Below are 56,086 nucleotides of genomic sequence, written 5' to 3'. Positions count from 1 at the left end.
GAGGCCGGTTGCCACCCTTTGCCCAGCAGGCGCTTGTTCAGCAGGCTGCCGAGCAGGGTCGCCAACGCCAGTACGGCACCGGAATAACCAAACTCGCTGGCACTCCACCCCTGCTCTGCGAACAGAAAAGGCGCCAGGCTGTAGTAACCGAACAGCATGGTATTGAACAGGGCAACCAGCAGGGCGCTGCGCCAGAGTCCGCCATCCCGTACCATCCGGCACGCCAGTGGCCACAGGGCAATACTGGTCGTGGTTTCTGGACGGGTTTCCGGCAACCGCCAACTGGCGATCAACCCCAGAACCAGGGCCAGAACCATCAGTCCGCTGAAGACCCCCAGATAACCAAACTGCTCGGCCAGCAGACCACCACTCACCAGCCCCAGCACGGGGCTGATGGACAGGGCCGCCCCCATCACAGAGAAGACCTTGGCCAAATCACTGCCCTGGTAGCTGTCACGCAGCATGGTCTGGGTCACAACCGATCCCACGGCGGCACCAAAGGCCGAGATGATCCTGGCCAGCAGCAAGGTTTCAAATTCGGTCGCCAGCAACGCCAGCAAGGTACCGAGTCCATAGGTCAACAGACCGGCCAGCATGGCCGGGCGCCGCCCGATCAAATCACAGAGCCTGCCCCAGCAGACCACACCCACGGCAAACGCCAGAAAATAGACCGACAGGGTCTGGGATGCCTGCCCGTCGCTCACCCTGAACTGGGTAGCGATCTGGGTCAGCGCCGGGCTGTAGATGGTCTCCACTATCTGGGGGAACATCATCAATCCCACCACCAGCCAGAGCGGTGGCAACTTGTTGTTCATGACAAACCTCCTTCACAAGAGGTCGTCATTCTAGAGAGATGCCGATTGTCTGATTACAATAAGCAGGACTATATACATCAAGAATCGGACACATGGCCTTTATTCTTCCCGATCACCCTTTCGACCCCGACCGCCTGAATGGCGGCGTGATCGGCATTGCCTCCGCACTGGGTTGGCATGATTCCGGCCAACATGTGCATCAATGCCACCAGCTGCTGTTTGCCCAGGCCGGGTGCATGACGATAGAGCTGGGCAACCAGGTCTATCTGTTGCCACCCAGCCGGGCGGCCTGGCTGCCGGCTGGTGTGCCCCATCAGGTTTTGATGCGCGGTGTGGTGGCCTATCGCTCCCTTTACTTCGCGCCACAGCCAGAGCTGCCAGCCAGTGTGCAGGTGGTGGCAGTCAATCCACTGCTGCGGGAAATCATTGAACGAATGGCGCTCTGGCCATGGAATAAGCCTGAAGCGGAACAGCGCCTGACATTGGCGCTGTTCATGGAGGAGCTGGCGCAAGCACCGCGGGAAACCTGGCAACTGCCACTACCAACGGATGCGCGACTGGGGGCTTGGCTACAGGAGATAAAGCGGGGCAACATCCTGCCCGAGCGGCTCAACCGGCTGGCCGAGCGGGTGGGTGCCAGTGACAAGACCATAGGCCGCATCTTCATGAAGGAGACCGGCATGAACTATCAGGCCTGGCGCCAGCAGTGGCGATTGTTGCGCGCCATGGAGCTGCTGGCCGAGGCCGTGCCCATCAGCCGGATTGCCACTGCGCTGGAGTTTTCCAGCGACAGCGCCTTCATCAGCTTCTTCAAGCAACACACGGGGCAAACTCCCCTGCGTTACCTCAACTCTCGGGGTGAGTCGCATCAGCCGAGCTAGCTTCTACCACCAGGGTATCGAGCGCCAGTGGCTTCAAGTTGCTGAGGGCATCCAGCACCACAGCCCGGGATGCCTGCTGCTGCTGGGCCAGCATCTCCTGCCCCAGTTTGGCGGTATCCAGCTCAGGTCTGAGGTTTTCAATTGCCATGACATTCAGGCTCAGGGTGCTCATTATCAGGGTGGCGATCAGGGTCTTCATCTGGCTTGCTCCGGTATGATTGAGATGACCAGAGAGTTATTCCAATAGTCGTGCCAATTATGTAAGCAATTGATTATGTTTAAGTAAAATAATTTTTGATGCCATTTCAGGCATTACTGACCATCCTATTGGTTATTTTGAAACCCATAAGTGGTTATTTTTACCACATCCATTTTCCGAAGCCCGTTCCACGTGGAACGTCCCATGATTTTGATCGACACCCGCTTTTAAACTGAGCTATGGTGCTAGCTCCCCCGTAACTGACTCTGGATCTGTCACCGAATGGAATTCTCCTTGTTCGGCGAGAAGTTCACTCGCCACGCCGGCATTACCCAACTCATGGATGACCTCAATCAGGGGCTGCTCAATCCGGACGCCATCATGCTGGGAGGCGGCAATCCGGCTCCCATCCCCGCCATGCTGGAACGCTTTCAGACCGAGGCCAAGCAGCTGCTTGACAATGGCGAGCTGATCAAGGCCATGGCCAACTACGATGGCCCGCAAGGCAAGGACAGGTTCACCAAGGCGCTGGCCGCCCTGCTCAAGAGAGAGCTGGGCTGGGACATCTCGGCCCGCAACATAGCCCTGACCAACGGCAGCCAGAATGCCTTCTTCTATCTGTTCAACCTGCTGGCCGGCGAGTTCGCCGATGGCCGCAAGAAGAAGGTGCTCTTCCCCCTGGCCCCCGAATACATCGGCTATGCGGACTCGGCCCTGGCGGAGGATCACTTCGTCGCCTACAAGCCCACCATAGAGAAGCTGGCCGACGGCCAGTTCAAATACCATGTGGATTTCGAGAGCCTGGAGGTGGGCGATGACATCGGAGTGATCTGTGTCTCCCGTCCGACCAACCCCACAGGCAACGTGCTGACCGATGAAGAGATTGAGCATCTGGATCAGATCGCCCGCGACAAGGGGATCCCGCTGCTGCTCGACAACGCCTATGGCGTGCCCTTCCCCGGCATCATCTTCAGCGAGGCCAAGCCGTTCTGGAATGCCAACACCATACTCTGCATGAGCCTCTCCAAGCTGGGCCTGCCGGGCACCCGCTGCGGCATCGTCATCGCCGACGAGAAGATCATCCAGGCCATCACCAACCTGAGTGGCATCATCAACCTGGCACCGGGCAGCCTGGGGCCCGCCATCACCATCCCCATGATAGAGAGCGGCGAGATCATCGCCCTGAGCGAGCAGGTGGTGAAACCCTTCTACAAGCAGAAGGCCGACTTCGCCGTGCAACTGCTGCGAGAAGCCATTCCCGATCCGCGCTTCCACATCCACAAACCGGAAGGCGCCCTCTTCCTCTGGCTCTGGTTCGAAGGCCTGCCGATCCACTGCCAGGCGCTCTACGAGCGGCTGAAGGCGAAGAACCTGCTGATAGTGCCAGGTCACTACTTCTTCCCCGGCATCGACGACCCCGAGTGGCGCCACAGTCAGGAGTGCATCCGCCTCAACTACTCCCAGAGCGAGGAGCTGGTGCGGCGCGGCATCGCCATACTGGCGGACGAAATCAACGCCATTTACCGCGGCAGCTGACTCGCCTGCAGATAAAAGAAAGGCCTGCGATCGCAGGCCTTTCTCGTCTCTGGTGTCAGGCTCCCCGGCCTGACATTCCCGGCTTAGCTCGGCAGCGCCAGCTGATCGGGTTTGCCGATGGGGATGGCGCGGGGCTTGAGTGCCTCCGGCAATTCGCGGGCGAGATCTATGGTCAGCAGACCATGCTCCAGCCTTGCCCCCTGAACCTCCACGTGCTGGCTCAGCTTGAAGGCGAGCTCGAAGTCACGCTCGGCGATCCCTTGATGGAGGAACTGACGCTCGCCAGCCACAGCGGCCTTGCGCCCCTTCACCTTGAGGGTGCCGTTTTCGGTCTCCAGCTCCAGCTCGTCGCGCTCGAAGCCAGCCACGGCAACCGTGATGCGGTAGCCGTCATGCTCCCGCTTCTCGATGTTGTAAGGGGGATAGGCTGCCGCCTTCTGGTCGAACAGGCCTTCCAGCTCGCGGGCCATCCGCTCGAAGCCGACGGCATTGGAAGAGAGGTGAGAAAAATCGAGGTTACGCATAATCCTATCCTTCTAATAAGCAACAGGTTTGACTCTCCACAGGCCCGTCATCGGCACCCGGGAAATGTGAAAATCGCAGTGAGTTCAGGCTGTCAGCCGTTAATCTCTATCTTGCGGGGCTTCATCGCCTCGGGCACTTCACGGGCCAGATCGATGTGCAGCAGACCATTCTTGAGATCGGCCCCTTTCACCCGCACATAGTCGGCCAGCTGGAAGCGACGCTCGAAGCCGCGCTCGGCGATGCCCTGATAGAGATAGTGGCGCTCGGTGTCAGCCTGCTTGTTGCCTTTCACCGTCAGCAGATTTTCCTGGAAGCTCAGCTCCAGCTCTTCCTGGGTAAAGCCCGCCACCGCCATGCTGATGCGGTAGTCGTTGTCACCCAGCTGCTCGATGTTGTAGGGGGGATAACCAGCATTGCCATTGCTGGCTGCAGATTCGATGAGATTGGCCAGACGATCGAAACCAATGGCAGAACGATAGAGCGGAGAAAAGTCGATAGAACGCATAGTATTACCCTCTTGTGAGCGATAACGGATCGTTTGCCCTCCTGATGGACGGGCGCCTGGTCGAAACCTCTGTCGAGCGTTCCGGCCTTGTTACCTATATAGGGGCTCACTTTTTCCTTTCAAGGGATTTTTTTAAGATTTTTTACTTATGAGGCGCTCCATCCTGTTGACCCGATAGTGATGATAATCGACCCATGGGCCACTGATGGCAACGCGCTCCGCCCCCCATAATGGGTTGCATATACACCAGCCAATATGGAACCATCCCATGAAGATTACCCAGGTTCGCAACGCCACCCTGCTGCTCGACTATGCCGGCACCCGCTTTCTGATCGACCCCATGCTCTCAGCCAAGGGTGCCTTCCCCGGCTTTGAGGGCACCGCCAACAGCCAGCTGCGCAATCCACTGGTCGAGCTGCCGCTGCCGATCGATGAGCTTGTCGATGTGGATGCCGTTATTGTCACCCACGATCATCCTGACCACTGGGATGATGCCGCCAGAACGTTGGTCCCCAAGCATCTGCCGCTCTTTGTACAACATCAGAAAGATGCCGATGCCATTCGTGCCAGTGGCTTTGAGGATGTCCGCCTGCTGAGCGAGCAGGCCGAATTTGCCGGTATACACCTGCAGCAGACCGGTGGCCAGCACGGCAGCGATCAACTGATGGCGGTACTGGGCGAGCGCATGGGTGAAGTGTGCGGCGTGGTCTTCTCCCACCCAGATGAGCCGAGTCTCTATCTGGCCGGTGATACAGTCTGGAATGCTCAGGTGAAACAGGCCCTGCAACTGCACCAGCCCGAGGTGATCATCCTCAACTGCGGCGATGCCCAGGTGCCGGGGCTCGGTTCCATCATCATGGGCAAGGAGGATGTCGCCGCCGTATATCAGGCTGCACCACAGGCCACCCTGATCGCCAGCCACATGGAAGCGGTCAACCACGCCGTGCTGTCACGCCAGGAGCTGCGCACCTATCTGACAGATCGAGGCATGACGGATCGGGTACGAGTGCCGGAGGATGGCGAGGCTCTCTCACTGTAACTAACAGGGCCATGCCGAACATCGAGCATGGCCCTTAGGCTTTCGGCTGCAAACGCTTATGATGATTGCTCTGCGCAGAGAGGATGCCAACGCCATGCCTTCCCCCATCGTTGCCGTGGTGACCTTCGATCACTTCAGCCCTTTTCACTGCGCAGTCCCCTGCCTCATTTTCGGCGATATCCTGCCGGGTCAGCCGCTGTTCGAGCTCAGGCTCTGCTGTGGTGACGCCAGCATCCATTCCCATTCGACACAAGGTTTCACCATTCAGGCACCCTATGGGCTGGAGGGGCTGACCGAGGCGGACATCATCGTCATCCCCTTCTGGCACGATCCGGCAGTTCGGCCGCCCGTGGCGCTACTCGATGCCCTGATCGCCGCCAGAGCCAGAGGCGCCCGGCTGGTCGGACTCTGTCTCGGCACCTATGTACTGGCCTATGCCGGCCTGCTGGAGGGACGCAGGGCCTCGACCCATTGGGAGTACGAGCAAGACTTCATGAGCCGCTTTCCCGCCGTGCAACTCGATACCAATGCTCTCTATGTGGATGACGAGGGGTTGGTCACCTCGGCAGGCACCGCGGCCGGATTGGACTGCTGCCTCTATCTGGTGCGGCAGTACTACGGCTCGGCCATCGCCAACAAGGTGGCGCGGCGGCTGGTGATCCCGCCCTACCGGGAAGGAGGTCAGGCCCAGTTTATCGAGCAGCCGGTTCCCGCCTCCACCCGCGATACCAGGATGAACCAGTTGCTCGATCATCTGCGCGCTCATCTGGCCGAACCCCATACCCTGGATACTCTGGCGGCCCATACCCTGATGAGCCGGCGCACCTTTACCCGCCGCTTTCATCAGGCCACTGGTCTTTCGGTAGGTGAATGGCTGCTGGCGGAGCGGCTCAGGCGCAGTCAGGAGTTGCTGGAGGTGAGCGGTCATTCCATTGAGCGTATCGCTGAACTGATTGGCTTCAAGAGCGCCACCTCCCTGCGCAATCACTTCCGGGCACGTTTCGCCGTCTCTCCCAGCGAGTGGCGCCGAGCATTTGGCGGCAACAAGCCATGATGATGCACTTTGTACCCTTTCAACCCGCTATGGCAGGATAACCAAAAATCCCGAGGAGACATCCCATGTCCCGTTCCGAACGCCTGCTGGCCCTGCTCCAGCTACTACGCGGCCACCGCTACGCCATCACAGGCACAGAGCTGGCCAGCCGGCTTGGCATCAGTCTGCGCACCCTCTATCGGGACATCGCTACCCTGCAGGCGCAAGGCGCCCATATCGAGGGAGAACCGGGTATCGGCTATGTACTGCGCCCCGGCTTCATGCTGCCGCCGCTGATGTTCAGCGAGGAGGAATTGGATGCGCTGGTATTGGGGTCGCGCTGGGTGGTCGCCCACGGCGACAGCGCCTTGAGTGCATCGGCCAGCAGTGCGCTGGCCAAGATAGAAGCCGTGTTGCCCGCCGACTATCGCCAGCAGCTCCAAAGCAATGCCCTGCTGATCGGCACCTCTCGCGGCGACAGCCCCGTCGACGAGGCTCCACTGCGCAGCGCCATCCGCCAGCAGCGCAAGGTAACCCTGAGCTATCGGGATCTCAAGGAGGAGAGTTCGGAGCGCACCGTATGGCCCTTTGCCCTCGGCTACTTCGAACAGGTGCGGGTACTGGTCGCCTGGTGCCAGCTGCGCCAGGGCTTTCGTCACTTTCGGGTAGATCGCATCACCTGGATGAAACAGGAAGAGAGCCGCTATCCCAAAAACAGAGAGAGCTTGCTGAAAGCATGGCGCGCCACCCAGCAGATCCCGCAACCCAAATTCATTGCTGACAGAAACTGACAGCAGGTGACGCCATGCTGACGGGGTCGGCGCAGATGCGCCCTCCCCGAAACAAGGAGCGTCACCATGTTGTTAGTCCCACCACTCACCATTCTCTATGTCGCCAATCCGGCGCGCAGCGCCCGCTTCTATCACAAGCTATTCGGCCGCCCGCCGGTAGAGGAGTCCCCCACCTTTGCCATGTTCGCGTTCGAATCGGGAGCAAAACTGGCGCTCTGGTCCAACGCCACCGTCGAACCCGCAGCTACCCAGAGTGCAGGGGCCATGGAGCTGGCCTTCCCGCTGCCCGACGAAACCAGTGTCGATAAGGGCTTGGCCGAATGGCAGGCTCACGGCCTGACCATCATCCAGCAGCCGACCCGGATGGAGTTTGGCTATACCGGCATGGCGCTTGATCCCGATGGCCATCGCCTGCGCCTCTACTGCCTGGCACCGGGACTGGGCTGAGTCGGAATTATCAACACCAAGGTGGTTTCATGTTTCACGTGGAACGTGCTATTTCCCTCTCCCTGAAAACAAAAAAGCCGCTCACAAGGAGCGGCTTTTTACTGTCTGACCGAGTCGATTAGACGTCGAGGTTGGCGACCCGCAGGGCGTTGGTCTCGATAAAGTCACGACGGGGTTCGACCGCATCACCCATCAGGGTGGAGAAGAGCTGGTCAGCACCGACGGCGTCGTCTATGGTGACGCGCAGCATGCGACGGGCTTCCGGATCCATGGTGGTTTCCCACAGCTGATCCGGGTTCATCTCGCCCAGTCCTTTATAACGCTGGATGTAGATGCCACGCTTGCCTTCGCCCATCAGCCAGTCGACGGCTTCCACGAAGTTGGCCACCGGCTTCACCTTCTCGCCACGCTTGATGAAACCGCCATCCTCGATCAGGTTGGCGATCTCCTTGCCCAGGGAGACCAGCTGACGGTATTCACCGGACTGCAGGAAGTCGTAGCTGAGCGGGTATTCGCGGTCGACACCGTGCTGACGTACCACGGCGTGGGGCACGAACAGACTGCGCTCTTCGTCACGACGAACCTGGATCTGGTACTGGATGCCGTGGTTGCTTTCGTTGAGCACGGCTTCCATTCCCTGGCACCAGGCCAGCAGATCGATCTCGCTGGCCAGCAGGGTCTCGTTCAACTCAGGCTGATAGATCAGCTGGGTCAGCACGGCATCCGGGGCGCGGCGGGACATGCGGGTGATCAGGTGAGAGACGGCACGGTGCTGGTTGACCAGACGCTCCAGCGCCTCGCCACCGATAGCCGGGGCAGACTCGTTGACGTGCAGGGTAGCACCGTCCAGCGCCATGGAGGTCTGGTACTGCAGCAGCGCATCTTCGTCTTTCAGATACTGCTCCTGCTTACCCTTCTTGACCTTGTAGAGCGGCGGCTGGGCGATGAAGACGTAGCCACGCTCGATGATCTCCGGCATCTGACGGTAGAAGAAGGTGAGCAGCAGGGTACGAATGTGCGCACCATCGACGTCCGCATCCGTCATGATGATGATGTTGTGGTAGCGCAGCTTGTCCGGGTTGTACTCGTCGCGACCGATACCGCAGCCCAGCGCCGTGATCAGGGTGCCTACCTCTTGCGAGGAGATCATCTTGTCGAAGCGCGCCTTCTCCACGTTCAGGATCTTGCCCTTGAGCGGCAGGATAGCCTGGTTCTTGCGGTTGCGACCCTGCTTGGCGGAGCCGCCAGCAGAGTCCCCTTCCACTATGTAGAGTTCGGAGAGGGCCGGATCTTTCTCCTGGCAGTCAGCCAGCTTGCCGGGCAGACCGGCGATGTCCAGAGCACCCTTGCGGCGAGTCAGTTCGCGGGCCTTGCGGGCCGCTTCACGGGCACGGGCCGCATCGATGATCTTGTTGACCACGATCTTGGCGTCGCCCGGGTTTTCCAGCAGGAAGTCCGCCAACTTCTCGCCCATTGCCTGTTCAACGGCAGTCTTCACTTCGGAAGAAACCAGTTTGTCCTTGGTCTGGGAGGAGAACTTAGGGTCAGGCACCTTGACGGAGATGACCGCAATCAGGCCTTCACGGACGTCGTCGCCACTGGCGGCAGACTTGGCCTTCTTGCTGTAGTCCTCTTTATCCATGTAGGAGTTGAGGGTACGGGTCAGCGCGGTACGGAAGCCCACCAGGTGAGTGCCCCCATCCCGCTGCGGGATGTTGTTGGTGAAGCAGTAGACCCCTTCCTGATAGGCGTCGTTCCACTGCATCGCCACTTCAACGCCGATGCCATCCTGCTCGGTGGTGAAGTGAAACACCTTGGGATGGATCGGGGTCTTGTTCTGGTTCAGGTATTCAACGAACGCCTTGATGCCACCCTCGTAGCAGAAATGCGCCTCGCGGCCATCACGCTCGTCCAGCAGGCGGATGGAGACACCGGAGTTCAGGAAAGAGAGCTCACGCAGGCGCTTGGCCAGGATCTCGTAGTGATACAGGGTATCGGTAAAGATGGTCGGGCTCGGCCAGAAGCGCACTTCGGTGCCGGTGCCGGTGCTGTCGCCAATCTGCTTGAGCGGCGCCTGCGGCTCACCCAGGTGATAGGTCTGCTCGTAGACGTGGCCGTTGCGACGTATGGTCAGCAGCAGCTTGTCAGAGAGGGCGTTCACCACTGAGACACCCACGCCGTGCAGGCCGCCGGATACCTTGTAGGAGTTGTCATCGAATTTGCCGCCGGCGTGAAGCACCGTCATGATGACTTCGGCGGCGGAGCGGCCCTCCTCCTCGTGCATGTCGACCGGGATGCCCCGGCCATTGTCACGCACGGAGACGGAACCGTCGGAATGGATCTTGACCTGAATATCGGAGCAGTAGCCAGCCAGAGCCTCGTCAATGGAGTTATCGACGACCTCGAACACCATGTGGTGCAGGCCCGAGCCATCATCCGTATCGCCGATATACATCCCCGGGCGCTTGCGGACCGCATCCAGGCCCTTCAGCACCTTGATATTCGAGGAGTCGTAAGTATTTTCACTCATAGCTTACTCTCTGCCTTCTCTAACGTTTCGGAGATCTTGCCTTGTTCCACGTGGAACAGCTTGCAGTCACTCGCATCCATCATGTCTGCGAGCTGACCGGTATCGATGGCGGTGATAAACACCTGGGACGCGCACTGCTTCAGCCTTGCGGCCAGCAGGCGACGTTTGTCGACATCCAGTTCAGAGGCAAAATCGTCAATTAAAAAAATACAGCCACGGCTGCTATGTTGATTCAAATAGAGCCCTTGAGCCAGTCGCATGGCACAGACCAGCAACTTCAACTGACCCCTGGACAAAATATCCTGAGCGGGCACCCCGTTCGCCTTGAGCCGCACATCCGCCTTCTGCGGACCGACCCCAGTGTACCCCAGCGAACGATCCCGCTCGAACCCCACCTCCAGCAAGTCGCCGAGGGGAGTCTCTCTCTCCCAGCCCCGATAGAAACCGAGGCTGATGTCGAATTCCGGCAAAAAATCCGCCGTCATCTCCTTGATCAGGGGGGTAATGGCCTGACAATAACTGGCGCGAAACTCCGCCAGTTCACCCCCGAGCCGCACCAGCTCCTGATCCCAGAACGCCAGCTGGCGATACTGGCTGCTCTGGCGCAGCAGCGCATTGCGCTGTTTCAGCAGACGCCGCACCCGTCCCCACAGGGAGAAGAAGGTCGGCTCCTGATGGAAGACGCCCCAGTCCAGCCAGGCCCGGCGAGCCTGGGGCCCGCCGGTCAGCAGGTTGAAGCCATCGGGGTGGATCAACTGCACCGGCAACAGCTCTGCCAGATCGGCCAATCGCTGGGCCTGGGCCCCGGCGATCTTGAGCTGGGTCTCGCCCCCCTTGTCCTTGGCAAGCCCGATGGGCACCTGACGCCCTTCCAGCTCGCACTGGGCAAACAGGGTAAACGCCCTCTCCCCCTGGCGGATAACCCGCCCGGTCAGGTGAGTACGAAAAGAACGACCGAGACCGAGGTAATGGATGGCTTCCAGCACGCTGGTCTTGCCGCTGCCATTGCACCCGACCAGGATATTGAGGCCGGGGGACAGCGCGAGACTGGCGTGCTGGATGTTGCGAAAGTCGCTGAGCTGGAGTTTGACCAGGGACACGACTAGATCCGCATCGGCATCACCACATACTGGGCATCTTGGCTGTCAAAATCCTCAATAATGGCACTGCTGATGGAATCACTCAGGCTGATCCGGATTTGGTCACATTTTAACGTATTCAGCACGTCCAGCACATAGGAGACGTTGAAGCCGATCTCCATCTCGCCAGCGGCATATTGTACGTCAAGCAACTCCTCGGCTTCTTCCTGTTCCGGGTTGTTGGCGGTGATGCGCAGCAGGTTTTCCTGCAGATTGAGACGCACCCCACGGAATTTCTCGTTGGAGAGGATGGCGGCACGGGCGAAGGCCTGGCGCAGATCCTCACGACCGGCGATCAGGGCCTTGTCGCTCCCCCGGGGAATGACACGACGCCAGTCAGGGAAGCGGCCATCCACCAGCTTGGAGGTGAAGATGAAGCCATCTAGGGCGGCACGCAGGTTGCTGCGACCGACCTGCAAGCGCACCGGCTTGTCTTCCGCCTCCAGGAGGCGCACCAGCTCCAGCACACCCTTGCGGGGCAGGATGACCTGATGATCGGGCAGCGATTCCCCGACCACTTCACGGCGGCAGGTGGCCAGGCGGTGACCGTCGGTGGCGACGGTGCGCAGGCCATGGCCTTCGCTCTCGAACAGCATGCCGTTCAGGTAGTAACGCACATCCTGGCTGGCCATGGAGAACTGGGTCGCATCGATCAGTTTCTTCAGCTCCAGCTGACTGATGTCGAACTCGAGCACGGATTCCCAGTCCTCGATGTTCGGGTACTCGGTCGCCGGCAGGGTCGAGAGATTGAAGCGGGAGCGGCCGGAACGGATTATCAACCGCTCGCCTTCGGTGTTGAGACGGATATCCGCCCCTTCCGGCAGGCCGCGGCAGATATCCAGCAACTTGCGGGCCGGCACTGTGGTACGCCCATCCTGGCTGTCGCTGCTGAGATAGACCTGGCCTATCATCTCCACCTCGAGATCTGTCCCGGTCAGCGACAGCAGGCCATTGCTGACATCGAGCAGGACGTTGCCGAGGATGGGCAGGGTCGGCCGGCCACCCAGGGCACCGGACACCAGTTGCAGAGGACGTAACAGGGCCTCACGGCTAATTTCGAGCTGCATCTGTGCTCTCCGTTGTGATTAGGAGGAAAATTTTTGGATCAGGTTGGAATATTCGAGCCCCATCTGTCCACTCCGTTCCGTTATCAGGACGAAAGGGTACGGATCAGGTTGGAATAGTCTTCCTTGATGTCGTGACTCTCCTCCTTCAGCTGCTCGATCTTGCGGCAGGCATGAAGAACGGTCGTGTGGTCACGGCCACCAAAGGCATCCCCTATCTCCGGCAAACTGTGGTTGGTCAGCTCCTTGGCCAGGGCCATCGCCAGCTGACGCGGGCGGGCAACGGAACGGGAACGACGCTTGGACAGCAGATCCGCCAGCTTGATCTTGTAGTACTCCGCCACCGTCTTCTGGATGTTGTCGATGGTGACCAGCTTCTCCTGCAAGGCCAGCAGGTCGCGCAGCGCCTCGCGCACGAAGTCGATGTTGATGGCACGGCCGGTGAAGTTGGCGTTGGCGATTACCCGGTTGAGGGCGCCTTCCAGTTCACGGACGTTGGAGCGCAGCCGCTTGGCGATGAAGAAGGCCACTTCGTCCGGCAGATGGATCTGGTTCTCGTCCGCCTTGCGCATCAGGATGGCGACGCGGGTCTCCAGCTCGGGCGGTTCGATCGCCACCGTCAGGCCCCAGCCGAAGCGGGACTTGAGGCGATCCTCGACACCGTTGATCTCCTTCGGATAACGATCCGAGGTCAGGATGATCTGCTGGTTACCTTCGAGCAGGGCGTTGAAGGTATGGAAGAACTCCTCCTGGGAGCGCTCCTTGTTGGCGAAGAACTGGATGTCATCGATGAGCAGGGCATCGACGCTACGGTAATAACGCTTGAACTCTTCAATGGCGTTATTCTGCAGCGCCTTCACCATGTCCTGCACGAACCGTTCGGAGTGCATGTAGATGACTTTGGCGTCTTTCTTGCGTTCCTTGATGGCGTTGCCAACGGCGTGCAGCAAGTGGGTCTTGCCCAGACCGGTGCCCCCATAGAGGAACAGCGGGTTGTAAGCGCCACCCGGATTGTCGGCCACCTGACGGGCCGCCGCTCGGGCCAACTGGTTGGACTTACCTTCGACGAAATTCTCGAAGGTGTAGTTCACGTTGGTGTTGCTCTTGTGGTTCGGCTCGGGCTTGGTTTCAGCCTTGCTTTCCCAGCTCTTGTGAGAGTTATTCACAGGATCGACACCGCGCGCCGGCGCTCTTGCGACCGCGACGGGATGGGGACGATTACCGATGTCAAAACGCAGGGTGGGAGCATCGGCTCCGCACAGCTCGTTGATGATGCCATTGACCCGGAGCAGGTACTTGTCGCGTACCCAGTCCAGAACGAAGCGATTCGGTGCATACAGGGTCAGAGTATTGTCACTCAACTCCGCTTGAAGCGGCCGGATCCACATGCTGAATTCTGCCGAGGGCAACTCATCTTGCAGCCGGTTAAGGCACTGCTGCCATAGCGAAGCAGTCACTCTAGACTCCCGTCAATTGATTAAGTAAAGACCGGCTATTCTACGTTTTTAGTGGCTGGATCTCCAGTTGCCGCCGCACGGATCCAGCAAATAAGATCCTTGACTTTCAAGGATCCAACGCCCCAGGATCTGATTTCATCCCCAAAGTTACCCACAGCCACCGACCGGTGATGTGGACAGAATGAGAGCCTGCTGCTGCGGTTATTTTATATAACCAAATATCATTTATTCTTTATATTTTATTCCAATAACATCAGCGCCAACCCGTGATTACAACTAAAAATACAGAACTACAGAGAGAGGAATCCCCATGAAAACCACCATCAAGCTGATTTCCGGCGCCGCCATTCTGCTGGCCAGCCTGTCCGGCCAGGCCATCGCCCAGGAAACCATCAAGGTCGGCATGTCCGGCAAGTATTTCCCGTTCACCTTCGTCAAGCAGGACAAGCTGCAGGGCTTCGAGGTGGACATGTGGAACCAGATCGGTGAGCGCACCGGTTACAAGGTCGAGTTCGTCACCGCCAGCTTCTCCGGCCTGTTCGGCATGCTGGAAACCGGTCGCGTCGATACCATCTCCAACCAGATCACCATCACCGATGAGCGCAAGGCCAAGTACGCCTTCTCCCAGCCCTACGTCTATGACGGCGCCCAGATAGTAGTGCGCAAGGGCAACAGCACCATCCACGGTCTCAAGGATCTGGAAGGCAAGACAGTCGCGGTGAACCTGGGCTCCAACTTCGAAGAGCTGCTGCGCAAGAACGACCCCAACAAGAAGATCGACATCCGTACCTATGACTCCAGCTTCGAGCAGGACGTCGCCTTGGGTCGCATCGATGCCTTCGTGATGGACCGCGTCTCCACCGCCCAGCTGATCAAAGAGTCCAAGCTGCCGCTGCAACAGGCTGGCGCACCGTTCGAAACTATCGAGAACGCCCTGCCCTTCCTGAAGACCCCGGAAAAACAGGCAGTGCTGAAGAAGGTCGACGAGGCGCTGACCGCCATGCGCAAAGACGGCTCCCTGACCAAGATCTCGGAAAAATGGTTCGCAGCGGACATCACCAGCAAATAAATGATGGAATTTGATCTCGAGTACACGCTAGGGCTGTTTCCCATCCTGCTCAAATACCTGGGCACCACGATGGAAATGGCCCTGTGGGGATTCGTATTGGCACTCGTACTGTCGCTGATCCTGGCGATAGTACGAGTGTTTCGCGTTCCCGCAATTCACTGGCTGGCGATGCTGTATATCTCGTTCTTCCGGGGGACCCCCCTGCTCGTCCAGCTGTTCCTGCTCTACTACGGGCTGCCGCAGCTGTTTCCGATCTTCGTGGGAATGGATGCCTTTACCGCCGCCATCATAGGTCTGACCCTGCACTTCGCCGCCTACATGGCCGAGTCGATCCGGGCCGCCATTCTCGGCATCCACAAGAGCCAGATGGAAGCCGCTCTCAGCATCGGCATGAGCCGGCTGCAGGCGATGCAACGGATCATACTGCCGCAAGCTGCCCGCATCGCGACACCATCGTTGATGAACTACTTCATCGACATGATCAAGAGCACCTCACTGGCGTTTACCCTGGGAGTGGCGGAGATAATGGGCAAGGCGCAGATGGAAGCGGCCTCCTCCTTCAAGTTCTTCGAGAGCTTCATGGCGGTGGCCCTGGTCTACTGGGTGGTAGTCATCTTCTTCACCCGCTTGCAGCACCTGCTGGAAGTACGCCTCAATCGTGCTTACTAAGAGGATGCCAGCGATGATGAACACGCCATTACCCATTTGCGGCACAGGCTGGAAGTACCTCTCAACGGCCGCGCCTATTAAAGGAGACCTGTCATGATCAAGTTAACGGGTCTTTCCAAGACCTATGACGGCAATCAGGTATTGAACGGCATCGATCTGGAGGTGAAGAAGGGTGACATTGTCGTCATCATCGGTCCCTCTGGCACCGGCAAGTCAACCCTGCTGCGCTGCCTCAACCTGCTGGAGACTCCGGATGCAGGCACCCTTGCCATCGATGATCTGCAGCTGGATCTGGCCCATGCCAGCGAGCAGCAGGCCATTGAGCTGCGCAAGCGCGCCTCCTTCGTGTTCCAGAACTATGCCCTGTTTGCCAACAAGACGGCGCTGGACAACATAGCCGAGGGGCTGATCACCGTCTGGAAACAGCCGAAGGCGGAGGCTCGTGCCACCGCCCTTGGCATCCTCAAGGACATCGGCCTCGCCGACAAGCAGGACGCCTACCCGGCGTCACTGTCCGGCGGCCAGCAGCAGCGGGTCGGCATAGGCCGCGCCATGGCGGCTCACTCCAAGGTCATCCTGTTCGATGAGCCCACCTCGGCCCTGGATCCCGAATGGGTCGACGAGGTACTGGGGCTGATGAAGGAGCTCGCCCGCCAGCATCAGACCATGGTGGTGGTGACCCACGAGATCGAGTTTGCACGTGATGTCGCCGACCGGGTGATCTTCATGGAGGGGGGCCGGATCGTCGAACAGGGCCCACCGGATCAGATATTGGTCGATCCGCAGGATCCCCGTACCCGGGAGTTCCTGCGGAAAGTGCTGAAATAGCTCTCTCTTTGGCGGCCTGGCCGCCTTTTTTCTTGGTGGATCCTTGTTTAACCCGGGGTTGCCAGTATAATTCGGGGCCCTTGATCCTCTGGATCCTGCCAGCTTCTCCTGCTTATTGTTGAGCCAGAAGAAGATGAGAGGGAACGGCGGATTGACGAGAAGCCGAACTCTGTTTAGAATTCGGCCTCTTTTGCTAGTCGTCACACGCTATAGCTGGCGCGTCGGCTAAGTGTGACAATCAAAACTGTACAGAAATACGGAATCGAATCATGAAACGTACTTTTCAACCGTCCAACCTGAAGCGCAAGCGCTCTCACGGTTTCCGCGCTCGCATGGCTACCGCCAACGGCCGCAAAGTTCTGGCCGCTCGTCGTGCCAAGGGTCGTGCCCGCCTGGTAGTCTAATGCCTACCCAGCACACCTTCTCTCGGGAGTTACGTCTGTTAACTCCCGAACACTTCAAACGCGTTTTCGCCGAGCCTGTCCGGGCCGCTTCTCCGCAAATTACGCTTCTTGCTTGCCCCAATTACCTCGAACACCCCCGTCTTGGCCTAGCTGTGCCCAAAAAAGCACTCAAGCGTGCCGTCTGGCGTAACCGTGTCAAACGAGTGGTACGGGAGAGCTTCCGTCTCAATCAAGCCAATCTGCCCGCTATCGACATCGTCGTCATAGCCAAGGGTGGCGTGAAGGAGATGGACAACGAAGAGCTGTTCAAGTTACTGGAAAAGCTATGGCGCACTCTGTCACGCCGTTGCAATGGGTAGCTATCAAACTGATACGCCTGTATCAGCTAATCATTAGTCCCCTGCTCGGGCCGCGCTGCCGTTTCACCCCGACTTGTTCCCAATTTGCGATAGAAGCAATCCGACTTCACGGTTTCATAAAAGGCGTTTGGTTAGCCAGCAAACGTCTATTAAAATGCCATCCCTTATCCGAGGGTGGTTATGACCCGGTTCCGCAACCAAAGCGAAGAAACTGAAGACTATGGAATCACAACGCAATTTACTCCTGATCGGTTTGCTGTTCGTGAGCTTCTTGCTCTGGCAACAGTGGGAGTCCGACAAGGCTCCGAAGCCGGCCCCGACTACCGTGGCCCAAACCGAACATTTCGTACCTGAAGCCGGTCAGACCGGTGATATTCCTCAGGTTTCCGAGCAAGCCAACGCCACCACCGCACGCAAGCTGGTCACCGTCTCCTCCGACGTGCTCAAGCTGACCCTGGATACCCAGGGCGGTGACATCGTCTCTGCCGAACTGCTGGCCCACAAGCTGGAAGAAGGCAAGGAACAGCCATTCACCCTGCTGACAAGCCAGCCTGCGCACCTCTATGTTGCCCAGAGTGGTCTGGTGGGTCGCGATGGCCCGGACAGCCAGCCCCAGGGTCGTCCCACCTATGAAGCCGCCCAGACCAGCTACCAGCTGGCCGACGGTCAGGATCAAGTCGTCGTACCGATGACCTGGACCGACAGCAAGGGCGTGGTCTTCACCAAGGAGTTCGTGCTCAAGCGCGGTGACTACGCCATCGGCGTCGATTACAAGATCGACAACAAGTCTGCCGAGCCGGTTCAGGTGCAGTTCTATGGTCAGCTGAAGCAGACCGTGACCACGCCGAAGGACCAGGAAGGTCATGCCATGGTGGCCAGCGCCTACCGTGGTGGTGCCTTCTCCAGCGAAGATACCCGCTACAAGAAGTACACCTTTGACGAGATGAAGGATGCCGACCTGAACAAGACCACCAAGGGTGGTTGGGTCGCCATGCTGCAACACTACTTCGTCTCTGCCTGGGCACCGAATGCCGAGGACACCAACAGCTTCTACAGCCGCGTGATCCCGGGTAAAGACCAGGCCATCATAGGCTACAAGGCGCCGCTGGTTGATGTGGCTGCCGGTCAGCAGGCCGAAGTAAGCGGCAAGCTGTGGGTCGGTCCCAAGTTGCAGGATCAGATGGCCAAGGTGGCAAACCACCTGGACCTGACCGTCGACTACGGCTGGCTCTGGTTCATCGCCCAACCGCTGCACTGGCTGCTGACCGTGTTCCACGGTTTCGTCCAGAACTGGGGTGTAGCCATCATCATGCTGACCCTGCTGGTTCGCGGCATCATGTTCCCGCTGACCAAGGCCCAGTACACCTCCATGGCCAAGATGCGCATGCTGCAGCCCAAGCTGGCGGCGCTCAAGGAACGCTTCGGTGACGATCGCCAGAAGATGTCCCAGGGCATGATGGAGCTGTACAAGAAGGAGAAGGTCAACCCGCTGGGTGGCTGTCTGCCGATCCTGGTGCAGATGCCCATCTTCATCGCCCTGTACTGGGCACTGATGGAGTCTGTCGAGCTGCGTCACGCGCCGTTCGCCCTGTGGATCACCGACCTGTCGGTGAAGGACCCCTTCTTCGTGCTGCCAATCCTCATGGGTGCCTCCATGTGGTATCTGCAGAAGATGAGCCCGACCACCATTACCGACCCGATGCAGCAGAAGGTGATGCAGTTCATGCCGATCATCTTCACCTTCATGTTCCTCTGGTTCCCGGCAGGTCTGACCCTGTACTGGCTGGTGAGCAACGTCATCTCCATCACCCAGCAGACCATCATCTATCGTCAGCTGGAAAAGAAAGGCCTGCATACCCGCAGCTAATCGTTCCCGATGGCAAGATGGATGACAAAAGAGGCGGCCTTCGGGCCGCCTTTTTTATTACAATGACCCCACTGCTGTGAACCATCAGCGAACAAATGAGCCAAGCAAGATGACTACAGATACCATCGTGGCCCAGGCCACCGCCCCCGGCCGGGGTGGCGTCGGCATAGTCCGCGTCTCGGGCCCCGCCGCCGAACAGGTCGCCGAGATTGTGCTCGGTAAGCTCCCCCGGGTGCGTTATGCCGAATATCTGCCGTTCAGGGACGAGCAGGGCCAGCCTCTGGATCAGGGCATAGCCCTGCTGTTCAAGGCCCCCAACAGCTTCACTGGCGAGGATGTGCTGGAGCTACAGGGCCACGGCGGTCCCGTCATCCTGGACATGCTGATCCGCCGCATTCTGCAAATCGAGGGCATCCGCCCTGCTCGTCCCGGCGAGTTCAGCGAGCGCGCCTTCCTCAACGACAAGCTGGATCTGGCCCAGGCCGAAGCTATCGCCGATCTTATAGAGGCTTCCAGCGAGCAGGCGGCCCGCAGTGCCATGCACTCCCTGCAGGGACAGTTCTCCGGCAAGATCCAGCAGCTGGTGGAGAGTCTCACCCGATTGAGGATCTATGTGGAGGCCGCCATCGACTTCCCGGACGAGGAGATCGACTTCCTCTCAGACGGTAAGGTGGCGGGAGATCTCTACGCCATCATGGCAGAGCTGGATGCGGTGCGCGGGGAAGCCAAGCAGGGCGCCCTGCTGCGGGAAGGGATGAAGGTGGTGATCGCCGGCCGTCCCAACGCCGGCAAGTCCAGCCTGCTCAACGCCCTGGCAGGCCGCGAATCCGCCATCGTCACCGAAATCGCCGGCACTACCCGCGACGTGCTGCGCGAGCACATCCACCTGGATGGCATGCCGCTGCACATCATCGATACCGCTGGCCTGCGCGATACCCAGGACAAGGTGGAGCAGATCGGCATCGAGCGTGCCTGGGCCGAAATAGAGCAGGCCGATCGGGTGCTCTTCATGGTGGATGGCACCACCACGGATGCGGTCGACCCGCGGGAGATCTGGCCGGAATTTGTTGATCGGTTGCCAAAAAAGATCGGTCTCACAGTTGTGCGCAACAAGGCCGACCTGACCGGCGAGGATCTGGAACCTAGCCAGGAACTGGGCCACGCCGTCTACCGCATCTCAGCCAAGACCGAGCTGGGGCTGCCCGCCCTGCGCGAGCACCTGAAGGCCTGCATGGGCTTCCAGGGCAACACCGAAGGGGGCTTTATGGCCCGCCGCCGCCACCTGGACGCCCTGGAGCGCGCCGCCGAGCGGCTGCTGGTGGCCAAGGAGCAGCTCGAGGTCTATGTGGCCGGCGAACTGGTCGCCGAGGAGCTGCGCCTGGCGCAGGAGTCCCTCAGTGAGATCACCGGCGAGTTCAGCTCGGACGATCTGCTGGGTCGCATCTTCTCCAGCTTCTGCATCGGCAAATAAGCCTGCACGGCAGGCAATGAAAAGCCCGGGATCATCCCGGGCTTTTTTTGTGCATTTTTTATCCGCAAACCTAGAGGCGGCGCAGGCACCACATGAAGTAAGCGCCCCCTAACAAGGTGGAGACCAGCCCGACCGGCACCTCCTGCGGGAACAGGATCTGCTGGCCGACCCAGTCCGCCAACACCATGAGCAGGGCCCCGCATCCCGCCGCTCCGAGCAGGTGCCAGCGCGCACGCACCAACCCCATCAGCTTGGCCATGTGGGGGGCCAGCAAACCGGCGAAGGAGAGCGGGCCTATCACCATGGTCGCACTGGCGGTGAGCACGGCCACCAGCAGCAGTATGATCAGCTGGGCGCGGTTAAGACGAATGCCGAGCGCAGTCGCCACCGCCGGCCCCATGGGCATCAGATCGAGCCAGCGGCTCACCAGCAGGCAGGCCGCCAGCATCAGCAGCGCCAGACCGGTCAGGCCATAGGCCACCGGCGGGGTGACGTAATAGGTGGAGCCGGACATCCAGGAGAGCAACTGCTGCACCCGCAAGTCGCCGTTGGCCAGGGCGATGGCCTGCAGCGGCTCGAACAGCGCCGTGATGGCGATGCCGGAGAGCAGGATCCGCTCCGGCTGGAAGCCGTTTTTGCGGTTGATCAGCACCAGCAGCAGCAGGCAGACGAAGGCTCCCAGCACGCCCCCCAGCAACATCAGGGACAGCGGCAAGGCAGGCAGCAGCAAGGCCGTCGCTATCACCCCCATAAAGGTACCGCCGCTCACCCCCAGCAGCTCCGGGCTCGCCATGGGGTTGTTGCTGACCCGCTGCAGCAGAGTACCTGCCAGGGCCAGCAGCACGCCAGCCGCCCCAGCCGCCAACGCGCGCGGCAACCGCCACTCCAGCTGGGCCTGCCACCTGAGCCAGCTCGGCCAGCTCCAGCCGTGCATCCCCTGCCCGACCAGCAGGGACGCAACCACCGCCAATACCAGCCCCATCAACAGCAGGCCGATAAGGCGAGCGGGTGCGCCATGGCGTGCCACCGTCAGGCCGCTGGCGGCCTTGGGAGCGCCTGACTTGAAGGCAAGCCGAGGGATCAGCCAGAGCAGCAGAGGGGCCCCCAGCAGGGCCGTCATGGCGCCGGTCGGGATCAGCACGGGCCAGAAGCGGGTCAGGGATTGCAGCAGCAGATCGGTGGCCGCCAGCAGCAGGGCGCCCAGCACGGGGGCCCACAGCAGGCGTAAACCGAGCTGCCTCACCCCCAGCATCCGCACCATCACAGGGGCCGCCAGCCCGATGAAGCCGATCAGCCCCACCACGCTCACCACGCAGGCAGTGATGAAGACCGCGAGGCCGAGGCCGGCGAAGCGCAGCTGCTTGAGGGAGACCCCCAGACTGCGGGCGCTGGCGTCATCCAGCTCCAGCACGCCCAGGGGGCGCACCAGCAGGGCAGCCAACACGCCGGCCAGCAGCAGCCGGGGCAGCAAGTAGCTCACGCCGCTCCAGCTGTTCTGGGCCAATGAGCCGCTGCCCCACACCAGCAGGCCCTTGAGCTCCTCCTGGAAGAACAGCAGCAGCCCCATGCTGATGGCCGCCAGATAGAGGTTGATCACCAGCCCGGCGAATACGATAACCACAGGATTGAGCTCGCGACGCCAGGCCAGGGCAAACACCAACCCCATGGCGAGGCTCCCCCCCGCCATGGCGATCCACTCGCGCCCGATCAGCAGCCAGGAGGGGGCAAACAGGGTCACCATCATCAGCGCCAGCTGGGCGCCGGAGGCCACCCCTAGCGTGGTGGGCGACGCGAGGGGATTGCGCAGCACCTGCTGCATCAGGGTGCCGGCCAGCCCGAGGGCGGCACCGGCCAACAGGCAGACCACCAGCCGCGGCAGCCAGCTGAAGTGAATGACCGCCTGGCGGGCGTCGTCCAGATTGGGCGAGAAGATGGCCTGCCACCAGGGCGCATCCGGCAACTGGTGGGCCAGATCCCAACCGGCCAGCACGCCGGTGAGCAGCAGCAGGCAGAGGCCGGGGCGCAGCAGAGAGGCGGGAAGAAGGTGATTCATCGGGTGCCCCCCTTGGTGTTCACATGGGTTGCCGGATCGGAGGGTGACGCCTCTCGCAGGGCCTCACTCAACAGGTCGGCGAAGCGGCGGGCGGCCAATATGCCACCGAAACTCCAGACGGCGGGCAGATGGAGCTCCTTGCCCTGCTTCACCAGCGGTAGATGCTGCCAGAGCCCGGGCTCCTGCAGCCGCTCGCTCACCCCGACCGGGACAGGATCCACCACCACCAGTCGGGCCTCAGGCAGGGTAAGGAATTGTTCCAGACTGACCACAGAGAACCCCCAGGCATTGGTCTCCCCCTGCCAGGCGTTGCGTAGCCCCAGCCGGGTCATCACAGCCTCGAACAGGCTGTGGCGACCGAATACCCGCACGTGGCGCTCGTCGATAAACTGCACCAGCAACAAGGGTGGCAGATCCGCCGGCAAGCTTGTCTTCATCCGGGCCAGATCCCTGTCCAGTACGGCGAGCTGGCGTTCGGCCTCGGCGGTTCTGTTCACCAGCGCGGCTATGGTCAGGGTCGCCTCGCGCAGCCGCTGCCACAGATCCGCATCGGGTTCATAGAGGGCGATGGATTGCACCGGGGCGATGCGGGACAGGGTAGACTCCAGCGACGCCATCAGCGGCGAGATGAGGATAAGGTCGGGCTTGAGCTCGGCCAGCAGCTCGCGGTTGGGCTGCATCCGCAGGCCGATGTCGATCACCCCGGCGGGGAGCCTGGGTTCGCCGACCCAGGCGCGATAGGAGTTCACATCCCCCATGGCCAGCGGCGTCACGCCGAGGGCCAGCAGGGTTTCGGCTATGGTCCAGTCCACGGTGGCGATGCGGGGTTCCGGTGCGGAGGTGGTCGGAGACATATCGGCCTGCGCCGCCAGCGTCAGCAGCAGGCTGACGAGGCAGGGGACAATTTTAAGTAGACAATTCAAGAGAGGACCCCGGCTAGACGATGGCGATGGCGTGGTCATGAGCCGGGTGGCGAATGACTTCCATCGGGATGCCATAGATGGCGTGCAGGGTCTCGCCAGTCATGATCCGATCTGGCTCGCCATGGGTGAGCAGGCGGCCCGAGTGCAGCGCCACCAGCCGATCGCAGAAGCGGGACGCCATGTTGATGTCGTGAATGACGATGATGACCCCGAGGTTGAGCTGGCGACTGAGCTGCCTGACGAGGGTGAGCACCTCCACCTGATGAGCCACGTCCAGGGCGGCCAGCGGCTCGTCCAGCAGGATGAAGCGGCTCTCCTGGGCCAGCAGCATGGCCAGCCAGACCCGGCCCCGCTCGCCGCCGGAGAGGGTATCCACCAGCCGGTCGGCAAACCCCTCGGTATGGGTCAGCGCAATGGCCTTGTCGACCTGGCGGTGATCTTCCGCCCCCATGCGGCCCAGCAGGCCGCGCCAGGGATAGCGCCCCATCTCCACCAGCTCGCGGCCGAGCAGGTTCTCGGCGCTCGGCAGGTGCTGGGGCAGATAGGCCACCTGACGGGCGAAGTCCCGGTTGCCCCACGCCTGCAGCGGCTTGTCATCGAACAGGATCTCGCCATCGCTCAGGGGCTGCTGGCGTGCCAGCAGCTTGAGCAGGGTGGATTTGCCCGAGCCGTTGTGGCCGATAAGGCCATAGACCTGACCCTGCTCGAAACGCAGGCTGGTGGGTTGCAGCAGGGTGCGGTCGTTGACCGCGAAGCTGGCGGCTTTCATCTCAAACATGATCTGCTCCCGTGCCGGCTCTGTGCTCGACGCTCGGGTCGGTGAGCGCCATGGCTCGGCGAGCGTTTACCATAAAGCCGCCAGATTTCCTCTCAAACATGATTCATTCCTGTGCTGAAAGGGGTTGGCACTCGCCTCCCCCTTGCGGCCGGTATCAGACCGGCACCTCGCTATCCAGATGAGCGACGGCATCCCGGCTCACCTGCTCGCGCCGCTCGCCGGTCAGCTCGGTGAGCTGGCCCTGACGCATCTCCAGCAGGCGGTCCGCCAGAGAGAAATAGAGATCGTCGTGGCTGATGGCGATCACCGTCTTGCCCATCTCCTTGAGGCGTGGCAACAGCACCTGATAGAAGATGCGGCGGAACTGGGGATCCTGATCCGCCGCCCACTCGTCAAACAGCATTACCTCGCGCTGCTCCGCCAGTGCCAGCAGCAGGGCGACCCGCTTGCGCTGCCCCTGGGAGAGATCGATGTTGGCAATGAAGCCCTCCTCGATGGCAAGCTTGCTGCCCATCTGCAGCCGCTCCAGCCACTCGGCCACCAGGGCCTCTTTCGGCTCTGGCCCCAGCAGGTGCTGGAACAGGTGATAGTCGGTGAAGATGGCGGAGAAGAGCGCCAGGTAGGCGTTGCGATCGGCAATGGGTTCACCATCCAGCAGGATCCGGCCAGAGACCGGCTGATAGAGCCCGGTCAGCAGCATGGCCAGGGTCGACTTGCCGGAGCCGTTACCGCCTATGATGAAGATCTGCTCCCCCCGCTCAATGGTCAGATTGATGGGGCCCACGGCGAAGCCGCCCTCCCCCTGATAGTGAAAGCTCACCTGCTCCAGCTCGATGCGTTGCCAGGCACAGGGGGCCGGCGGCAGCGGGAACGCGGGCTCCGGCTCGGCCAGATTCAGGGTCGCTATCTTGTCGAACGCCACCTGGGCCGAGATCAGGGTCGGCAGGGCGCCGATGCCCTGCAGCAGCGGGGTACGCAGGAACAGCAGGGTCAGGGCGAAGGTGGCGGCCACATTGGTGTTGGCCCAGCCGAGGCCATTGGCCAGGAAGAAGACCAGGCCTATGGCCCCCAGCATCATGATGTTCGACCAGTTCACCGCGCTCAGGTGATAGGTATCGGCGCGGATAATCTCCCGGCGGTAATCTCGGGCGTTCTGCTCATAGAGCTGGTGGTAGACGAAGTGGGCCCGCTCGCGGTTGAGCGCCAGCTCCTTGCTGCCCGCGATGATGGACTGGTAGTTCTGGTAGAGCCTGTCTTCGGCCTGACGCATCCGGGCCAGGTGGCGATAGACCCGGTTCACCAGCAGCCAACCCACCACCATGGTCACGGTGACCCAGAGGGCGGTGACACCGAGCAGGGCGGGAGAGAGCAAGCCGAGGTAGATGATGGAACCCAGAGTGAGCACCAACCCCTGCACCAGCTCCGGCAGGCGCACGAAAGCGATGGTGATCTGGCCTATATCGCTGGAGAGGGAGGCCAGCAGCGGCCCCTGCCCTATCTGACGAATGCGGGCGACGTCGGTGTCCAGCAGTTGCTTGAGCAGGCGGCCGCGCAACCGGTAAACGAAATGATGACCAAGGGTGGTCAGGGCCAGCTGAGAGCCGAGCGTGATCACCAGCAGCAAAAAGATAAGGCCGACAAGCTGACCCAGGATCGGCAGCGGATCGCCGACTGACTCGATAAGGTATTGGTTGATAAAGGCAATGACACCTATCCCGCTGACAGCACTGAGCAGGCTGAGCAGGGTAATGGCGATGAAGGGCCAACGGTATTGGCGGTAAACCAGTGACAAGAGTTCCATGACAGGCCTGTGTACAAAAAGAAGGAGGGCGGGAGCTTGAGGCTCCCGCCCGGCCTGTATTTTACCAGCGGTAGTTGACTGAGCCGACTATGCTGCGCGGCTCACCGTAGTAGCAGTAGTAGTCACAGCTCGCTACATAGGTGTCGTTCAGCAGGTTGTTGACGTTGACCTGGGCACGCCAGTTCTTGGCAAAGTCATACCCGATCATCGCATCCCACACCGTCTGGGCCGGCACCTGGGCCGAACCGTAGATGGGGGTGTAGTCCGCATTCACGGCACCTATGCCGATGCTGGAGCCGATGTAACGCACCCCGGTGCCCACTTCCAGCCCGGAGACAGGACCCTGCTGCACCTTGTAGTTGCCCCAGAAGGAGGCCTGGTGACGCGGGATCAGGCTGGCCTGGCGATCACCGTTGCCGGTGTCGTTGGTCTTGGCATCCGTGTAGGTATAAGCAGCGGTCAGACGCAGCGCCTCTGTGGCCTGCACGCTCCCTTCCAGTTCGATCCCCTGGGAGGTCACTTCACCAGCCTGGGTCTGCTGGCCGGATCCTGTAGAGACGAGCGAGTTGGTCTGTTCCAGATCGAACAGCGCCAGGTTGATGTAGCCATCGAGGAAGCTGGGGGCGTACTTGATGCCGGTCTCATACAGCTTGCCTTCCAGCGGTTTGTAGGAGTTCTTGGTGTTCGGGTCTATGCCAGGCAGCACTTCGAACGACTCCGCATAGGCGAAGTACGGGGAGAGGCCGTTGTCGGCCAGGTACATCAGGCTGCCGGAGAGCGAGAGGTTGTCGTCATACTGCTTCTCGTTCTTGCTGGTGGCTTCGCTGATGTTGTGGGTCTCCACATAGTCGAAGCGGCCGCCTGCGGTCAGCAACCAGCGATCGTCCCAGCGGATCTGATGCTGGGCGTAGAGGCCGCTCTGACCCTTGGTGTTCTTCTGATAGGTGGCGGTGGACTCGTCGAAGCCGGGGAAGCCGCTGTAATCCGGGTTCATGGTGTCGATGGACCCCATGCCGTAGTTGTCGGCCTCGACCCCTTCGTTCACGTGGCGCTGCAGATCTATCCCCATCAACAGGGTCTGCTCGGTGCTGTCCGTGTTCCAGTAACCCACCAGCTGGTTGTCCATGGTGGCACTCTTGGTGTCGCCGTCACGGTAGACCAGGCCGCGGTAGGCGGTGGTGCCTTCATAGGTCGGGAAGATATAGGTCTGGCGCAGCAGCAGATCGTTGTAGTTGAAGCGGACGTTCTGCTTGAACTCCCAGGTCTGGTTGAACTGGTGGGCCAGCTCGTAACCGGTAGATATCTGGGTGTTGCGGTTGCGATCATAATCCGGCTGACTCAGGTTGGTGGCGGGATCGATCTGGCCGCCCTCGGTATTGAGGGTGCCATAGACGGGGAAGAAGCCGTTGGTGGGCACTCCTTCGTCATGGAGGAAGCTGGCCAGCAGGGTGAGACTGGTGCGATCCGAGATGTCCAGGGTCACGCTCGGCGCCAGGTAGGCGCGTTCGTTGTAAGTGCCATCCAGCACGCCGTCGCGCTCTTTATAGAGCGCAACCATGCGATAACGGCTGTCGTCGGTCAGATCGTCGGAGAAATCGACCCCGACCTGACGCAGATCCCGGTTCCCCAGTTGCAGATTGACCAGGCCTTGAGGGGTCGCGGTGGGGCGCTTGCTGATGGAGTTGATCACGCCGCCGGGAGGCGCCTCGCCGTAGAGGATGGAGGCCGGGCCCTTGAGCAGCTCCACACTTTCCAGACCGAATGGCTCCGGGGTCCAGACATAGTAACCGGTGCCGAACAGGCGGTTGCCATCGAGGTACTGGGCGGCATCGAAGCCACGCACCTTGAACCAGTCGGTGTTGTTGTCGGAGCCATAGAAACCGGTGAGCACGCCGGAGCGGTAGCGCACGGACTCGTCGAGCTGCTGCACGGCGTGCTGATCCAGCTCCTCGCGGTTGACCACGGAGACGGCGCGGGGGGTCTCGGCCATGGGCACCTCGACCTTCATGGCGGTGCCGGTGACCACCATGGTTTCAGCCGCCTTGGGCAGCTCTTTATCTGCTTGTTCAGCAGCCAGCACAGGCAGGCTCGCCAGCAGGCAGGAGAGCGGCAACAGCTGGGCCCCCCTCTTTCGCATCACTGCATTCTGGGTATTTTTTTGCGCAATCATATAAGTGTCTCAAATATCAATGAGTTATATTTTGGTTTCTTATTATGGGTGCCCAATGCGGCCGGTCTGCCCGACTCCTTAGGCGAATAAAGCGGCACAATGCTACTACAGGAGCCATGATCGAATCGATTCAATAATTGCTAATCATTTGCATCTCTATTGTTACCTGCTGTATCAATGGACGACTTTTCCGGCAGAAAGACTCATTCAGGAGGGTGATCAAAAGAAGGGAACACAGAGGAAGATAAAAAAAGATGGCGAGGGCGGCCTCTGCCATAAAAATCGTGAAGGATCCTTATCCCCAAGCTTTATCCATATTTATCCACATCCTTTGGCGGTAGAATCCCGGCTCTCCATTTCTTTCGATGACATCAGGATCCATTCCATGGCCAAACTCAATCTTGTCGTCGGCTCCATGCTGGGCGCCGCCGAATATGTCGCAGATCATGTCGCCAGCCTGCTGGAACAGGCGGGCCACCAGACCCGGATCCACAACCCGGCCAGCCTGGCCGAGGTGTTGGCGGAGCCGGATGCCATCCTGCTGGTGATCACTTCCACCCACGGTGCCGGCGACGTGCCCGACAATCTTCAGCCCTTCGCCAAGGATCTTGCCGACCAGCATCCTGATCTCAACGCCTTGAAATATGGGGTGATCGGGCTTGGTGACCGCAGTTATGACACCTTCTGCCAGGGCGGCAAGACGCTGGATCGACTGCTGGCCGAATGTGGCGCCAGCCGGATCGGGGATCGTCTGGAGATAGACGTGACCCAGCATGAGATCCCGGAAGATGCCGCCGAAGCCTGGATCCATGACTGGATGCAGATGATCGCCTGATCAGGGCCCGGGAGATCCGGTAAAAACACCTTGATCTCCCCGCTTGTCCCCAAATTCCTATCCACCAGGTTATTAACAGATAGATCCGGGAGAGTTGTTCTACACGGTTACCCACAACGCCCAGGGGTAATGTGCATAACTATAGTGTTAAGCTCTGTAAAACCTATAGTTATCCATGTATGAGATCTTATCCAGTTCTGGTCTGTGTATAAAACCACTGGTTATCCCCCCGTTCACGGCCCTGGGATCCAAGCTTTTCCACAAGCTGGGATCGTCTTTAAACGGATGATCTTTATGATCAAAAAGGGCTTATCAACAGAAATCGTGGATCCTAATAAAAGATCCAGTAAAAGATCGATCTAAAGATCCTTAAGATCTACTAACGGATCCTGCATCCATACTGATCCTGAAGTAGACGTTCCCCTCAAGAGGCGAAACGGATAGAATGATCCGCCCTTCAGCCCAGGCAAATAAAGATCTTCAGGCGTGCAGATCAAGGTGATCCCCAATGCAATACCATGAACAATTTGATGTGATCGTCGTCGGTGGCGGTCATGCAGGAACCGAAGCAGCAACAGCGGCAGCCCGTATGGGTCTGAATACTCTGTTGTTGACCCACAACATCGATACGCTGGGACACATGTCCTGTAATCCGGCGATCGGCGGGATCGGCAAGGGACACCTGGTCAAGGAAGTGGATGCCCTGGGCGGGATCATGGCGCAGGCCATCGATCTTGGCGGGATCCAGTTCCGTACCCTCAACTCCTCCAAAGGGCCCGCGGTGCGAGCCACCCGTGCCCAGGCGGATCGCCTGCTTTACAAGGCCGTGGTACGCCAGACCCTGGAAAATTACCCGAATCTGAAGATCTTCCAGCAAGCCTGTGACGATCTCGTCATGGACGGTGATCGCGTCGCCGGCGTGGTCACTCAGAGCGGGATCCGCATCAGCGGCAAGACGGTGGTGCTGACAGTCGGCACCTTCCTGAACGGTCTGATCCACATCGGGATGGAAAACTACAAGGGCGGCCGCGCCGGGGATCCTCCCTCGATCGCCCTGGCGCAGCGTCTGCGTGAGCTGCCGCTGCGCATCGATCGGCTCAAGACTGGCACGCCGCCACGCATCGATGCCCGTACCGTCGATCTCTCCGTGATGCAGCAGCAGCACGGTGACGATCCTCGTCCCGTCTTCTCGTTCATCGGCAACGCCAGTCAGCACCCGCGTCAGGTGCCCTGCTACGTTACCCACACCAACGAGAAGACCCACGAGGTGATCCGCAACAACCTGGATCGCAGCCCCATGTATGCCGGGGTGATCGAGGGGATAGGCCCCCGTTACTGCCCGTCGATCGAGGACAAGATCACCCGCTTCGCCGACAAGACGGCGCACCAGATCTTCGTCGAGCCGGAAGGCCTGACCACCCACGAACTCTACCCGAACGGGATCTCCACCAGCCTGCCGTTCGACGTACAGGTGCAGATCGTCCGTTCGATCCGTGGCTTCGAGAATGCCCACATCACCCGCCCCGGCTACGCCATCGAATACGACTTCTTCGATCCGCGAGATCTCAAGGCCAACATGGAGAGCAAATGCATTCCAAACCTCTTCTTCGCCGGCCAGATCAACGGCACTACAGGCTATGAAGAGGCGGCCGCCCAGGGGCTGATGGCCGGTCTGAACGCCGGTCTGCGAGCCCAGGGCAAGGACGCCTGGCATCCCCGCCGGGATCAGGCCTACATGGGCGTGATGATGGACGATCTCTCCACCCTGGGGACCCGCGAGCCCTACCGCATGTTCACCAGCCGCGCCGAATACCGTCTGCTGCTGCGGGAAGACAACGCCGATCTGCGCCTGACAGCCATAGGTCGCGAGCTCGGCCTGGTGGATGACCATCGCTGGAGCCTGTTCAACACCAAGATGGAGCAGGTGGAGCAGGAGCGTCAGCGCATGCGTTCGACCTGGATCCACCCGCAGCACCCGTCGCTGGAGGCAGTCAACGCTCTGGTGAACACGCCTCTGACCCGAGAGCAGAGCCTGGAAGAGCTGCTGCGTCGCCCCGAGGTGACCTACGATGCCCTGATGGCCATTGAAGGGGTTGGCCCAGCGCTGGAAGACACAGCAGCGGCGGATCAGGTGGAGATCCAGATCAAGTACGCCGGCTACATCGAGCGCCAGCACGACGAGGTGGAGAAGCAACTGCGCAACGAGAACACCCTGTTACCACTGGACATGAACTACCGCGACGTCAACGGTCTCTCCAACGAGGTGATCGCCAAGCTGAACGATGCCAAGCCACAGACCATAGGTCAGGCCTCCCGCATCTCCGGCATCACCCCGGCTGCTATCTCCATCCTGCTGGTTCATCTGAAGAAACACGGCCTGCTGCGTAAAACCGCCTGAGGAATTCCCCGTTGGAAAACATGCTGGAAAGATTGAACGGCCTGCTCATGCAGGCCGGAATTGTTATCACCGATACCCAAAAGACCCAGTTGGTGCAGTTGGTTGAGTTGCTGCACAAGTGGAACAAGGCTTACAATCTCACCTCGGTGCGAGATCCGGACGCCATGCTGGTCAAGCACATCCTCGACAGCCTGGTGGTGAGCCCTCACCTGCACGGTGAGCGTTTCATCGATGTGGGTACAGGCCCCGGCCTGCCCGGCCTGCCGTTGGCGATCATCAATCCGGACAAGCAGTTCGTGTTGCTGGACAGCCTGGGCAAGCGGATCAACTTCATCCGCCAGGTGATCCAGGAGCTGGGGTTGACCAACGTGACACCCGTCAAATCCCGGGTGGAAGAGTATCAACCCGAAGTTGGCTTCGATGGTGTACTCAGCCGGGCCTTCGCCTCGCTGGAGGACATGCTGAGCTGGTGTCACCATCTGCCGTCACCCGAAGGGAGCTTCCTTGCGCTCAAGGGACAATACCCCGAGCAGGAACTGGCACAGTTGCCTGCCAGCATTCGCCTGGTTGCCGCCCATCAATTGGTGGTGCCGGAACTGGAAGGTGAGCGTCATCTGCTGGAATTCAAACATATCCAGCCCGAATAGGGTCGCAGTTTCATTTAGGGGACAGTGTGGGAAAAGTCATTGCCATAGCCAACCAGAAGGGTGGAGTGGGTAAAACCACCACCTGTGTAAATCTGGCCGCCTCCCTGGCCGCTACCCGGCGCAAGGTGCTGGTGATCGATCTGGATCCGCAGGGCAATGCCACCATGGGCAGCGGCGTCGACAAGTACGAAGTTGAACGCACCGCCTATGAACTGCTAATCGACGATGCACCCATCAACGAGGTGATCATCCACGAGACCTCGGGTGGCTATCACCTCATCGCCGCCAACGCCGACGTGACCGCGGCCGAAATTCGGCTGATGGAATTCTTCGCCCGCGAGATCCGCCTGCGCAACGCCCTGGCCTCGGTACGGGACAAGTACGACTACGTCTTCATCGACTGCCCGCCTTCTCTCAACATGCTGACCGTCAACGCCATGGCCGCTGCCGACTCCGTGCTGGTGCCCATGCAGTGTGAGTATTACGCGCTGGAGGGGCTCACCGCCCTGGTCGACACCATCAGCAAGCTGGCGGCCGTCGTCAACCCGGAGCTGAAGATCGAGGGGGTGCTGCGCACCATGTTCGATCATCGCAACCGGCTGGCCAATGATGTGTCCGATCAGCTGAAACAGCATTTCGGGGACAAGGTCTATCGCACCATCATCCCCCGCAACGTTAGACTGGCGGAGGCGCCGAGCTTCGGTGCCCCGGCCATGCACTATGACAAATCATCGGTGGGGGCCAAGGCCTATCTGGCCCTGGCTGGCGAGATCCTGCGTCGTCAGGAGCAGGAGTCTCAGCCGATCACCGCAGACCGAGAGAGCATATGACGCCGAAGAAACGTGGGCTGGGCAAGGGGTTGGACGCCCTGCTCAGCACCAGCACGGCCGCCCGCCAGAAACAGGTGATGAGCGACCAGCGTACCGAGCAGGCCATGGCGCCCACCAACCAGGGCGAGCTGCGCAAGCTGCCGCTGGAGTGGCTGCAGTCCGGCAAATATCAGCCACGCAAGGACATGTCCCAGGATGCGCTGGAAGACCTGGCCAACTCGATACGGGCGCAAGGCGTGATTCAGCCGATAGTGGTACGCTCCATCGGCGAGAATCGCTTCGAAATCATCGCCGGTGAGCGGCGCTGGCGCGCGTCCCAGCTGGCCCGACTCGAGGTAGTGCCCTGCCTGGTCAAGGACGTGCCCGACGAGGCTGCGGTGGCCATCGCGCTGATTGAGAATATCCAGCGCGAGGATCTCAACGCCATCGAAGAGGCGGTGGCCCTGCAGCGACTGCTGACCGAGTTCGAGCTGACCCACCAGCAGGTGGCCGAAGCGGTGGGCAAGTCCCGCACCACGGTGACCAACCTGCTGCGCCTCAATCAGCTCAACGAGGACGTGAAGCGCTTCGTCGAGCACGGGGATCTCGACATGGGTCACGCCCGGGCCCTGCTGGCCCTGAGCGGCCCGGCCCAGTCCGAACTGGCCAAGCTGGTTGCCCAGAAGGGGCTGACGGTGCGAGATACCGAGAAACTGGTGCAGAAAACGCTGGAACCGGCAAAAACCAAGGTCGAACCCGTCCGTGATCCCCAGTTTGGTTACCTCGAGCGCCAGATTTCAGAAAAAATTGGCAATCAGGTACAGCTTCAGCCGGGCAAGAAGGATAGCGGCAAGTTAGTAATAAGTTACGATAACTTGGCAGATTTGGACCGGGTATTGGGCTATTTTGGTCTGTCAGAATCGTGATTTTTACGCTTTTTGTAGTAATAAAACATCCATTCCTTTCGATATGAACATAACCTTAATTTCGCGCGGAAAGCCGCAAAAATTAAGGATTTTTGCCATGTTGCAATAGCCGTCTCCACGGGTATAATTTGACCGGCTTTTCGAGCTGTGAACCTGGGGTCTTCGGATCCCGATTTTTTACAGTTCTGTAATGTTCAGGGGTAGGTTGGTGAAACAGAAAGTAGCCTTGGAAGGTTTGACGCTGGCCTTGGCTATGCTCGTTTGTCAGCTCGTCCTGATCCTGGCGATCAGTTCCGTCTGGTTTTATCAGACCGGGGCGTTTGCCGGACGTTCTTCCCTCTTTGGGGGAGGAATGTACTGGGTTCCTCAAGCCCTGTTCACACTCTGGGTTCTGCGCCGCAAGGTGACGAAAGAGAGCGTGGGCCTGGTCTTGCGGGACTTTTATGGTGGGGCAGGGATTAAGCTCATTACTACAACAGGACTTTTCGCCCTGATGTTTGGCTCCGGGATCGAGGTCGACACCGTCTCGTTCTTCGCCACTTATATCCTCGCCCTCGTTGTACAGTGGATAGTTTCATTCACGCTTAACAACCACTATTAGGAAAACTCATGTCTGCAACCGGAGAAGTCCTGACTCCTCAGGGATATATCTCCCACCACCTGACCCACCTGCAAGTCGGGTCCGGGTTCTGGACGGTGAATATCGATTCCATGATATTTTCCGTCTTGCTAGGCGCCCTGTTTATCTGGTCGTTCCGCCGCGTAGCCGTCAAGGCCACCAGCGGTGTGCCCGGTAAGCTGCAGTGCTTTGTGGAGATGCTGGTCGAGTTTGTGAATGGTAACGTCAAAGACATCTTCCATGGTCGGAACCCGGTCATTGCACCGCTGGGACTGACAGTGTTTGTCTGGATCTTCCTGATGAACTTCATGGATCTGATCCCCGTTGACTTTATCCCTCACGCTGCACAGTTGATGGGTGTTCCCTATCTGCGTGTGGTTCCCTCTGCTGACGTTAACATCACCATGTCCATGGCTTTGGGCGTGTTCTTCTTGATCCTGTACTACAGCATCAAGGTCAAGGGTATCAGCGGATTTGTGAAGGAGCTGACGCTTCAGCCTTTCAACCATCCCGCTGCCATCCCGGTTAACTTCATCCTTGAAACCGTCACGTTGATTTCCAAGCCTGTTTCATTGGGTCTGCGACTGTTCGGCAACATGTATGCTGGCGAACTGATCTTTATCCTGATTGCGGGTTTGTTACCCTGGTGGTCACAGTGGATCCTGTCCGTGCCTTGGGCAATTTTCCACATCCTGATCATCACTTTGCAGGCGTTTATCTTCATGGTTCTGACCATCGTCTATCTGTCGATGGCGCAAGAAGACCATGGTTGATGCAACTCAAATAATCCTTTTTATACAATCAATTACATCTAAATAAATGGAGATCCTCATGGAAAACTTGAACATGGACCTGCTGTACATCGCTGCTGCAATGATGATGGGTCTGGCGGCTATCGGCGCCTCCATCGGTATCGGTATCCTGGGTGGCAAGTTCCTGGAAGGTGCTGCTCGTCAACCGGACCTGATCCCTGTTCTGCGTACCCAGTTCTTCATCGTCATGGGTCTGGTGGATGCGATCCCGATGATCGCCGTTGGTCTGGGTCTGTATGTGATGTTTGCGGTTGCTGGCTAAGTCTCTACGACTCCCCAGGCATAACCCATTAACTAACTTAAGAGGACATAGGCTGTGAATATCAACGCCACCCTCCTCGGCCAAGCAATTGCTTTTTTCTTCTTCGTAGTGTTTTGCATGAAGTACGTATGGCCGCCGTTGATCGCTGCCATCGAAGCCCGTCAGAAAGAAATTGCTGATGGTCTCTCTTCTGCCGAGCGTGCCAAGAAAGATCTGGATTTGGCCAAGGCCAACGCCACCGATCAGCTGAAAGAAGCCAAGCACCAGGCTGCCGAAATCATCGATCAAGCCAACAAACGCAAGGCCCAGATCATTGATGAAGCCGCTGTCGGAGCTCAAGCAGAGCGGGAAAAAATCCTGGCTCAGGGCCGTGCAGAGATCGAAGCTGAACGTCATCGTGCCAAAGAAGAACTGCGCAAGCAGGTTGCTGCTCTTGCCATCGCGGGTGCAGAGAAGATCCTGGCACGCCAAATCGACCAGGCTGCCAACAGCGACATCGTCGACAAACTGGTAGCAGAACTGTAACGGGAACGGGGCTATGTCTGAACTGACTACAATCGCTCGCCCCTACGCCAAGGCTGCTTTCGAGTTTGCCGTTGAGCACAAGGCGGTTGACCAATGGCTGGAGATGCTCGGTTTCGCCGCACAAGTGGCCGAGAACGAGACCATCCATAACCTGGTAAACGGCTCCGTGGCCGCCGAAGAACTGGCAAACCTGTTTGTCGGTGTCTGCGGTGAGCAGCTCAACGAGCATGGTCAGAACCTGATCCGGGTGATGGCTGAGAATGGTCGCTTGGGTGTGCTGCCGGCTGTCGTTGCTGAATATGTCGCGCTCAAGGCTGAACTGGACAAAGAAGTTCAGGCTGACGTGATTTCGGCGATCGAACTGACCGACCAGCAGAAGGCCGCTATTCAGGCTTCTCTGGAACAACGTCTCGCGCGCAAAGTGAAGCTGATTTGCAGCACAGATGCGTCCTTGATGGCCGGGGTGCTCATCAAGGCCGGTGATCTGGTTATCGACGGCACGGTCCGCGGTAAGCTGGATCGCATGGCCGACGCGCTGCAATCTTGATTGGGGTATTAGAGCATGCAACTGAATTCCACTGAAATCGCCGAGCTGATCAAGCAGCGCATTGCGCAGTTTGATGTCAAAAGCGAAGCGCGTAACGAAGGTACTATCGTCTCTGTGAGCGACGGTATCATTCGTATCCACGGTCTGGCCGATGCCATGCAGGGTGAAATGATCGAGCTGCCGGGTAACCGCTTTGCTCTGGCATTGAACCTGGAGCGTGACTCCGTTGGTGCCGTTGTCATGGGTCCCTATGCCAACCTGGCTGAAGGGATGAAAGTAAAAGGTACCGGCCGTATTCTGGAAGTGCCGGTCGGTCGTGGTCTGTTGGGCCGGGTGGTCAACACCCTGGGTCAGCCGATCGACGGTAAGGGTCCGGTAGACAACGACGGCTACTCGCCGATCGAAGTCATTGCCCCGGGCGTTATCGAGCGTAAGTCTGTTGACCAGCCAGTCCAGACCGGTCTGAAAGCCATCGATGCCATGATCCCTATCGGTCGTGGCCAGCGTGAGCTGATCATCGGTGACCGTCAGGTTGGTAAGACCGCCATCGCGATCGACACCATCATCAACCAGAAAGACTCCGGCATTAAGTGCGTCTACGTTGCGATTGGCCAGAAGGCCTCCACCATCGCCAACGTGGTGCGCAAGCTGGAAGAGCACGGCGCCCTGGCCAACACCATTGTGGTCGTCGCCTCCGCCTCCGAAGCCGCTGCCCTGCAGTACCTGGCTCCTTATGCCGGTTGCTCCATGGGTGAGTACTTCCGTGACCGCGGTGAAGACGCGCTGATCATCTATGATGACCTGTCCAAGCAGGCCGTAGCCTATCGCCAGATCTCCCTGCTGCTGCGCCGTCCGCCAGGACGTGAAGCTTACCCGGGCGATGTCTTCTATCTGCACTCCCGTCTGCTGGAGCGTGCTTCCCGCGTCAACGTCGAGTACGTCGAGAAGTTCACCAAGGGTGCCGTGACTGGACAGACCGGTTCTCTGACCGCGCTGCCGATCATCGAAACCCAGGCCGGCGACGTGTCTGCGTTCGTTCCGACCAACGTGATCTCCATCACCGATGGCCAGATCTTCCTGACCACTCAGCTGTTCAACTCCGGTATTCGTCCGGCGGTTGACCCGGGTATCTCCGTATCCCGTGTGGGCGGTGCCGCTCAGACCAAGATCGTCAAGAAGCTGTCCGGTGGTATCCGTACCGCGCTGGCCCAGTATCGTGAACTGGCGGCCTTCGCCCAGTTCTCTTCCGATCTGGACGATGCGACTCGCAAGCAGCTGGATCATGGTCAGAAAGTGACCGAGCTGATGAAGCAGAAGCAGTACTCTCCGATGAGCGTGGCTCACCAGTCTCTGGTGCTGTTCGCCGCCGAGAAGGGCTACCTCGCCGATGTCGAACTGAGCAAGATAGTCGACTTCGAAGCCGCTCTGCTCTCTTACGCCAATACCCAGCATGCTGAGCTGATGGCTGAAATCAATGCCAAGGCCGACTACAACGACGCGATCGTTGGCAAGCTGACTGCGTTGCTGGATAGCTTCAAGGCAACCCAGACCTGGTAAGCGTGTGTGGCAGCGCAAGCTGCCACCTGATGGAGAGAAGAGATGGCCGGCGCAAAAGAGATACGTAACAAGATCGGGAGTGTGAAGAACACTCAGAAGATCACCAGCGCTATGGAAATGGTGGCAGCCAGCAAGATGCGCCGTGCGCAGGAACGCATGTCTGCCAGCCGTCCGTACGCTGAAACCATGCGCAAGGTGATCGGCCATATCGCTCAGGGGAACTTGGAATACAAGCACCCCTACCTCATCGAACGTGAGGTCAAGCGAGTGGGTTACATCGTCGTCTCCACCGACCGTGGCCTGTGTGGCGGCCTGAACATCAACCTGTTCAAAGCTGCCCTCAACGATATGAAGCAATGGAGCGCGAAAGGTGCCAAGGTTGACCTGGCACTGATCGGTAGCAAGGCCTCCAACTTCTTTGAACGGCACGGCGCCAAGGTGAAAGCCCACGTCTCCGGACTGGGTGATAACCCGAGCGTCAATGACCTGATTGGTTCAGTCAAGGTCATGCTGAAGGCTTACGACAACGGTGAGATTGACAGGCTGTATCTGGTGTACAACAAGTTCGTCAACACCATGGTTCAGCAACCAAAAGTCGATCAACTGCTGCCTTTGCCCGTAACAGAAGACAGCAAGCTCGCCAAGAAACACCACTGGGATTACCTCTATGAGCCGGATCCCAAGCAGCTGCTGGATACCCTGTTGATTCGCTACGTCGAATCCCAGGTGTACCAGGGTGTGGTAGAAAACTTGGCAAGTGAACAGGCAGCCCGAATGGTTGCCATGCAAGCCGCGACTGACAACGCCGGCAACCTGATTAACGATCTGCAACTGGTGTACAACAAGGCCCGTCAGGCCAGTATTACCCAGGAACTGACAGAGATCGTATCCGGTGCTGCTGCGGTGTAAGGCAAGGGTTATCAAAGGTTTAGAGGATTTGACATGAGTAACGGTTTCATCGTCCAAATCATCGGCGCTGTAGTGGACATCGAGTTCCCGCAGAATGCCGTGCCCCAGGTGTACGATGCACTGAAAGTCATCAGCGAAGGCCAAGGCCAGGGTCTGGTACTGGAAGTTCAGCAACAGATCGGCGGCGGCGTCGTTCGTTGCATCACCATGGGCTCCTCCGACGGTCTGCGTCGTGGGTTGGAAGTAGTTAACAGCGGCAAGGCCATCCAGGTACCGGTTGGTACCTCGACCCTGGGTCGTATCATGAACGTACTGGGCGAGCCCATCGACGAGAAGGGTCCGATCGGCGAAGAAGAGCGTTGGTCCATCCACCGCGAAGCCCCCAGCTACGAAGATCAGTCCAACAGCGCCGAGCTGCTGGAGACCGGCATCAAGGTTATCGACCTGGTTTGCCCGTTCGCCAAGGGTGGTAAGGTCGGTCTGTTCGGTGGTGCCGGTGTAGGCAAGACCGTCAACATGATGGAGCTGATCCGTAACATCGCGATCGAACACAGTGGTTACTCTGTATTCGCCGGTGTGGGTGAGCGTACCCGTGAGGGTAACGACTTCTACCACGAGATGATGGAGTCCAACGTACTGGACAAAGTATCTCTGGTATACGGTCAGATGAACGAGCCGCCCGGAAACCGTCTGCGCGTCGCGCTGACCGGTCTGACCATGGCCGAGAAGTTCCGTGACGAGGGTCGTGACGTGCTGTTCTTCGTGGACAACATCTACCGTTACACCTTGGCCGGTACTGAAGTATCCGCACTGCTGGGCCGTATGCCTTCTGCAGTAGGTTACCAGCCGACCCTGGCCGAGGAGATGGGTGTTCTGCAAGAACGTATCACCTCCACCAAGACCGGTTCCATCACCTCAGTCCAGGCCGTTTACGTGCCTGCGGATGACTTGACCGACCCGTCTCCGGCGACCACCTTCGCCCACCTGGATGCGACCATCGTTCTGTCCCGTCAGATCGCGGCACTGGGTATCTACCCGGCCGTTGACCCGCTGGACTCCACCTCCCGTCAGCTGGATCCGCTGGTGGTAGGCAAGGATCACTACGAGACCGCTCGTGGTGTGCAGATCGTGCTGCAGCGCTACAAGGAGCTGAAGGACATCATCGCCATCCTGGGTATGGATGAACTGTCAGAAGAAGACAAACTGACCGTATCCCGTGCCCGTAAGATCGAGCGTTTCCTGTCCCAGCCGTTCTTCGTGGCCGAAGTATTTACCGGTTCTTCAGGTAAGTACGTGCCGCTGAAAGAGACCATTCGCGGTTTCCAGGGCATCCTGAAAGGCGAGTATGACGATCTGCCCGAGCAGGCGTTCTACATGGTTGGCGGTATCGACGAAGTCGTCGAGAAAGCCAAGAAACTGTAAGCCTCGATAGGAGGGCCCATGGCTGAGATGATCTCATTTCACCTGGATGTAGTAAGCGCCGAAGGGAAACTGTTTTCCGGTCGCGTGCAATCTGCCCAGGTAACAGGCTCCGAGGGTGAGCTGGGTCTCCGCCACGGTCATGCTCCGTTGCTGACTGCCATCAAGCCGGGCCTGGTCCGCTTGATCAAGCAAAATGGTAGCGAAGAGGTGCTGTACATCTCCGGCGGCATGCTGGAAGTACAACCCGAAGCCGTGACCGTGCTGGCCGATACCGCCATTCGTGCCGATGACCTGGATGAGGCGAAAGCCCAGGAAGCCAAGCGTCGTGCCGAAGAGCGGATCAGCAGCTCCCATGGTGATATCGACTATGCTCAGGCATCTGCCGAGCTGGCCAAAGCAATGGCCCAGCTGCGGGTTATCGATATCGTCAAAAAGAATTACCGCTAATCACGGTGATGTAAAAAGCGACCTTCGGGTCGCTTTTTTTTTGCCCGTTGGATAGACTCCGCCGGGTATTTCCTCATGTTTCAAAGGCTGGCTATGTCTCTCAACGTCGTGATCCTGGCTGCGGGTAAAGGTACTCGCATGCGTTCCGTTCTGCCCAAGGTGCTGCACCCCGTCGCCAACAAACCCATGGTGTCCCATGTGATCGACACCGCCCGCCAGATAGGTGCCGAGCAACTGCACCTGGTCTATGGCCACGGTGCCGAGCTGCTCAAGGAGCGGATCGCCGCCCCGGATCTCAACTGGGTACTGCAGGCGCAGCAACTGGGCACCGGCCATGCCGTCGCCCAGGCGATCCCGTTCTGGCAGGATGAGGATGATGTGCTGGTGCTCTACGGCGATACCCCGCTGATCCAACCCGAGACCCTGCAACGGCTGCTGGCCGCCAAGGCCGACGACGGCATGGCGCTGCTGACCGTGGTGCTGGACAACCCCACCGGCTACGGCCGCATCGTGCGGGAAAACGGCCAGGTGGTCGGCATCGTCGAGCAGAAGGATGCCAACGCCGAACAGCTCGCCATCCGCGAGGTGAATACCGGCGTGCTGGTGGCCAATGGCGCCCAGCTGAGCGGCTGGCTGTCCCGTCTGGACAACAAGAACGCCCAGGGGGAGTTCTATCTCACCGACGTGATCGCCATGGCCCATGGGGATGGCTGCCCCATTGCCGCCGTCCACCCGGACAGCGCCATGGAGGTGGAAGGGGCCAACAACCGGGTCCAGCTGGCGGCCCTCGAGCGCAGCTATCAGCAGATGCAGGCCGAGAAGCTGATGATCGCCGGGGTCACCCTGATCGATCCGGCCCGCTTCGATCTGCGCGGCACCCTGGAGATCGGTGAGGAGGTGGTGATCGACGTCAACGTCATCATCGAGGGCAAGGTCAAGCTCGGCAACCATGTGCGCATAGGTGCTGGCGCTGTGCTGAAGGATTGCGAGATTGGCGATCACAGCGAGGTGAAACCCTACTCCGTTATCGAGGGTGCCCTGGTGGCCGATCAATGTTCGGTCGGCCCCTTCGCCCGTCTGCGCCCGGGTGCTGTGCTGGAGCAGGATGCCCACGTCGGCAACTTCGTCGAGATGAAGAAATCCCGTCTGGGGGTTGGCTCCAAGTGTGGTCATCTGACCTACCTGGGGGATGCGGACATCGGCGCCAAGGTGAATATCGGCGCCGGTACCATCACCTGCAACTACGATGGGGTGAACAAGTTCCAGACCATCATCGAGGATGACGTCTTCGTCGGCTCCGATACCCAGCTGGTGGCGCCGGTGCGCATCGGCAAGGGTGCGACTCTGGGGGCGGGTTCAACCATCACCAAGGATGTGGCCGAGCACGAGCTGGTGATTACCCGGGTGCCCCAGCGCCACATCAAGAACTGGGCTCGCCCGGTCAAGAAGAAGTGATGCCCGATCAATGAAATAAAACCGGCGCCCTGAGGGCGCCGGTTTTGTTTTCAGCTCTCCTGATTCGGGGTTGGGGAAGGGGGCGGGTTACCCATCACCCCATACCAGTCCAGCTTGCGGGTCAGCATCATGATCAGTGCCAATATGGTGAACAGCAGCAGGGCGCCGAGCAGCAGGGCTATCTCCTCGGCTTGCAGCAGCCCGAACAGGATGGCGTAGACCAGCCCGAGCAGGGCCGCGAAGCCGAGGCCCTGACGCGGCCCCCCCAGCACATGGCTGAGGTAGAAGCCGTTGAGCGACACGCTGGCGAGGCTGGCGACCAGATAAGCCCAGCCAAAGCCGAGGTGCTCGGTCAGCGCCAGCAACACCAGATAGAAGATGGCCAGACCCATGCCCACCAGGGCGTACTGGATCGGATGCACCCGCAGCCCCCTGAGCAGCTCGAACATGAAGAAGCTGAGGAAGGTGAGGCCGATGAACAGCAGGGCGTACTTGGCGGCCCGCTCGTTCAGCTGATAGTGATCCACCGGCTGCACCAGGCTGACGCTGAAGGTCGGCAACTCGCTCCCGGCTCCCTTCATCATGCGGGTGAAGCGCCGTTCCATGTCGGTGGCAAACCAGCTGGTCTGCCAGCTGGCGTCGAACCCATGATCGTTCAGGGTGCGGTTGCCGGGCAGAAAATCGCCGATGAAGTTGGGATGAGGCCAGTTGCCACTCAGGTTGAACCTGCTGTCCTGGCCGATCGGCACCACCTCGAGTGCGTTCATGCCCTGCAGGTTCAGCTCGATGTGAAAGCGGCCATCTTCCCCGGGCAGGCTGTCGAGCGGAGCATGGATGCCGGCCAGACCGTCTCCCAGCAGGGCGCCGGGGGTGAACTGAATGCGCCGCTCCCCCAGTTGCAGCTCGGGCACGCTGCTGATGCCGCGGGCATCGGACAGCACCAGGCTGAGGTAGGGCTTGCCAGGGATCAGGGCAGGATCCGCGGCGTCGAAGCTCAGGTCCGGGTTGCCGGCAACCAGTGCCTTGTCGGCCAGGCTGGCCGGCAAGTGGCCAGAGAGGGAGAGCCGGCCTTGATAGACCTGGGCCTGATAGATGCCGAGCTTGCGCGGGGTGACCTCCATGCTGGCCCGCACATCCAGCCTGTCCGGCAACAGGTAGCGATAGACCCGCTCCTCGCGCACGAAGCGCTTGCCATCCTGCTCGACGGTGACGGCCCGGGTATAGGGTTGCACCAGCACAGGCCCCAGCAAGCGCTGTGGCCCGCTGCTGCTGGCCATGATGCTGTGGATGGCCTGGCTGCGGTAAGCCTGGCGCTCCCGGTTCAGATCCATGATGGCGTGAACCGGGATCATCAGCAGCAGGCAGAGCAACAGCAGCAGGGCGATCTTGTGGGTGATTATCTGTTTGACCATGGCGCATCTCCTTGTTGGTGAACGGGAGTGTGCCCTGGTCGGGTGAAGCGGGGATGGGGCCCTGTGAAGTGGGGGTGAAGGGGATAAAAAAACCGGCGCCTTGCGCCGGTCTTGGCATCACAGCTTCTTCAGCTGTTCTGGCAGTGCGGCAAACACCTCTTCCCTGGCCCTGAGGGAGGCAAACTGCTTGCCAGGCTTCTGGATGACGGTGTGGACGAAGATGAGCTTCTGATCCTGCTTGCTGGCCCAGCCGACGAACCAGCCGATCTGCTGATCCCGGTCGAGGCTGCCATCCAGCAGTTTGGGGTAGCCCATGCCGGTCTTGCCATGGATCTGCCAGCCATCGATGTCGGGCTGACGCAGGATATTGGCCGTGTGCTGCAGTGTCTGGGCGGAGACCGGCAGCTTGCCGCTCACCAGCTTGCCGAGAAAGCGTGCCTGCTCCTGGGGGCTGATGGCAAGGCTGGAACTGAGCCAGGCCTGGGTCAGGCCGTCATGTTTGCCAGGGTTGCCCGAGAGATCCCGGTTGCCGTAGTCGAAGCGGTCCACGTATTGCTGGAAGCGCGCCGCCCCCAGCCACTCGGTGAGGCGTTGGGAGTACCAGATCACCGAATAGGTCATCCAACGGCTCGGGGTGGTGGTCTGCTTCCATTCCGGCAGGAAGTCAGGGTCACCGGCTTTGAATGGCAGAGCTGGCAGTTGCTCATCCACCAGGAAGCCGCTGTCATAGCCCATCAGCGCCAGCGGGATCTTGAAGGTGGAGGCGGGAGGCAGCTGGCTGGCGCAGTCACCCTGGGCACTGAAGGGCTTGCCGCTGCCATCGGCGAACAGCAGGCAGCCGGTGGCGGCGCTGGCGGGCAGGGAGCAGAAGAGACCGGCGGCAAGCAGGCTGGATAACAGAATGCGGGACATGAACATCTCCTTGATTCATCAGAACGCGGGTAGACGGGTCCGGGCAGGACCCTATCCGAGGAGGCGCAGCTTAGCCCGGCTCTGTGTGTTCAGTGTGAAGTCTTCTGGCCGGCAGGCAGCCAGAGCTCGGCCAGCACGCCGCCTTCCGGCTGGTTGCCCAGGGTCAACCGACCGCCGTGCTGGCGGGCCACCTCGGCGGCAAAGCTGAGCCCCAGGCCGCTGCTCTTGCCCTTGTCGGGCCTGGGCAGGGAGTAGAAGCGCTCGAAGATGCGTGGCAGCGCGTAGTCCGGAATACCTGGCCCCTGATCCCGTACCCGGAAGCAGTACCCCCCCTCCTCCATGGCGCCGCTCAGCCGGATGTGACCCCCGGCGGGTGAGAAGTCGAGAGCGTTGTCCAGCAGGTTGCCCAGCGCCTGCTCCACCAGCAGGGGATCCCACTTCTGCCTGGGGGCGTCGGCTAGCTCTGCCCCCAGGGCCACCTGACGACGGACAGCGACTATCTGGCGGGCATCGAGCGCCCGCCTGCCCAGCGTGGCAGGGGCTGTGGCCTGTCTGTCCAGCCCCGGCCCCGATTCGAGGCGCGCGAGCTGCAGCATACGCTCGATCAGCTGCTGCATGCGGGCTGTTTCCAGATTGATGTTGCCAATAAAGCGCCGCGCCACCTCGGGTGGCGGTGCCTCGGCGAGGATCTCCCCTGCCCCGCGGATGGCGGCCAGCGGGCTTTTGAGCTCGTGGGTCAGGCTGTGCACATAGGCTTCGATATAGGCCTTGCCATCCAGCTGGCGGCGCATGGTCTCGAGGGATCGACCGAGCCGGTCCAGCTCGGGGCTGTGGAGCCTTGGCAGACTGGCGGGCTGGCCCTGGCTGACCGCATCGGCGTAGTGCACCAGCTTGCCGATGGCGCGGTTGAGCCACCACACCAGCAGGGTGCCGATGAGCAATGAGATGAACAGCAGCAGGGCGGCCCCCTGCAATAGCTGGTGCTCGCTGCGCTCTATCATGGGCAGCAGGGTGCGGTTGGGCTTGGCAACCGTGAGAGAGCCCAGGATCTCCTCCCCCTCGCGCAGGGGGGCGGCAACGTGCATCACCGAGCTGGCGGGATCGTCCGGATCGCTGCGGGTGCTACGGGCGCCGTATTCGCCGCGCAAGGTGCGGTAGACGTCGTTCCAGCGCGAATAGTCCTTGCCCAGATCCACCCCGTCCGAGTCATAGACCACCTTGCCTTTAGCGTCGACCACATAGATGCGGTACTCCGCCTGCTGTTTGAGGTGTCCGTCGATCAGGGCGTTGATGGGGCTCTGGTTGAGGCGGGAGAAGGCGCTGGCCAGCCGGCCATCCGCCATCTTCCCCTCCTGCAGATCGTCCAGGGCCAGGGGGGCCAGCAACTGGGCCATGTCCACCAGGGTATCCTCGGTGGCGCTGCGCACCCCGGGTTTGATCTCCTCGACGAAGATCTCCAGCACGAACCAGGCGGCCAGGGCGAAGATGAGCACCAGGCCGCACAGCAGTTGCAATCCGATTCTCATCTCATCCCCCGGCCGGTGCCCGGCAACCCTGAGTTCATGCCAATTCCAGGCTGTAGCCCAGCCCGCGGTGGGTCAGGATCAGATTGGCCTCGGAGTCCCGCTCCCGCAGCTTGGCGCGCAGGGTCTTGATGTGGGTGTCGACGGTGCGATCCAGGCTCTCTTCGGCCCCGCTCCACACCAGATCCATCAGCTGCTGGCGGGAGTAGACCCGGCCCGGCGCCTGCATGAGAGTCTTGAGCAGCAGGTATTCGTAGCGGGTGAGGGTGAGAGGCTGACCGTGGAAGCAGATGCGGGCCCGCTCCTCGTCCAGTGCCAGCAGAGCGCTGGGCTGGGGGGCGCTCGGCTGGCTGCGGCGCAGTATCACCCTCACCCTGGCGCACACTTCCCGCGGCGAGAACGGCTTGGCCACGTAGTCGTCGGCCCCTATCTCCAGCCCGATCAACCTGTCTATCTCCTCGCTGCGGGCGGTGAGAAACATCAGGGGAGTGTCGGTCAGGGCCCGCACCTGCTTGCACAGCTCGAAGCCGCTGATGTCCGGCAACCCCACATCCAGGATCAGAAAATCCGGGCGCGACCGTTCCAGTCGCGCCAGCAACGGCTGCCCGAGGGGAAACCACTCCACCTCGAAACCATCGGTCTGCAGGGCATAGATCAGGGTGTCGGCGATGCTGGCCTCATCTTCCACCAGCCAGATGACTCGTTTTTGCATGGCGTCCTCGTCACAAATCGGCCTGACCATTCTGGCATCGAACCAAATCGGATCCTATTTGCCGTTTGATTTTTCCCAAAAAGGTATTAATATTTCGCCACTCTTTCGAATCGAAACTTTAAGATGACCAAACGCAACACTCAACAGCGCCGTCACACCATAGTGACCCTGGTGCAGGAACAGGGCGAAGTCAGTGTCGATGCCCTGGCCAAGCACTTCTCCACCTCGGAAGTGACCATCCGCAAGGATCTGGCCGTGCTGGAGACTGGCGGTCTGCTGCTGCGTCGTTACGGTGGTGCCGTGCCCCTGCCGAGCGAGATGGTGGTGGACAGCAATCCGGATCAAGTTTCGAAACGAAAGCTGGCCATCGCCCGTGCCGCCGCCGAGCGCATCCGCGATCACAACCGCGTCATCATCGACAGCGGCAGCACCACCAGCGCCATGATCCCCATGCTGGGCAGCAAGCGCGGGCTCATCGTGATGACCAACTCCCTCAACGTGGCCGGCGCCCTGCGCGAGCTGGAAAACGAGCCTACCTTGTTGATGACCGGCGGCACCTGGGATCCCCACTCCGAATCCTTCCAGGGGCAGGTGGCGGAGCAGGTGCTGCGCTCCTATGACTTCGACCAACTGTTCATCGGCGCCGACGGCATAGACCCGGAGCGGGGTACCACCACCTTCAACGAGCTGGTGGGCCTCTCCAGGGTGATGGCCGAGGTGTCCCGCGAGGTCATCGTCATGGTCGAGTCGGAGAAGATTGGCCGCAAGATCCCCAATCTCGAACTGCCCTGGTCGAGCATCCATACCCTGGTGACCGACGAGGGGCTGGCCAGCGAGGCCAGAGCACAGATCCAGGCCAGGGGGATCGCGCTGATTTGTGCTCCCGTGGCGGTTTAACCCAAACATCCAACTATCCAAACGAATTTCCGTTTTTACCTCTTGAGGAGAAGTCTATGTGTGGCATCGTCGGGGCCGTCGCTCAACGTGATGTGGCTGAAATCCTGGTAGAAGGCCTGCGCCGTCTGGAATACCGCGGCTATGACTCCGCCGGTGTGGCGGTGTTCAGCGCCGATCGGCCGCTGCAGCGAGTGCGCCGTCTGGGCAAGGTGGCCGAGCTGGCCAAGGCGCTGGAAGAGCAGTCCGTCCATGGCGGCACCGGCATTGCCCACACCCGCTGGGCGACCCACGGCGAGCCCTCCGAGCGCAATGCGCACCCCCACGTCTCCGAGCACATAGTCGTAGTGCACAACGGCATCATAGAGAACCACGAAGAGCTGCGCAGCCAGCTGCAAGGCATGGGCTACGAGTTCAGTTCCGACACCGACACCGAGGTGATCGCCCACCTGGTTCACCACGAGCTGAAATCCGCCCCCAGCCTGCTGGCGGCCATGCAAGTCACGGTGAAGCAGTTGCGCGGTGCCTATGGCACAGTGGTGATGGACAGCCGTGACGACAGCCGCGTGGTGGTAGCCCGTTCCGGCTCCCCCCTGGTGATTGGCCGCGGCATCGGCGAGAACTTCATCGCCTCCGACCAGATGGCCCTGCTGCCGGTGACCCGCCGCTTCATCTTCCTTGAAGAGGGAGACGTGGCCGAGGTGACCCGTCGCGACGTGCACGTCTTCGATACCAATGGCAACGCCGTGGTACGCGAGGAACTGGAGTCCGAGCTCTCCCACGACGCAGGTGACAAGGGCGAGTACCGCCACTACATGCTCAAAGAGATCTACGAGCAGCCCAAGGCCATCACCAACACATTGGAAGGCCGTCTGGGCAACGATCACGTGGTGGTCGAGTCGTTCGGCAACGGCGCCCGTGCTATTTTCGACAAGGTGGAGCACGTCCAGATCGTGGCTTGCGGTACTTCCTACAACTCCGGCATGGTTGCCCGCTACTGGTTTGAAGAGATAGCCGGCGTCTCCTGCGACGTGGAGATTGCCTCCGAGTTCCGCTATCGCAAGTCCGTCGTGCGCCCCAACAGCCTGCTGGTGACCCTGTCCCAGAGCGGCGAGACCGCAGACACCCTGGCGGCCCTGCGCCTGGCCAAGGAGTCCGGCTACATGAGCTCCCTGGCCATCTGCAACGTGCCGGGCTCCTCCCTGGTGCGCGAATCCGACCTGGCCTTCATGACCCGGGCCGGTGCCGAGATCGGGGTGGCCTCCACCAAGGCGTTCACCACCCAGCTGGCCGGCCTGCTGATGCTGGTGGCCTCCGTCGGTCACTGTCGCGGCAACCTGAGCGCCGCCGCCGAGGCCGAGCTGGTCAAGGCGCTGCAAGCCCTGCCGCTACGCATCAAGGAGAGCCTGGCGCTGGCCAAGGATATTGAAGCCCTGGCCGAAGAGTTTGCCGACAAGCACCACAGCCTGTTCCTCGGCCGTGGCAGCCAGTACCCCATCGCCATGGAGGGGGCGCTCAAACTCAAGGAGATCTCCTACATCCACGCCGAGGCCTATGCCGCAGGTGAGCTCAAGCACGGCCCGCTGGCACTGATCGATGCCGAGATGCCCATCATCGTCGTGGCGCCGAACAACGATCTGCTGGAGAAGCTCAAGTCCAACGTGGAAGAGGTGCGCGCCCGTGGCGGTATCCTCTATGTGTTCGCCGATGCGGACGCTGGCTTCAAGAGCGACGAGACCATGCGGGTGATGAGCCTGAATCACGTGGAAGAGATGATTGCCCCCATCGTCTATACGGTGCCGTTGCAACTGCTCTCCTACCACGTCGCCCTCATCAAGGGCACCGACGTGGATCAGCCGCGCAACCTGGCGAAATCCGTCACCGTGGAATAAGCCGTTGTCAGACATGAAAAAAGAGCCGCTGTTGCGGCTCTTTTTTTGGTTGCTTGGCGGGGTTGCCGTTACGATAGCCGCAGGTTGGTGATGGTCACGTCGTCCAGCGAGGGCACTATGATGCCGCTGGAGATGCTCTTGGCGATCGCCTGGTTGCGGTTCTTCGAATCCGTCTTGTTGGTGACCTGATTGAGGTGGAAGTTCACGGTACGCTCGCTGATGCCGAGTATGGTGGCTATCTCCCAGGAGGTCTTGCCCTCGCTGGCCCAGAACAGACACTCCTTCTCCCGATCCGACAGCTCGGCCAGATGTTTCATCAGGTCCGGCCTGCTCTTTATTAGCTGCAGTGCCGCGTTGAAGATGTAGCTGGCACAAAATGACAACATGGGAACGTTTTCAAACATCAGGTCAGAGTTGGACCTTTCCTTGCTGATGAAGGAGAGGATGCCGTGTTCCCCCTGAGGGGTGTGCAGCGGGAAGGAGACACCGTTTCTCACGCCAAAGTCGGCGGCGAGGTTCATCACTTCCTGGCTGGCGCTGGGCAGCCAGGGGGAGTCGCAGTCGAGCTTGTTCCAGAAGATGGGCTGGGTCTGCTTCAGGCCCAGGAAGACCACAGGATCCTGGGTCAGGTAGTGCCGCTCCGTGTAGGCATCAAACCAGCTGGTCGGGCAGTTGTTGAACAAGGCCACGTGTGATTTCTGCATGCTGATGGGAAAAATGATCAGCAACCGAAAGTAATCAAAGCCCATCTGATGGCTGAAGCGCTCCAGTTGTTGCTGGATGTCGCTGGTTTTCTTGGCCTTGGTGAACCGATCGATGTGTTCCCAGATCGCATCGTTAAACATGTAAGTCTCCTTCTTCGACCACTTATCATCCTGATCGAAAAGACATTTTTTAGTTATTTAAAATGGTGTTGTGACTACCAACGCCAGTTGTTCCCGTGCTTGTCTAAAAAGTATCCTGTTTTTTCAGCCACAGGCCAAGAAAATCATCTGATTGCCACTGGCACGACTCTTTGAGACAATGAGAATAGTTATCATTGTTAAGATTGTGTACCATGAAAAAGATCTGGGGTCTGGCCTTGTTGCCATTGGCCGTTCATTTCGTCGCCTCGGCAGACGATCTGGTCGCGCCCGCACTGAAAAACAGCATCGCGGATGGGAAAGCCTCCCAACAGCGCGTAGAAAAGGCGGCCGATGCCGCCGTTGCCGCCCGGCTGGAGCTGCAAAATGCCCAGCTGCAACTGCGCGATCTGGAAGCCTACAACCGCTACATGCAGTCTCTGGTGGCCGATCAGCAGAATGAGCTGGGCAAGCTGACTCAACAGCTGGAAGCAGTGCAGGAAACCCGTCAGGGCCTGATCCCGCTGATGTTGCAGATGCAGGCGGATCTGGAACAGCTGGTGCAGGATGACATTCCCCTGCGCAAGGAAGACCGTCTGGCGCGGGTCGAGCAGCTGAAGGTGACCCTGGCCCGGGCGGACGTGAGCGAGGCGGAGAAGTTCCGCCAGTTGCTGCAGGCCTACCAGATCGAGGCCGAATACGGCAGCCGGATGGATGCCTATCCCGCCCAGCTGGCGCTGGATGGTGCCGAGCGCCGGGTCGATGTGCTGGCGCTTGGTCGCGTCTCCCTGCTGGCCATGACAGCCGATCGCACCCAGGCCTGGCGCTGGTCCGCCGAGAGCAAGGCCTGGTTGCCGCTGGATAGCGAGTGGTTCACCCCCCTTGCCGATGCGCTGGACATGGCGGCCGACAAGAAAGTCCCGCAACTGTTGCATCTGCCCCTGTCTGTCGCGCGTAGCCAGGAGGCTCAGTCATGAAATGGTTCCCCCTTCTGATCACCCTCTCCCTCTGCTCCCAGCTGGCCCTTGCCAATGAAGAGTGGCAACAGCAGGAACGGGCCCGCGAGCAACAGGCACAGCAGGATCTCGCATCAGTCTCCACCGAATTGCACAGTGCCCGCGCCAGGCTGGCTGAGGCCCAGCGCCTGAGCAAGGAGCTGGCCGGCCAGTTTGCCAGCAATGAAAAGCAACTGGTCGAGCTCAACACCCGCTGGGAGCAAGCCTCCGGCGACATGAACGAGATCTTCGCGGTGACCCGTCAGGGCGCCAGCGATGCGGTCAAGCTGCTGGATGACTCCTCGGTGCAGGGCCAGTATCCGGATCGCCTGACAGCCTTGAAGGCGATGGCCCAGGACAAGCAGGTGCCGGATCGCGCCGCCCTTGCCCTGCTGCCCGCCACCCTGTTGCAGGAGATCCGCGAGTCGGGTCGGGTTGTCCAGTTCGATGGCAAGGTGCTCAATGCCCAGGGCGCGGCCAGTGAGCAGGCGCTGACCCGGGTCGGCAGCTTCGCGCTGTTTGACAGCGAAGGCTTCCTGCAACCGAGCGGCGAAGGGCTGATCCCTGTACTGGGACTGCCCGCCGGCTTGTTGTCCGAGCTGACCGCCTATCAAGGCAAGGAAGGCGAGGCGTTGCCGCTGGATCCCTCCCACGGCGTCCTGCTCGAGATGCAGGCCCAGGCACCGACCTTCTGGCAGCAAGTCCAGCAAGGGGGCCAAGTAGGCGCCATCATAGTGCTGCTGGCCGCCATCGGCCTCGGCATTGCCGCCGTACGGCTCTGGACCCTCTCCCGCGAACTGACCCTGGTGCGTCGCCAGCTCAAGAGCGGCGAATACCACGCCGACAACGCCCTCGGTCGGGTGCTGACGGTGGCGGACAAACACCCGGAGCTGAGCATGGAGACCCTCGAACTGCGTCTTGATGAGGCGATCCTGCAGGAGACCCCTCGCATGGAGCGTGGCATCGGCATGGTCAAGGTGATCGCGGCCATTGCCCCCATGCTGGGGCTGCTCGGTACTGTCACCGGCATGATAGGCACCTTCCAGGCCATCACCCAGTTCGGTACCGGCGATCCCAAGATCATGGCGGGCGGCATCTCCATGGCGCTGATCACCACGGTACAGGGGCTGGTGGCCGCCATTCCGCTGATCCTGGCCCACAGTCTGCTGCAATCCCGTTTCACCGAGCTCTCCAACGTGCTGGAGCAGCAGGTCGCCGGCATTCTGGCCGAGCGGGCCGAGAATAACGGGGACGGGATGGAGCGGGTGGCATGATGGTCGACATCTGGCAACAGTTGCAGAGCTTCATGGGCCGTGGCGGCCCCGTGCTCTGGGTCATCCTGGCCTTGCTGGTGCTGATGTGGATTCTGATGATCGAGCGGCTGCTCTACCTCAATCTGGGCTTCAGCCCGCTGCAGCGGCAGCTGTTCGGCCGTTGGCAGGGGCGCAGCGAGCGTCACAGCTGGCACGCTCGGGCAATCCGCAGCCGCTGGCTGGCCGAGGCCGAACTCGAGCTCAACCGCCATCTCATCTTCATCCGCACCCTGGTGGTGCTCTGCCCCATGCTGGGCCTGCTCGGCACTGTGACCGGCATGATAGGCGTATTCGATGCGTTGGCCGCCGCCAACCGCTTTAACCCGGAGAGCATGGCGGGCGGGATCTCCCGCGCCACCATCCCCACCATGGCAGGCATGGTGGTGGCGCTCTCCGGCGTGTTGTTACTCAGTCGGCTCGAGAGCCAGGCCAAGCGTGCGCTGGCCAAGACCCGGGACGGCCTGCGAGAAGAGAAGGTAATGCAATGAGACGGCAATCCAAACGCCAGCGTGATGAAGTGCAGATCGACATGACCCCCATGCTGGATATCGTGTTCATCATGCTGATCTTCTTCATCGTGACCACCTCCTTCGTACGGGAAGCCGGGCTAGAGGTGCACAGGCCCCAGGCGAGCCAGGCCAAGGCGCAGAAGTCCTCCAGCATCATGCTGGCGATCGGCGCCCAGGGGCAGATCTTCCTCGACCGCAAACAGGTGGATGTGGAGCGGGTGCAGGCCAGTCTGGCCCGCCTGCTGTCGGAGCAGCCCGAAGCCAGCCTGGTGATCCAGGCCGATGAGCGGGTGCCCCATGGCAAGGTGGTGCGGGTGATGGATGAGGCCAAGGCGGCAGGCATCGCCAATATCGCCGTGGCGGTGGCGCCGAAATGAAGTTCAAGCTGATGAGCCTGGGGCTGGGGATTGCTCTCAGCCTGGGGATCCTGCTGTTTATGGCCACGCTGGTGGAGCCGCCCAGAGGGGAGAAGGCGAGCGCCGAGCAGAAATCCATCGTCATCAACATGCAGACCGAGGTGAACGAGGTGCAGGTGCGCGAGCGTCCGGTACCCCAGGAGCCGGAACCCTTGCCGGAGCCTCCCGCCGCTCTGGCGTCCACGCCCATGCCCATGCCGGCGGCAGCGCCGCTGCCCTCGGTGCAGCCCAGCCTGGATCTGGTATCCAGCCTGAGCGCGGTGCAGGTATCTGCCCCCGGGGTCGCAACCAGCCCTACCCCGGTGGCGAGCGGCAGCTTCCATGGTCAGTCACAAGGCGCGGGCATAGGGGTCGGCGACATGCTGACCCCTTTGCAGCGGGTCGAACCCGTCTATCCCTATCGGGCCCAGCAGGCCGGCATAGAAGGTTCGGTGACCCTGCGCTTCACGGTCGATGCCGAGGGGCGGGTACAGGATGTGGAAGTGATCGAGGCCAAACCCAAGCGACAGTTTGAGCGGGCGGCGATTCAGGCCGTCAGCAAGTGGCGCTACCAGCCAAGACCGGGTGCCACCGACAAGCTGGTGCAAACCATCAATCTCAAATTCAAATTGGAGTCGTAACCATGTTGCGGATCTGGATCTGTCTGCTGGCCCTGGTCAGCCAAGCCTGTCTGGCCATGGAAGTGAGCCCTCATTTCTCCCGTCAGCTGGAGCCCGTGATGAAGCTCTATCAGTCGGGTCAGTGGCAACAGGCCCAGAACAAGGCGACCGGGCTCAAGCCTGGCTCCGATGCCGAGCGCGCCTGGCTGGCCCAGTTGCAGGCTTCACTGGCGGCCAACTTGCAGCAGACCGCACAGGCGAGTCGCTACGTGGAACAGGCGCTGGCCTATAAAGAGTGGCCCGAGCAGCAGCAGCTCCAGTTGCTGCGTCTGCGTGGGGATATCCAGGCGCAGCAATCCAACTGGTCAGGCGCCATCGCCAGTTACAAGGCTGCACTGGCACTCAAGTCCGACGATGTCTTGCGCTTGCGTCTGGCCGGCCTCTATTACCACAACAAGCAATATGGCGAGGCAGTCAGCCAGAGCGAGCAGTTGCTGAAGAAGGGTTGGCACAAGCAGACGGCGATCATTCGCCTCTCCGCCCTCACCGCCCTGCAACGTTATGGCGCAGCGGCAGAGCAGGCGGAACAGCTGATCCGCCACGAACCGAAAGAGAGCAAGTGGTGGCAACAGGCGGTATCGCTCAACCTTTCCGCCAAGCGCGGAGACAAGGCGCTGGCGCTGTTGCAGACCGCCATCGACCGTCAACTGATGGATGATGCCGCCGCCCGCAACCAGCTGATCCGGCTCTATGCCTGGCAGGGGTTGCCCTATCGCGGCGCCCGTCTGCTGGAAGCGGCCATGGCCAAGGGACAGATGAAGGCGAGTGCCGAGAACCAGCAACTGCTGGCCCAGTTGTGGGAAGGTGCCCGCGAGTGGCCCAAGGCGGTAGATAGCTGGCAACTGCTCGCCAAACAGCATGCTCAGCCCAATGCGGCCATGCGCGTCGCCGAGCTGTTGCTGCAACAAGGCAAGACAGAAGCCGCCATGACCCAGCTGGTGGCCATGAAGTCAGCCAAGGGTGAGCAGGGCAACAGAGCCAAGGCACTGCTGGTGCAGGCACATCTTAATAAGGAGCAGTATGCCCAGGCGCTGGAGCTGGCTCGCGAGCTGCAACAGCATGACAACTGGCAACAGCGGGCGACCAGCTGGGTCAACTACATCCAGGCCCAGACCGATGGGGTGAACAAAAAAGCGGCATGAAACGGAGCTAAAACTCGCATTTCATGAGGTTCAGCCTGCTTTTTCAGCAAACGAACGCATTTTTACAAAAAGCCCTTGTCATCCCGGCGCGGCTCCCTATAATGCGCCCCTACCAGCACGGCGGAACACGCCAAACTGATAAGCCAGCTTCCTTGTGAAGCAGGCGCCGAAAGAAAAGCGAAAACAACCGCTTGACTTTCGAAGTGAGGAGCGTAAGATGCGCCTCCTCAGCGCGATAAGCGTGACGCTCTTTAACAATTTGAATCAAGCAATCTGTGTGGGCACTCACAGCATCGAACATCAAACAATTTTGTTGATTTTCAATGTCTGGTGAAGTGACCA

Annotated in this window: 56 protein-coding genes (1 of these 56 cut by a window edge); 37 read left to right on the top strand and 19 right to left on the bottom strand. The window is 60.3% G+C overall.

The window, feature by feature from the left end; translation table 11 throughout:
* Nucleotides 1–815, bottom strand: partial view of a multidrug effflux MFS transporter gene (locus tag ACB039_RS14075; RefSeq protein ID WP_182787082.1) — the 5' portion only. The gene continues 313 nt to the left of window position 1, outside the view; only the first 815 of its 1,128 coding nucleotides appear in the window; its start codon is at nucleotides 813–815; the stop codon falls past the left edge of the window.
* A gap of 92 nt (nucleotides 816–907) precedes the next feature.
* On the opposite strand from ACB039_RS14075, the gene ACB039_RS14070 reads away from it, so the two are divergent.
* The gene (locus ACB039_RS14070) at nucleotides 908–1,696 is read left to right on the top strand and encodes a helix-turn-helix transcriptional regulator (protein WP_139751709.1); all 789 of its coding nucleotides are present in this window, start codon (nucleotides 908–910) and stop codon (nucleotides 1,694–1,696) included.
* On the opposite strand, the gene ACB039_RS14065 is transcribed toward ACB039_RS14070, so the two are convergent.
* Complete coding sequence (locus ACB039_RS14065; protein ID WP_005326321.1) at nucleotides 1,662–1,895, bottom strand: hypothetical protein; 234 nt, start codon at nucleotides 1,893–1,895, stop codon at nucleotides 1,662–1,664. The two genes, ACB039_RS14070 and ACB039_RS14065, sit on opposite strands and share 35 nt — an antisense overlap.
* A gap of 282 nt (nucleotides 1,896–2,177) precedes the next feature.
* Here ACB039_RS14065 and ACB039_RS14060 point away from each other — a divergent pair, with 282 nt between their 5' ends.
* Nucleotides 2,178–3,431: a valine--pyruvate transaminase gene (locus tag ACB039_RS14060; RefSeq protein WP_043132726.1), complete on the top strand. Its 1,254-nt coding sequence runs from the start codon at nucleotides 2,178–2,180 to the stop codon at nucleotides 3,429–3,431.
* An 83-nt stretch (nucleotides 3,432–3,514) separates the two neighbouring features.
* Here the strand turns inward: ACB039_RS14060 and ACB039_RS14055 are convergent, their stop codons facing one another.
* Together ACB039_RS14055 and ACB039_RS14050 are read right to left on the bottom strand one after the other, a co-directional pair.
* Complete coding sequence (locus ACB039_RS14055) at nucleotides 3,515–3,955, bottom strand: Hsp20 family protein (RefSeq protein ID WP_139751710.1); 441 nt, start codon at nucleotides 3,953–3,955, stop codon at nucleotides 3,515–3,517.
* A 92-nt stretch (nucleotides 3,956–4,047) separates the two neighbouring features.
* Entirely contained in the window at nucleotides 4,048–4,461 is a 414-nt protein-coding gene (locus ACB039_RS14050) for an Hsp20 family protein (protein WP_025325189.1), read from the bottom strand.
* A gap of 268 nt (nucleotides 4,462–4,729) precedes the next feature.
* Between ACB039_RS14050 and ACB039_RS14045 the strand changes: the two genes are divergently transcribed.
* The 4 genes from ACB039_RS14045 (at nucleotide 4,730) to ACB039_RS14030 (ending at nucleotide 7,771) form a co-directional block, all read left to right on the top strand.
* Complete coding sequence (locus ACB039_RS14045; RefSeq protein WP_139751711.1) at nucleotides 4,730–5,500, top strand: MBL fold metallo-hydrolase; 771 nt, start codon at nucleotides 4,730–4,732, stop codon at nucleotides 5,498–5,500.
* Nucleotides 5,501–5,594: 94 nt separating this feature from the next.
* Entirely contained in the window at nucleotides 5,595–6,554 is a 960-nt protein-coding gene (locus tag ACB039_RS14040) for a helix-turn-helix domain-containing protein (protein ID WP_218410708.1), read from the top strand.
* Between the two features lie 65 nt (nucleotides 6,555–6,619).
* Entirely contained in the window at nucleotides 6,620–7,324 is a 705-nt protein-coding gene (locus tag ACB039_RS14035; protein ID WP_042650675.1) for a YafY family protein, read from the top strand.
* Nucleotides 7,325–7,393: 69 nt separating this feature from the next.
* A complete protein-coding gene (locus ACB039_RS14030; protein ID WP_333563616.1) occupies nucleotides 7,394–7,771 on the top strand; it encodes a VOC family protein in 378 nt (125 codons plus the stop codon).
* A 118-nt stretch (nucleotides 7,772–7,889) separates the two neighbouring features.
* Here ACB039_RS14030 and gyrB read toward each other — a convergent pair whose 3' ends face one another.
* The 4 genes from gyrB to dnaA all read right to left on the bottom strand — a co-directional run bounded on the left by gyrB (nucleotide 7,890) and on the right by dnaA (nucleotide 13,961).
* Entirely contained in the window at nucleotides 7,890–10,301 is a 2,412-nt protein-coding gene (gene gyrB, locus ACB039_RS14025) for a DNA topoisomerase (ATP-hydrolyzing) subunit B (protein WP_371165901.1), read from the bottom strand.
* The gene (gene recF, locus ACB039_RS14020) at nucleotides 10,298–11,401 is read right to left on the bottom strand and encodes a DNA replication/repair protein RecF (protein ID WP_371165900.1); all 1,104 of its coding nucleotides are present in this window, start codon (nucleotides 11,399–11,401) and stop codon (nucleotides 10,298–10,300) included. The genes gyrB and recF overlap by 4 nt, the downstream gene beginning before the upstream one ends.
* Nucleotides 11,402–11,403: 2 nt before the next feature.
* The gene (gene dnaN, locus ACB039_RS14015; RefSeq protein WP_005326306.1) at nucleotides 11,404–12,507 is read right to left on the bottom strand and encodes a DNA polymerase III subunit beta; all 1,104 of its coding nucleotides are present in this window, start codon (nucleotides 12,505–12,507) and stop codon (nucleotides 11,404–11,406) included.
* Nucleotides 12,508–12,590: 83 nt separating this feature from the next.
* Complete coding sequence (gene dnaA / locus ACB039_RS14010) at nucleotides 12,591–13,961, bottom strand: chromosomal replication initiator protein DnaA (protein ID WP_041206622.1); 1,371 nt, start codon at nucleotides 13,959–13,961, stop codon at nucleotides 12,591–12,593.
* A 310-nt stretch (nucleotides 13,962–14,271) separates the two neighbouring features.
* On the opposite strand from dnaA, the gene ACB039_RS14005 reads away from it, so the two are divergent.
* From ACB039_RS14005 to mnmE, 8 genes are all read left to right on the top strand, one after another.
* Nucleotides 14,272–15,030, top strand: coding sequence for an amino acid ABC transporter substrate-binding protein (locus tag ACB039_RS14005; protein ID WP_042650677.1), 759 nt, complete (start codon nucleotides 14,272–14,274; stop codon nucleotides 15,028–15,030).
* Nucleotides 15,031–15,699 (top strand): amino acid ABC transporter permease, encoded by a 669-nt coding sequence (locus ACB039_RS14000; protein WP_082030189.1) that lies wholly within the window; start codon nucleotides 15,031–15,033, stop codon nucleotides 15,697–15,699.
* Between the two features lie 93 nt (nucleotides 15,700–15,792).
* Nucleotides 15,793–16,527, top strand: coding sequence for an amino acid ABC transporter ATP-binding protein (locus ACB039_RS13995; RefSeq protein WP_371165899.1), 735 nt, complete (start codon nucleotides 15,793–15,795; stop codon nucleotides 16,525–16,527).
* Between the two features lie 269 nt (nucleotides 16,528–16,796).
* Complete coding sequence (gene rpmH, locus ACB039_RS13990) at nucleotides 16,797–16,931, top strand: 50S ribosomal protein L34 (protein WP_005307156.1); 135 nt, start codon at nucleotides 16,797–16,799, stop codon at nucleotides 16,929–16,931.
* Complete coding sequence (gene rnpA / locus ACB039_RS13985; protein ID WP_371165898.1) at nucleotides 16,931–17,290, top strand: ribonuclease P protein component; 360 nt, start codon at nucleotides 16,931–16,933, stop codon at nucleotides 17,288–17,290. Before rpmH ends, rnpA begins: the two co-directional genes overlap by 1 nt.
* On the top strand, nucleotides 17,257–17,505 hold the full coding sequence (gene yidD / locus ACB039_RS13980; protein ID WP_010672280.1) for a membrane protein insertion efficiency factor YidD: 249 nt from the start codon (nucleotides 17,257–17,259) through the stop codon (nucleotides 17,503–17,505). The genes rnpA and yidD overlap by 34 nt, the downstream gene beginning before the upstream one ends.
* Nucleotides 17,506–17,510: 5 nt before the next feature.
* The gene (gene yidC, locus ACB039_RS13975) at nucleotides 17,511–19,157 is read left to right on the top strand and encodes a membrane protein insertase YidC (protein ID WP_041206623.1); all 1,647 of its coding nucleotides are present in this window, start codon (nucleotides 17,511–17,513) and stop codon (nucleotides 19,155–19,157) included.
* 109 nt (nucleotides 19,158–19,266) lie between these two features.
* Entirely contained in the window at nucleotides 19,267–20,628 is a 1,362-nt protein-coding gene (gene mnmE, locus ACB039_RS13970; protein WP_005326288.1) for a tRNA uridine-5-carboxymethylaminomethyl(34) synthesis GTPase MnmE, read from the top strand.
* A gap of 70 nt (nucleotides 20,629–20,698) precedes the next feature.
* On the opposite strand, the gene fhuB is transcribed toward mnmE, so the two are convergent.
* The 5 genes from fhuB to ACB039_RS13945 form a co-directional block, all read right to left on the bottom strand.
* The gene (gene fhuB, locus ACB039_RS13965) at nucleotides 20,699–22,681 is read right to left on the bottom strand and encodes a Fe(3+)-hydroxamate ABC transporter permease FhuB (RefSeq protein ID WP_005326287.1); all 1,983 of its coding nucleotides are present in this window, start codon (nucleotides 22,679–22,681) and stop codon (nucleotides 20,699–20,701) included.
* A complete protein-coding gene (locus tag ACB039_RS13960; RefSeq protein ID WP_139751133.1) occupies nucleotides 22,678–23,535 on the bottom strand; it encodes an ABC transporter substrate-binding protein in 858 nt (285 codons plus the stop codon). Before ACB039_RS13960 ends, fhuB begins: the two co-directional genes overlap by 4 nt.
* Before the next feature lie 82 nt (nucleotides 23,536–23,617).
* Nucleotides 23,618–24,382 (bottom strand): ATP-binding cassette domain-containing protein, encoded by a 765-nt coding sequence (locus ACB039_RS13955; RefSeq protein ID WP_041206624.1) that lies wholly within the window; start codon nucleotides 24,380–24,382, stop codon nucleotides 23,618–23,620.
* Nucleotides 24,383–24,536: 154 nt separating this feature from the next.
* Nucleotides 24,537–26,183: a multidrug ABC transporter permease/ATP-binding protein gene (locus ACB039_RS13950; protein WP_042650540.1), complete on the bottom strand. Its 1,647-nt coding sequence runs from the start codon at nucleotides 26,181–26,183 to the stop codon at nucleotides 24,537–24,539.
* 61 nt (nucleotides 26,184–26,244) lie between these two features.
* Complete coding sequence (locus ACB039_RS13945; protein ID WP_226170897.1) at nucleotides 26,245–28,353, bottom strand: TonB-dependent siderophore receptor; 2,109 nt, start codon at nucleotides 28,351–28,353, stop codon at nucleotides 26,245–26,247.
* 385 nt (nucleotides 28,354–28,738) lie between these two features.
* Here ACB039_RS13945 and mioC point away from each other — a divergent pair, with 385 nt between their 5' ends.
* The 15 genes from mioC to glmU all read left to right on the top strand — a co-directional run bounded on the left by mioC (nucleotide 28,739) and on the right by glmU (nucleotide 42,523).
* On the top strand, nucleotides 28,739–29,188 hold the full coding sequence (gene mioC / locus ACB039_RS13940; RefSeq protein ID WP_025328874.1) for an FMN-binding protein MioC: 450 nt from the start codon (nucleotides 28,739–28,741) through the stop codon (nucleotides 29,186–29,188).
* A 508-nt stretch (nucleotides 29,189–29,696) separates the two neighbouring features.
* Entirely contained in the window at nucleotides 29,697–31,586 is a 1,890-nt protein-coding gene (gene mnmG / locus ACB039_RS13935; RefSeq protein ID WP_041206625.1) for a tRNA uridine-5-carboxymethylaminomethyl(34) synthesis enzyme MnmG, read from the top strand.
* 20 nt (nucleotides 31,587–31,606) lie between these two features.
* The gene (gene rsmG, locus ACB039_RS13930; RefSeq protein WP_041207123.1) at nucleotides 31,607–32,233 is read left to right on the top strand and encodes a 16S rRNA (guanine(527)-N(7))-methyltransferase RsmG; all 627 of its coding nucleotides are present in this window, start codon (nucleotides 31,607–31,609) and stop codon (nucleotides 32,231–32,233) included.
* 26 nt (nucleotides 32,234–32,259) lie between these two features.
* Nucleotides 32,260–33,063 (top strand): ParA family protein, encoded by an 804-nt coding sequence (locus ACB039_RS13925; protein ID WP_005326275.1) that lies wholly within the window; start codon nucleotides 32,260–32,262, stop codon nucleotides 33,061–33,063.
* On the top strand, nucleotides 33,060–33,968 hold the full coding sequence (locus ACB039_RS13920; RefSeq protein ID WP_005326273.1) for a ParB/RepB/Spo0J family partition protein: 909 nt from the start codon (nucleotides 33,060–33,062) through the stop codon (nucleotides 33,966–33,968). Before ACB039_RS13925 ends, ACB039_RS13920 begins: the two co-directional genes overlap by 4 nt.
* A gap of 190 nt (nucleotides 33,969–34,158) precedes the next feature.
* The gene (locus tag ACB039_RS13915; protein ID WP_041206627.1) at nucleotides 34,159–34,569 is read left to right on the top strand and encodes an ATP synthase subunit I; all 411 of its coding nucleotides are present in this window, start codon (nucleotides 34,159–34,161) and stop codon (nucleotides 34,567–34,569) included.
* A gap of 8 nt (nucleotides 34,570–34,577) precedes the next feature.
* Nucleotides 34,578–35,360: a F0F1 ATP synthase subunit A gene (atpB, locus tag ACB039_RS13910; protein ID WP_025328868.1), complete on the top strand. Its 783-nt coding sequence runs from the start codon at nucleotides 34,578–34,580 to the stop codon at nucleotides 35,358–35,360.
* Between the two features lie 58 nt (nucleotides 35,361–35,418).
* Nucleotides 35,419–35,661, top strand: coding sequence for a F0F1 ATP synthase subunit C (atpE, locus tag ACB039_RS13905; RefSeq protein WP_005307205.1), 243 nt, complete (start codon nucleotides 35,419–35,421; stop codon nucleotides 35,659–35,661).
* 54 nt (nucleotides 35,662–35,715) lie between these two features.
* Complete coding sequence (gene atpF / locus ACB039_RS13900) at nucleotides 35,716–36,186, top strand: F0F1 ATP synthase subunit B (protein WP_041206628.1); 471 nt, start codon at nucleotides 35,716–35,718, stop codon at nucleotides 36,184–36,186.
* A 13-nt stretch (nucleotides 36,187–36,199) separates the two neighbouring features.
* Nucleotides 36,200–36,733, top strand: coding sequence for a F0F1 ATP synthase subunit delta (gene atpH, locus ACB039_RS13895; protein WP_005326255.1), 534 nt, complete (start codon nucleotides 36,200–36,202; stop codon nucleotides 36,731–36,733).
* Between the two features lie 15 nt (nucleotides 36,734–36,748).
* A complete protein-coding gene (gene atpA / locus ACB039_RS13890) occupies nucleotides 36,749–38,290 on the top strand; it encodes a F0F1 ATP synthase subunit alpha (protein ID WP_005326253.1) in 1,542 nt (513 codons plus the stop codon).
* A 42-nt stretch (nucleotides 38,291–38,332) separates the two neighbouring features.
* Complete coding sequence (atpG, locus tag ACB039_RS13885) at nucleotides 38,333–39,199, top strand: F0F1 ATP synthase subunit gamma (RefSeq protein WP_041206629.1); 867 nt, start codon at nucleotides 38,333–38,335, stop codon at nucleotides 39,197–39,199.
* A 33-nt stretch (nucleotides 39,200–39,232) separates the two neighbouring features.
* Nucleotides 39,233–40,621, top strand: coding sequence for a F0F1 ATP synthase subunit beta (gene atpD / locus ACB039_RS13880; RefSeq protein ID WP_041206630.1), 1,389 nt, complete (start codon nucleotides 39,233–39,235; stop codon nucleotides 40,619–40,621).
* 18 nt (nucleotides 40,622–40,639) lie between these two features.
* Nucleotides 40,640–41,068: a F0F1 ATP synthase subunit epsilon gene (locus ACB039_RS13875; RefSeq protein WP_025328862.1), complete on the top strand. Its 429-nt coding sequence runs from the start codon at nucleotides 40,640–40,642 to the stop codon at nucleotides 41,066–41,068.
* A gap of 93 nt (nucleotides 41,069–41,161) precedes the next feature.
* The gene (gene glmU, locus ACB039_RS13870; protein ID WP_161507795.1) at nucleotides 41,162–42,523 is read left to right on the top strand and encodes a bifunctional UDP-N-acetylglucosamine diphosphorylase/glucosamine-1-phosphate N-acetyltransferase GlmU; all 1,362 of its coding nucleotides are present in this window, start codon (nucleotides 41,162–41,164) and stop codon (nucleotides 42,521–42,523) included.
* A 50-nt stretch (nucleotides 42,524–42,573) separates the two neighbouring features.
* On the opposite strand, the gene creD is transcribed toward glmU, so the two are convergent.
* The 4 genes from creD to blrA form a co-directional block, all read right to left on the bottom strand.
* Nucleotides 42,574–43,935 (bottom strand): cell envelope integrity protein CreD, encoded by a 1,362-nt coding sequence (creD, locus tag ACB039_RS13865; RefSeq protein ID WP_270824371.1) that lies wholly within the window; start codon nucleotides 43,933–43,935, stop codon nucleotides 42,574–42,576.
* Nucleotides 43,936–44,052: 117 nt separating this feature from the next.
* Nucleotides 44,053–44,847, bottom strand: coding sequence for an OXA-427 family carbapenem-hydrolyzing class D beta-lactamase (blaOXA, locus tag ACB039_RS13860; protein WP_226170892.1), 795 nt, complete (start codon nucleotides 44,845–44,847; stop codon nucleotides 44,053–44,055).
* Between the two features lie 89 nt (nucleotides 44,848–44,936).
* Entirely contained in the window at nucleotides 44,937–46,373 is a 1,437-nt protein-coding gene (gene blrB / locus ACB039_RS13855) for a beta-lactam sensor histidine kinase BlrB (protein ID WP_226170889.1), read from the bottom strand.
* A 34-nt stretch (nucleotides 46,374–46,407) separates the two neighbouring features.
* Nucleotides 46,408–47,082 (bottom strand): beta-lactam response regulator transcription factor BlrA, encoded by a 675-nt coding sequence (gene blrA, locus ACB039_RS13850; protein ID WP_161507791.1) that lies wholly within the window; start codon nucleotides 47,080–47,082, stop codon nucleotides 46,408–46,410.
* A gap of 123 nt (nucleotides 47,083–47,205) precedes the next feature.
* Between blrA and ACB039_RS13845 the strand changes: the two genes are divergently transcribed.
* Both ACB039_RS13845 and glmS read left to right on the top strand, forming a co-directional pair.
* Nucleotides 47,206–47,979 carry a DeoR/GlpR family DNA-binding transcription regulator gene (locus ACB039_RS13845; protein ID WP_042650286.1) on the top strand — a complete coding sequence of 258 codons (774 nt, stop codon included), beginning with the start codon at nucleotides 47,206–47,208 and terminating at the stop codon, nucleotides 47,977–47,979.
* 56 nt (nucleotides 47,980–48,035) lie between these two features.
* The gene (gene glmS / locus ACB039_RS13840; protein WP_161507790.1) at nucleotides 48,036–49,868 is read left to right on the top strand and encodes a glutamine--fructose-6-phosphate transaminase (isomerizing); all 1,833 of its coding nucleotides are present in this window, start codon (nucleotides 48,036–48,038) and stop codon (nucleotides 49,866–49,868) included.
* 68 nt (nucleotides 49,869–49,936) lie between these two features.
* On the opposite strand, the gene ACB039_RS13835 is transcribed toward glmS, so the two are convergent.
* Nucleotides 49,937–50,713 (bottom strand): LuxR family transcriptional regulator, encoded by a 777-nt coding sequence (locus tag ACB039_RS13835; protein ID WP_371165897.1) that lies wholly within the window; start codon nucleotides 50,711–50,713, stop codon nucleotides 49,937–49,939.
* 212 nt (nucleotides 50,714–50,925) lie between these two features.
* Here ACB039_RS13835 and ACB039_RS13830 point away from each other — a divergent pair, with 212 nt between their 5' ends.
* The 6 genes from ACB039_RS13830 to ACB039_RS13805 are packed head-to-tail and all read left to right on the top strand — an operon-like array spanning nucleotide 50,926 to nucleotide 55,744.
* The gene (locus tag ACB039_RS13830; RefSeq protein ID WP_005326225.1) at nucleotides 50,926–51,687 is read left to right on the top strand and encodes a DUF3450 domain-containing protein; all 762 of its coding nucleotides are present in this window, start codon (nucleotides 50,926–50,928) and stop codon (nucleotides 51,685–51,687) included.
* Nucleotides 51,684–52,979, top strand: coding sequence for a MotA/TolQ/ExbB proton channel family protein (locus tag ACB039_RS13825; RefSeq protein WP_042650288.1), 1,296 nt, complete (start codon nucleotides 51,684–51,686; stop codon nucleotides 52,977–52,979). The genes ACB039_RS13830 and ACB039_RS13825 overlap by 4 nt, the downstream gene beginning before the upstream one ends.
* The gene (locus ACB039_RS13820) at nucleotides 52,976–53,506 is read left to right on the top strand and encodes a MotA/TolQ/ExbB proton channel family protein (protein WP_005326223.1); all 531 of its coding nucleotides are present in this window, start codon (nucleotides 52,976–52,978) and stop codon (nucleotides 53,504–53,506) included. The genes ACB039_RS13825 and ACB039_RS13820 overlap by 4 nt, the downstream gene beginning before the upstream one ends.
* Nucleotides 53,503–53,904: a biopolymer transporter ExbD gene (locus tag ACB039_RS13815; RefSeq protein WP_005326222.1), complete on the top strand. Its 402-nt coding sequence runs from the start codon at nucleotides 53,503–53,505 to the stop codon at nucleotides 53,902–53,904. Before ACB039_RS13820 ends, ACB039_RS13815 begins: the two co-directional genes overlap by 4 nt.
* Nucleotides 53,901–54,563 carry an energy transducer TonB gene (locus tag ACB039_RS13810; RefSeq protein WP_042650289.1) on the top strand — a complete coding sequence of 221 codons (663 nt, stop codon included), beginning with the start codon at nucleotides 53,901–53,903 and terminating at the stop codon, nucleotides 54,561–54,563. Before ACB039_RS13815 ends, ACB039_RS13810 begins: the two co-directional genes overlap by 4 nt.
* Nucleotides 54,564–54,565: 2 nt before the next feature.
* The gene (locus tag ACB039_RS13805; protein WP_042650290.1) at nucleotides 54,566–55,744 is read left to right on the top strand and encodes a hypothetical protein; all 1,179 of its coding nucleotides are present in this window, start codon (nucleotides 54,566–54,568) and stop codon (nucleotides 55,742–55,744) included.
* 109 nt (nucleotides 55,745–55,853) lie between these two features.
* Here ACB039_RS13805 and ACB039_RS13800 read toward each other — a convergent pair.
* On the bottom strand, nucleotides 55,854–56,086 hold a 233-nt coding region (locus tag ACB039_RS13800), incomplete at its 5' end, for a hypothetical protein (protein WP_371165896.1).

Origin of the sequence: Aeromonas sp. S2(2024), assembly GCF_041402505.1 — a bacterium.
Lineage (GTDB): Bacteria > Pseudomonadota > Gammaproteobacteria > Enterobacterales > Aeromonadaceae > Aeromonas > Aeromonas media.
Note: the sequence above shows the minus strand (reverse complement) of the source record. Positions and strands in the feature narration are given on the sequence as shown.

Coding starts and splice junctions, on each gene's coding strand:
- ACB039_RS14055 (WP_139751710.1), bottom strand. CDS start 3,955: ATGCGTAACCTCGATTTTTCTCACCTCTCTTCCAATGCCGTCGGCTTC.
- dnaN (WP_005326306.1), bottom strand. CDS start 12,507: ATGCAGCTCGAAATTAGCCGTGAGGCCCTGTTACGTCCTCTGCAACTG.
- ACB039_RS13920 (WP_005326273.1), top strand. CDS start 33,060: ATGACGCCGAAGAAACGTGGGCTGGGCAAGGGGTTGGACGCCCTGCTC.
- ACB039_RS13835 (WP_371165897.1), bottom strand. CDS start 50,713: ATGTTTAACGATGCGATCTGGGAACACATCGATCGGTTCACCAAGGCC.
- blrA (WP_161507791.1), bottom strand. CDS start 47,082: ATGCAAAAACGAGTCATCTGGCTGGTGGAAGATGAGGCCAGCATCGCC.
- ACB039_RS14070 (WP_139751709.1), top strand. CDS start 908: ATGGCCTTTATTCTTCCCGATCACCCTTTCGACCCCGACCGCCTGAAT.
- atpB (WP_025328868.1), top strand. CDS start 34,578: ATGTCTGCAACCGGAGAAGTCCTGACTCCTCAGGGATATATCTCCCAC.
- yidD (WP_010672280.1), top strand. CDS start 17,257: ATGGCGCACTCTGTCACGCCGTTGCAATGGGTAGCTATCAAACTGATA.
- ACB039_RS13810 (WP_042650289.1), top strand. CDS start 53,901: ATGAAGTTCAAGCTGATGAGCCTGGGGCTGGGGATTGCTCTCAGCCTG.
- creD (WP_270824371.1), bottom strand. CDS start 43,935: ATGGTCAAACAGATAATCACCCACAAGATCGCCCTGCTGCTGTTGCTC.
- rnpA (WP_371165898.1), top strand. CDS start 16,931: ATGCCTACCCAGCACACCTTCTCTCGGGAGTTACGTCTGTTAACTCCC.
- ACB039_RS13830 (WP_005326225.1), top strand. CDS start 50,926: ATGAAAAAGATCTGGGGTCTGGCCTTGTTGCCATTGGCCGTTCATTTC.
- rsmG (WP_041207123.1), top strand. CDS start 31,607: ATGCTGGAAAGATTGAACGGCCTGCTCATGCAGGCCGGAATTGTTATC.
- mnmE (WP_005326288.1), top strand. CDS start 19,267: ATGACTACAGATACCATCGTGGCCCAGGCCACCGCCCCCGGCCGGGGT.
- ACB039_RS14035 (WP_042650675.1), top strand. CDS start 6,620: ATGTCCCGTTCCGAACGCCTGCTGGCCCTGCTCCAGCTACTACGCGGC.
- ACB039_RS14060 (WP_043132726.1), top strand. CDS start 2,178: ATGGAATTCTCCTTGTTCGGCGAGAAGTTCACTCGCCACGCCGGCATT.
- glmS (WP_161507790.1), top strand. CDS start 48,036: ATGTGTGGCATCGTCGGGGCCGTCGCTCAACGTGATGTGGCTGAAATC.
- yidC (WP_041206623.1), top strand. CDS start 17,511: ATGGAATCACAACGCAATTTACTCCTGATCGGTTTGCTGTTCGTGAGC.
- fhuB (WP_005326287.1), bottom strand. CDS start 22,681: ATGAATCACCTTCTTCCCGCCTCTCTGCTGCGCCCCGGCCTCTGCCTG.
- ACB039_RS13805 (WP_042650290.1), top strand. CDS start 54,566: ATGTTGCGGATCTGGATCTGTCTGCTGGCCCTGGTCAGCCAAGCCTGT.
- ACB039_RS13950 (WP_042650540.1), bottom strand. CDS start 26,183: ATGGAACTCTTGTCACTGGTTTACCGCCAATACCGTTGGCCCTTCATC.
- ACB039_RS13960 (WP_139751133.1), bottom strand. CDS start 23,535: ATGTCTCCGACCACCTCCGCACCGGAACCCCGCATCGCCACCGTGGAC.
- mnmG (WP_041206625.1), top strand. CDS start 29,697: ATGCAATACCATGAACAATTTGATGTGATCGTCGTCGGTGGCGGTCAT.
- atpD (WP_041206630.1), top strand. CDS start 39,233: ATGAGTAACGGTTTCATCGTCCAAATCATCGGCGCTGTAGTGGACATC.
- ACB039_RS13995 (WP_371165899.1), top strand. CDS start 15,793: ATGATCAAGTTAACGGGTCTTTCCAAGACCTATGACGGCAATCAGGTA.
- blaOXA (WP_226170892.1), bottom strand. CDS start 44,847: ATGTCCCGCATTCTGTTATCCAGCCTGCTTGCCGCCGGTCTCTTCTGC.
- glmU (WP_161507795.1), top strand. CDS start 41,162: ATGTCTCTCAACGTCGTGATCCTGGCTGCGGGTAAAGGTACTCGCATG.
- blrB (WP_226170889.1), bottom strand. CDS start 46,373: ATGAGAATCGGATTGCAACTGCTGTGCGGCCTGGTGCTCATCTTCGCC.
- rpmH (WP_005307156.1), top strand. CDS start 16,797: ATGAAACGTACTTTTCAACCGTCCAACCTGAAGCGCAAGCGCTCTCAC.
- ACB039_RS14040 (WP_218410708.1), top strand. CDS start 5,595: ATGCCTTCCCCCATCGTTGCCGTGGTGACCTTCGATCACTTCAGCCCT.
- gyrB (WP_371165901.1), bottom strand. CDS start 10,301: ATGAGTGAAAATACTTACGACTCCTCGAATATCAAGGTGCTGAAGGGC.
- ACB039_RS13915 (WP_041206627.1), top strand. CDS start 34,159: ATGTTCAGGGGTAGGTTGGTGAAACAGAAAGTAGCCTTGGAAGGTTTG.
- ACB039_RS14005 (WP_042650677.1), top strand. CDS start 14,272: ATGAAAACCACCATCAAGCTGATTTCCGGCGCCGCCATTCTGCTGGCC.
- ACB039_RS13815 (WP_005326222.1), top strand. CDS start 53,503: ATGAGACGGCAATCCAAACGCCAGCGTGATGAAGTGCAGATCGACATG.
- ACB039_RS13820 (WP_005326223.1), top strand. CDS start 52,976: ATGATGGTCGACATCTGGCAACAGTTGCAGAGCTTCATGGGCCGTGGC.
- ACB039_RS13875 (WP_025328862.1), top strand. CDS start 40,640: ATGGCTGAGATGATCTCATTTCACCTGGATGTAGTAAGCGCCGAAGGG.
- ACB039_RS14000 (WP_082030189.1), top strand. CDS start 15,031: ATGATGGAATTTGATCTCGAGTACACGCTAGGGCTGTTTCCCATCCTG.
- ACB039_RS13955 (WP_041206624.1), bottom strand. CDS start 24,382: ATGTTTGAGATGAAAGCCGCCAGCTTCGCGGTCAACGACCGCACCCTG.
- mioC (WP_025328874.1), top strand. CDS start 28,739: ATGGCCAAACTCAATCTTGTCGTCGGCTCCATGCTGGGCGCCGCCGAA.
- atpG (WP_041206629.1), top strand. CDS start 38,333: ATGGCCGGCGCAAAAGAGATACGTAACAAGATCGGGAGTGTGAAGAAC.
- ACB039_RS14065 (WP_005326321.1), bottom strand. CDS start 1,895: ATGAAGACCCTGATCGCCACCCTGATAATGAGCACCCTGAGCCTGAAT.
- atpA (WP_005326253.1), top strand. CDS start 36,749: ATGCAACTGAATTCCACTGAAATCGCCGAGCTGATCAAGCAGCGCATT.
- ACB039_RS14050 (WP_025325189.1), bottom strand. CDS start 4,461: ATGCGTTCTATCGACTTTTCTCCGCTCTATCGTTCTGCCATTGGTTTC.
- atpH (WP_005326255.1), top strand. CDS start 36,200: ATGTCTGAACTGACTACAATCGCTCGCCCCTACGCCAAGGCTGCTTTC.
- ACB039_RS13845 (WP_042650286.1), top strand. CDS start 47,206: ATGACCAAACGCAACACTCAACAGCGCCGTCACACCATAGTGACCCTG.
- atpE (WP_005307205.1), top strand. CDS start 35,419: ATGGAAAACTTGAACATGGACCTGCTGTACATCGCTGCTGCAATGATG.
- ACB039_RS14045 (WP_139751711.1), top strand. CDS start 4,730: ATGAAGATTACCCAGGTTCGCAACGCCACCCTGCTGCTCGACTATGCC.
- ACB039_RS13945 (WP_226170897.1), bottom strand. CDS start 28,353: ATGATTGCGCAAAAAAATACCCAGAATGCAGTGATGCGAAAGAGGGGG.
- ACB039_RS13825 (WP_042650288.1), top strand. CDS start 51,684: ATGAAATGGTTCCCCCTTCTGATCACCCTCTCCCTCTGCTCCCAGCTG.